Raw genomic sequence first — 57417 nt, 5'->3', positions numbered from 1 at the left:
GTCGAGGTGGCCGACAACGTCATCTACCTGGGCGGGCACTTCCGCTGGTTGAACAACCCGAACGCCAGCGACAACGCCGGCCCCGGCGCGATCGACCGGCTCGGTATCGGCGCGGTCACCCCGGCCACGGGTCTGCCGGTGAACTGGAACCCGCGGCGCAGCGGCAGCGCCTCGATGCCGTCCGGCACCACCGCCTGGGGTTCGGCGGTGCCGGTGCTCTGGCGCGGCTCGGACGGTCTCTACTTCGGCCACAACTCGGACGGCATGGGCGAGGAGTACCACGGGCGGCTCGGCATGTTCCCGCTCGCCGGCGGTCGCACCTTCACGGCGAAGAACCCGCCGAGTGGCAGCAGTGGCAACCTCTACCTGGGCACCGGCGCGGGTGAAGTGTCGAAGGTGCCGTTCGACGGCGTGACGTTGGGTACCGCCACCACCGTCAGTCAGCCGGCCTACACCGCGTCCGGCGCCACCTGGCGGGTGGACGACCGGATCTACTGGTCGCACACGGTGGCGGGTACGCCCACCGGCAGCCGGATCGATGTCTCGCTGTTCAACGGCGGCGCGATCGGTTCGTCGTGGGAGGCGTCCGGCTACAACGACTGGTTCAACCCGGCGAACCTCACCGGCGCCTTCTACCTCGACGGCCGGCTCTACTACACCCGTACCGGCGCCAACAGCCTCTACTACCGCTACTTCGAGATCGACGGCAGCTACCTCGGCGCGACCGAGTTTGCGCTGCCGACGAGTGGTGTCACCTGGTCGGGCGTGCGTGGCATGGCCTGGGTGGACGGTCGGATCGTCTACGGTGCCACAGACGGCGGGTTGCGCAGCGTCCCGTTCGACCCGACGGCCGCGCCGACCGCGGTGGTCAACGGCACGGCGACGACGCTCATCGCCGCAGCGACGCCGGAGTTGTCGTGGTCTGTCCCCTCAATGTTCTTCTCCGTGCAGTGATGGTCGACCGTTCGTAACGGAGGATCGGTAGATTGTTCACGTCGGGTCGGCGGCGGTACCACCGCCGCCGGCCCCGCGATGTGGGGGAGGGGTCGTTGGTCGGCGGCGCTGGATTCCGCGCGAAACGCGCGGTCCACCTGGTCTTCGCGCTCAAACGTGCCTGGTACGGGTTGCGCTATCGGCGGCTGACCCTCGGCCGGGACGTGCAGATCCGCGGCCGGATCCGGCTGCGTCGGGGCGTACGGGTCACCATCGGCGACCGCACCCGCATCAACAAGCTGGTCCGCTTCGCCGGCCCCGGCGAGGTACGGGTGGGCGCCGACTGTCTGCTCAACGCCACCTGGATCGGCACCTGGACGTCGGTGACGGTCGGCGACAGGTGCCTGTTGTCCGACTGCGAGCTGCTCGACAACGACTTCCACAACCTGCCGCCCGACCAACGGCACGCGCCGCCCGGCCCGGCCACCCGCGCGCCGATCGTGCTGGAGGACAACGTCTGGGTCGGCGCGCACGCCCTGGTGCTCAAGGGGGTCCGGGTCGGCCGGGACAGCGTCGTGGGCGCGGCCTCGGTGGTGCGCACCGACGTGCCACCGGGCGTCGTCGTCGTGGGCAATCCTCAACAGACGGTGAAGAAGTTCCATGACTGATGCCACGCCCGCCCCCTGGCCACCCGACTCGTCGAGCTCCGGCGGCGCCCGCGTGGTGACGCTCTCCGACCTGGTGCGGGTGCCGATGCACCGGCTGCGGCTGGTGGTCGCGGTCGCCCTGGTCGGCCTGCTCGCCGCCCTCGGCTACGTGCTGCTGGTCCCGGCGGCGGTGACCGCCCGGGCGGTCGTGGCGGTCCGACCGGTGGTCACCGACGCCTTCACGCCCAGCGGCGCGGGCGCCGACCGCGCCGTCAACATGAATGTGGAGAGTGGCCTCGCCACCGGCACCGAGGTGGTTCAGCGGCTCGCCGACGCCGTCGGTGGCGAGCCGCGCGACGTCCGCAACGCCCTGGAGGTCGAGGTGCCGACCGGCGGGCAGATCCTGCGCTTCACCTACCAGACGCACGACGCGCAGCGGGCCGTGCAGGGCGCCAACCTCGCCGCGCGGTCCTACCTCGACGTGCGGCGGGCCATGTACGAGCAGCAGCGCGCCGAGATGCTGCGCTCCTACGACGCGAGCATCGCCAAGGTCGTCGCGCAGCAGACGGCGGTGCAGAAGCGCGCGAGCAGCGCCAAAGGCACCGCCGCCGGTGACGCGGCGCTGGCCGAGCTGTCCGGCCTCAACAACCAGCTCACCCAGCTCAACACGGCCCGCACCGAGATCGCCGCGGTCGACGTCAACCCCGGCTGGGTCACCCAGACCGCCGAGCGGGCGCTGGTGACCTCCGCCGGGCACCGGCCGCTCTACCTGGTCGCCGGCCTGCTCGGCGGCGCGCTGATCGGCGTCGTGCTGGCGTACGCGTGGGAGTCGGCGGACCGGCGGGTCCGCTCGGTCACCGACGGCCGGGACGCCACCGGCCTGCCGCTGCTCGGCACGGTACGTCGGCCGCCGTTTCGGGGTAGTCCCCGGGCGGTCGACGCGGACATCCGCTACGTGGCGATGGCGGTCGCCGAGCGGGTACGCCAGCCGGCCCGGGTCGCGCTGGTCACCTCCCGCGAGGACGTCACGGCGCTCACCGCCGGGCTGGCCGTGGCGCTTGCCGCCGACGGTCGGGAGGTCTTCGTCGCCGACGACAGCGGCCGCGTCGAGCGCCTGCGTGCCGCCGTCCTCGCCGACCGGGGGCGGCTGCCCCTCGACCCGTCCCGCCCGCTGGTGCCCAAGCCGCGTCCGGCCGGCACGCCGACGGCCAGCGGTGCTCCCGCCGATACGCCGGCGACTCGGCGGCCCTCCCCGCACCCGCCCGGCAGCCGCCCGTCCACCGACCCGGACGCGACGCTCACCCTGCCCCGGGTGGCGTCCGCCCGGACCGACAACGGCCGTCCGGCGTCGGCGGACGAGGTGACCGTGGGGGTGGGCAGCGTCCGCTTCGGCACCTGGCGGCAGGGCGCCGACCACGGGCTGGTGCTGTTCAACGCGCCACCGGCCGAGTCCGACGAGCGCGGCGTCGCGGTCGCCCGACAGGGCAGCGCGGTGGTGGTCATCGAGCGGGACCGTAGCCGCCAGAGCGACCTGCGGCGGCTCGTGGAGCGGCTGCGCGCCGCCGGGGTCACCCCGCTGGGCTTCGTCCTCACCCGCAACGGCCGGGCCTGATCGGTGTCGGTCACCCGCGCCCCGGCGACCGAGCCGCCACCCGGTGACACGCCGGCCGCCGCCGCAGTGACGCCGCCGACACCGCCACCCGCGCGGCTGCCGCTCTGGCCCCTGGCGTCGATGTTCGGCCTCGTGCCGCTCTGGTGGGCGCTCGGCGCGTTCTACCTGGGCTGGTCGCTGCTGGGCGGGCTGCTGCTGGCGGTGCTGCTCACCCGGGGCCGGGTGCCGCTGCCCCCGGTGGCCGGCATCTGGCTGTTGTTCCTGGCGATCGTGGTCGTCAGCGCCACCCAACTGTCCTCACCGGCGTCGCTGCTGACGTTCGCCCTGCGCCTCGCCTTCTACCTGACCGCGCTGGTGGTCGGCGTCTACGTCTACGCCGCCGCCCGGGAACGTGCCGACCTGGTGGCGGTGCTCACCCCGCTCTGCGCGTTCTGGTTCGCGCTGGTGGTGCTGGGCTGGCTCGGGGTGCTCGTGCCCCGGTTCGCGCTGGCCACCCCGATGGAGGTGCTGCTGCCCGCCGGCGTCGCCCGCACGCCGTTCATCCAGGACATGGTGCACCTGACCACCGCCGAATACAGCCCCCGCTCGCTCAACCCGATCTACCGGCCCGCCGCGCCGTTCGCGTACACCAACAACTACGGCAGCGCGTACGCGATGACGTTGCCCTGCGTGGTGGCGTACACCATGTTGCGCCGTCGCGGGCTGCTGCGGTGGGCGCTGCTGGCGTCGTTGCCGCTGTCGCTGGCCCCGGCGTTCCTCACCCTGAACCGGGCGATGTTCCTGAGCCTCGGCGCGGGGCTCGCCGTGCTCGGAGTGCGGGCCAGCCTGCGGGGCAACATCCGCGTCGCCGCGTCCATCGTCGGCGTGGTCGTGACCGGAGCTGTGGCCACGCTCTTCATCCCCATCACCGAGTTGATCAATAACCGGGTCGACTCCAGCGACACCAACACCGACCGGTTGTCGCTCTACACGGAGGTGATCCGCCGCGTGCAGGACTCGCCGTGGCTGGGCTACGGCGCTCCGGTGAACGTGGACACCGTCTCCGCCGACGCGCCGATCGGCACGCAGGGGCAACTGTGGATGGTGCTGTTCAGTCACGGCGTACCGGCGCTGCTCTGTTTCCTGGGCTGGTTCGTGGCCGCCGCGGTGGTCTGCGCGCGGGCGACGTCGGCGGCCGGTCAGTGGTTGGCCGTCGTGCCGGTGGTCTGCCTCGTGCAGATCCCGTTCTACGGCATGGCCAACCAGAACCTGACTGTCGCGTTCTTCGCGGTCGGCTTCGCCATGGCGCTCACCGAACGCGAACGCGCGCCCCGCCCGCACCGATGGCATCCGCCGCTCGTCTCCACCACGGCGGTGCCGGCATGACCGCCGCCACCCGACCGCCGGCCGACGCCGGCCGGGACGGCCCGCAGCGCGCCGCCGCGGACACCGGCGCGGTCGAGACGCGCCGCAGCGCCCGCAGCGGGGTGGCCGGGTTGCTCGGCGCGGCCGTGAGCGGCCTGTTCGGGTTCGTGCTGGCCGTGGTGATCACCCGGGGGTACGGAACAGCCGGCGCGGGTGCGTTCTTCGCCGCGATCGGCGTGGTCACCGTGGCCACCGCGGTCTGCACGCTCGGCGCGGAGACCGGCCTCATGTGGGCGGTGCCCCGGCGGCGGCTCGGCGTCCGGGGTGACGCGGCCCGGGTGCTGCCGGTGGCGCTGATCCCACCGCTGCTGGCCGGGTTGGTCGTCGCCGTCGCGGGAGCGCTGAGCGCCGACGCGCTCGCCCCCCGCCTGCTGCGCGGCTCGGGCGACGCGGCGCACGGGTTGCTGACGCTGACCTTCGCCGCCGTGCCGGTGGTGGTGGCGATGACCCTGCTGCTGGCCGCGTTGCGCTGCGTCCGGCCCATCCGCGCGTACGTCGGCGTCCAGTTCCTCCTGCTGCCGGTGGCCCGCCCCGCGCTGGTCGGCGCCGCCGCGCTGGCGAGCGGCGGGCTGCTCGCCGGCATGACCGGCTGGCTGGTGCCGGCGGCGCTGGCGTTGCTGGCCTGCCTGGTGCTGGTGGCCGGGCCGCTCGGGTTGGGACGGGGCGCGGCGCTACGGCCGACCAGGTCCGACTGGTCGACGTTCTGGCGCTTCGCCCTGCCCCGGGCCGCCTCGGCGGCCATCGACGCGGGCAGCATGTGGGTGGGGGTGCTGCTGACGTCGGTGCTGGCCGGACCGGCCGACGCGGGCGTGTTCGGCGCGGTGGGCCGCTACGTGCTGGCCGGTCAGCTCGCCATGCAGGGACTGCGGGTCGCGGTGTCGCCGCAGCTGTCCCGGCTGCTCGGGCGCGGCGAGCGGGCCGCCGCGGCGGCCGTGCACCGGCAGTTGACCATCTGGGGGCTGGTGCTGTCCTGGCCGGTGTACCTGCTGCTGGCGGTGTTCGCGCTCGCGTTCCTGCAGTTGTTCGGCCGGGAGTTCACCGCCGGCGTGCCGGCGATGACGGTGTTGGCGCTGGCGATGTTGGTGAACACCGGCGTCGGCAACGTGCAGAGCCTGCTGCTGATGGGCGGACGCAGCGGCCTGCACCTGGTCTCCACGCTGGCCGGGCTCACCGTGACCGTCTCGCTCGGACTCTGGCTGATCCCCGGTCACGGCGCGACGGGCGCGGCGCTGGCGTGGGCCGCCGGCATCGCCACCGAGAACCTCACCGCGGCCGGCTTCGCCCGGTCGGTGGTCGGCGAACCGCTTGTCAGCAGGGCGACGCTGTACGCCGCGGCGGCCACCGTCGGTGGGGTGGGCGTCGCGGCGGCGGTCGGCGTGCTCGCCGCGGGGCGTGGCCTGCCCGGCCTGGCGGTGGCGCTCGCCGTGCTGGTGGCCGGCTGCGTCGGCTTGTTGACGTTGCCCCGGGTGCGCGCCGGCATCCGGGTGACCATGAGGCAGATCCGTGGGTCCGACGAGGCGGCCACGGCCGCCGGGCCGGCCCCGGCATCGACGAGAGGTAGGTGAGGGCCGTCGTGGCGTCCATCCGTGACCGGGTCAAGCAGTTGGTGCCGACCCAGGTGACCACCCGGGTGAAGGATTCCCTGGTCGACTACGGGGTGCGCACCAGTGACCGGCGACCCCTGCCGGACTTCTTGATCATCGGCACCAAACGGGGTGGCACCACCTCGCTGTGGAACTACCTCATCCAGCATCCGCTGGTGCCCCGGCTCTTCCCCGCGTGGAACACCAAGTCGGCGCACTACTTCGAGGAGCACTGGGGTCGCGGCGAGGCGTGGTACCGCTCGCACTTTCCGACCGAACGGCATCGCGAGGCCCTCGCGAAGCGGCACGGCGGGCCGGTCCGCGTCGGCGAGGCCGCGCCGCTGTACATGTTCCACCCGCTCGCCGCGCAGCGGGTCGCCGCGCTCATGCCGACCGTGAAGCTGATCGTGCTGCTGCGTGATCCGGTCGAGCGGGCGTACTCGCACTGGAAGGAGCGTCGTACGCACGGCATCGAGCCGCTGGACTTCGCGGAGGCGCTGGCTGCCGAGCCGGAGCGTACGGCGGGGGAGCGGGAGCGGCTCATCGCCGAGCCGGAGGCGTTCAGCGAGGCGTACGACTGGTACACGTACCGGGCGCGCGGGCGTTACCTGGAGCACCTGGAGCCGTGGCTGGACCGCTTCGACCCGGCCCAGATCCTCTTCCTGCCCAGCGAGGACCTGTACCGCGACTCCCGGGCCACCTACCGACGCACCCTCGACTTCCTCGGGCTGCCCGCGTACGACCTGCCGAACTTCAAGGTCTACAACGACCGGCGCTCGGCCCCGCTGGAGCCGGCGGTCCGCGCCGAGCTGACCGACTACTACCGCCCGTACAACGACGCGCTGCGCGAGCGGCTCGGGTTGGACCTCGACTGGGCGGACCGGGCGGCGTGACGACCGGGGTCACCCCGGCCACGGACCCCCGTTCGCGGACGGACGGGCTGGGCTGGGTGAGCCGTGCGGTGTTCCCGGACGACCGGGTCCACCTGACGGTGGGCGGCGCGGTGCCGGCCGGGCAGCGGGCGGTCGCCCGGTACGCCGTGGTGCCGTCGGTGGCGCGGGCGCGGTTCTTGGTGCCGCTGGGCGCGCCCCGGGCCGGCGCGGCGTCGCTGCTGGCGTACAACGCCTTGCGGCCGCCGAAGGTGCGCGCGTTCCGGGCGGCGCTCGGTGGGCTGGCCCGACTGGGCGGGGCGGGCCTGGCGCTGTTTCCGACGCTGACCGTGTCGGTGCCGGTGGGGGCGCCCGTGGCCGACCTGGTGCTGAGCGAGCGGCTCGCGGCCGCGTTGGGCGGTGCGCCCCTGCTGGCCGCGTGCGGCGTTCGTCCGCCGGACCCGAACGCGAAGCCCACGCTGCAACTGTTCACCGTCGACGGTCGTCCCCGCGGCTACGCGAAGATCGGCTGGAACGACGCCACCCGTGCCCTGGTCACCGCCGAGGCCGCCGCGCTGCGGGCGCTGAGCGGCGTGGCCGGTGTGCCCGACCATCCGGCGCCGCCCGGGCTGCTCGCCGAGACGGCGTGGGCCGGTCAGGCCGTCGCGGTGATCGAGCCGCTGCCGCCGGACGTACGTGGAGTGCCGGCCGACGACCCGCCGCGGATCGCGGCGTTGCTCGCGGTCGCCCGGCGGGGCGGCGAGCCCGGTGTGCCGCGCCCGTTGGTCTCGTCGACGTTCCAGGCTCGACTGGCCGCCCAGGCGGAGCGGGCCGCCGGGGCCGGGTCCGCCGGGGCGCGGGCGGTGGCGGCGGTCGCCGCGCTGACCCGCCGGCACGGCGACACGACCGTCGAATTCGGTCACTGGCACGGCGACTGGGTGCCGTGGAACCTGGGCACGCACGACGGCCGCCTGGTCGCCTGGGACTGGGAGCACAGTGGTCCGGACGTGCCGGTCGGCTTCGACCTGGCGCACGACGCGTTCCAGCGGTCGCTGGTGCTGCGCGGCGAGCCGGCCCAGGTGGCCGCCGCGGCCGTGGACGCGTACCTGGGGCGACACGGCGGGCGGCTCGGCCTCGACGCGGCGCGGTGCGCTCTGGTGGCCGACGCGTACCTGCTGGAGATGTGGCTGCGTACGTGGCGACTCGCCGACGCCGGCGCCGGGTGGAACCCGGCGCTGCATCCCGCACTGTTGGACGTCATTGAGAAACGACATAGCGAGTGAACAGGAGAATTCCCGACGCCGGGGACGCGTCAGAGAGTGACCGCATAACGGCAGGTCGTGACGGTGGTCGATGGGGTGTGAGGTCGACAGTGGGCCTGAGCACGCCGAAGGGAGATCGTCGCCTCGTCCGGTCGCGCTATTCAACGACCAGAAAACCTGTGATCTGCTTCTGCCTTGCGTGAATCGGAATTCCAAGCGAACTTGTGGGGAGTCGCGTGGACACGAACATCGACGACGAGTCGCCGGTGCTGCTGCTGGTCGGATCCAGCGGCGGTCACCTGGCCCAACTTCTCGCTCTGCGGCCCTGGTACGAACGGTGGCGGCGCTGCTGGGTCACCTTCGACACCCCGGAGGCGGTGTCGCTGCTGACCGGTGAGGACCTGGTGCCCGCGTACCACCCGACCACCCGCAACGTACCCAACCTGCTGCGCAACGCGCGGCTGGCCTGGCGGGTGCTGCGGCGTCGGCGGGTCGCCGCGGTGGTCACCACCGGCGCGGGGGTGGCCGTGCCGTTCGTGGTGCTGGCCCGCCTGCGTCGCATCCCGACCGTCTACATCGAGGTGTACGACCGGATCGACACCCCGACGCTGACCGCTCGGCTCTGCCGCCCGTTCCTGTCCGCGATGCTCGTGCAGTGGGACGAGCAGCGGCGGCAGTACCCGGAGGCAACCGTCGTGGGGACGCTGCTGTGAGCGGGGAGGCGGACACCGCGCGCCGCGACGCCGTCACCGAGCCGTCCCGGCTGCCGCGTCAGCGCGACACCACACCCGTCGAGCAGCCCCGGCTGCTCGTCGCGGTCGGCACCGACAAGCACCCCTTCGACCGGCTCGTCGACTGGCTGGCGCAGTGGCACGCGCAGGCCGGTCCGGTCGGGCTGACCGTGCAGCACGGGCACACGGCCGCGCCGACCCTCCCCGGCGCGGTGCCGTTCCTCGGCCACGACGCTCTGCAACAGGCGATGGCCGACGCCGACCTGGTGGTGTGTCACGGCGGCCCGGCGACGATCCTGGAGGCTCGCCGGCACGGTCACCTGCCCATCGTGGTGCCCCGGGACCCGTCGCGCGGCGAGCACGTCGACGACCACCAGCAGCTCTTCGCGCGCCGCCTCGGCGCAGCGGGGCTGGTGGCGCTCTGCGAGACCCGCGAGGAGCTGCACGACGCGCTCACCGCCGGCCAGGCCGACCCGTCCCGGTACGCGGTGCAGGCCGACCCGGCCGCGCACGAGGCCCGTCTCGCGGCGGTGGCACGGGTCGGGCAGATCGTGGACGACCTGGTGGCCCGGTCGAGCCGGCGCCGACCCCGCTGGCGGACCTGGCCGCGCACCGGCCAGCCGACGAAGGAGACCCGATGACCGACCAGCCGAGCGTCAGCGTCGTGGTACCCACCCGGGACCGCCCCGAACTGCTGCGCGCCGCCCTGGCCGCGATCATCGCCCAGGAATATCCGGGCACGATCGAGGCCGTGGTCGTGTTCGACCAGTCCACCCCGGACGAGTCGCTGACCGGCCTGGCCGGTCCGGGCCGGACGGTCCGGGTGATCGCGAACGGGCGCGCGCCCGGACTGGCCGGCGCGCGCAACAGCGGCACCCTCGCCGCCGAGGGCGAGCTGGTCGCGTTCTGCGACGACGACGACGAGTGGCTGCCCGGCAAACTGGCCGCCCAGGTGCAGGCGTTGACCGCCGACCCGAGCGCCGAGTTCGTCTGCTGTGGCATCCGGGTCAGCTACGACGGGCACACCGTCGACCGGGTGCTCGACAAGGACCGGATCACCCTGGACGACCTCCTGCGGGACCGGCTGACGGAGCTGCACCCGTCCACCTTCCTGATCCGGGCGACGGCGCTGCGCGACGGCTTCGGTCTGGTCGACGAGGAGATCCCGGGCAGCTACGCGGAGGATTACGAGTTCCTGCTGCGCGCCGCCCGCAGCGCTCCACTGATCAACCTGCGGACGCCGTCGGTGCTGGTGCGGTGGCACAAGCGGTCGTACTTCGCGCAGCGCTGGGACACCATCTCCGAGGCGTTGCAGTGGCTGCTGCGGCGTTACCCGGAGTTCGCCGGGCAACCGGCCGGCGAGGCCCGGGTCACCGGGCAGATCGCCTTCGCACGGGCCGCCTCCGGCGACCGGCGCGGGGCCCTGCGCTGGGCCCGGCACACGCTGCGCCGCAATCCTCGCGAGCCCCGCGCCTACCTGGCGCTGGCGGTCGCCGGCCGGATGGTCCGGGCCGACTCGGTGCTGCGCACGCTGCACAAGCGCGGTCGGGGCATCTGATCCGTCGTGCGAAGCCGCCCTGCGGACGGTCCCGGCCGTCCGCAGGGCGGGACGCGACGGGCAGCGCGACGTCCCCGTCGCGCGTCGTGACAGACTGACCGCTGTGTTGCGCTGGTTGACTGCAGGTGAATCGCACGGCCCCGCCCTCGTCGCGCTGCTGGAGGGGGTGCCGGCCGGCATCGAGGTGAGCACCGCCGAGATCGCGGGCGAGCTGGCCCGCCGCCGGCTGGGCTATGGCCGTGGCGCCCGGATGTCGTTCGAGCAGGACGAGGTCGAGGTGATCGGCGGACTGCGGCACGGCCTCACGCTGGGCAGCCCGGTGGCGATCCGGGTCGGCAACTCCGAGTGGCCCAAGTGGCAGACGGTGATGGCCGCCGATCCCGTCGATCCCGACGAGCTGGCCCGGCAGGCCCGCAACGCGCCACTGACCCGCCCCCGGCCCGGCCACGCCGACCTGGCCGGCATGCAGAAGTACGGCCACACCGACGCGCGGCCGATCCTGGAGCGCGCCAGCGCCCGGGAGACCGCCGCCCGGGTGGCCGTCGGCACGGTCGCCAAGGCGTTGATCCGGCAGGCGCTCGGCATCGAGATCGTCTCGCACGTGGTCGAGTTGGGTCCGGTGGCCGCGAAGCCCGGGCTGCGTCCGACCCCGCAGGACGCCGACCGCATCGACGCCGACCCGCTGCGCTGCCTCGACCCGGACGCTAGCGCCCTGATGGTCGCCGAGGTCGACGCCGCGAAGAAGGCCGCCGACACGCTCGGCGGCGTGGTGGAGGTGCTGGCGTACGGGGTGCCGCCGGGCCTGGGCAGTCACGTGCAGTGGGACCGCAAGCTCGACGCCCGACTGGCCACCGCGCTGATGTCCATCCAGGCGATCAAGGGCGTCGAGATCGGCGACGGGTGGCAGCAGGCACGCTCCCGTGGCTCCGAGGCGCACGACGAGATCATTCCGTCGGCCACCGGCGTCCGCCGCGTCACCGACCGGGCCGGCGGGCTGGAGGGTGGCATCACCACCGGCGAGCCGCTGCGGGTGCGCGCCGCCATGAAGCCGATCTCGTCGCTCAACCGGGCGCTGGCCACCGTGGATGTCGTCACCGGCGAGCCGGCGACCGCCATCAACCAGCGCTCCGACGTCTGCGCCGTGCCCGCCGCCGCGGTCGTCGCCGAGGCGATGGTGGCCCTGGTGCTGGCCGAGGCGGCCACCGAGAAGTTCGGTGGCGACTCGGTCGCCGAGATCCGCCGCAACGTGACCGGCTACCTCGACGCGCTGGTCATCCGCTGATGGCGCCGGTCGTCGTCCTGGTCGGGGTGCCCGGCTGCGGCAAGACCACCGTCGGGCAGGCGCTCGCCGCCTCCCTCGGCGTGGAGTTCCGGGACACCGACGCCGACATCGAACAGATGGCCGGCAAGAACATCCCGGAGATCTTCATCGACGAGGGCGAGGAGCACTTCCGGGCCCTGGAAAGGGCGGCCGTGGCGGCGGCGCTCGCGTCCGGCACGGGTGTGCTCGCCCTGGGTGGCGGCGCCGTCCTGGCCGAGGAGACCCGGGCCGCCCTGGTGGGGCATCGGGTCGTCCACCTGTCGGTGGAGCTGCCCGACGCGGTGAAGCGGGTGGGGCTCGGCGCGGGCCGGCCGCTGCTGGCGATCAACCCGCGAGCCACCCTCAAGCACCTCATGGACCAGCGCAAGCCGCTCTACGCCGAGGTGGCGACCGACACGGTGGTCACCGACGGCCGTACCCCGGCGGCCGTCGTCGCCGAGGTCGCCGCCCTGCTGCCACGCTGACCCCGCCCCGCCCCGCCCCGCCCCGCCCCGCCCCGCCCCGCCCCGCCGCGCGATCTTGCAGTTGCTGCGCCGACGTACCGGGGCATTTCCGGTATCTCGACAACCGCAACCGCAAGATCGGCGCGTGGTCAGGCTCGGGCGACCAGGTCGAGCACGTCGGCCAGCGCCTTCGGCTCGCTGAGCATCGGCCAGTGCCCGGTGGGCAGCTCGTGCAGCTGGCCGTCGGCCAGACCGGTGAAGAACGGGTGCTCCTCGTCGATCATCTGGCGTACCACGGCCAGCGGGAAGGTGCTCGCGACCAGCGCGGTCGGCACCGGGCGGCCACCCGTGCGGCGTACCGGATCGGTGGCCGTCCGCAGGGGCTGTGCGGTGGCGCGCTCACGCAGGAGGGACAGCATCGACTCGTCCAGGCCGGCCAGGTTTGTCGGGTCTGCCGCCGGGTCCCAGGCCGGCGGTGGCAGCAGGTGGCCGTCGCCGATCGCCGCGCGCAGCCGCTGCTGTTCCTGCGGCGGCACGGTGTCGAACTGTGCGGTGCCGCCCGGCAGCGGTCCACTCTCCACGTAGACCACCCGGGCGATCCGGTCCGGGATCCGGTCCGCCGCCTGGGCGACCGGCATGCCGCCGCCCGAGTGCCCGACCAGCAGCACGTCGTGCAGATCCTCGACCTCGATCAACCGGACGATGTCGGTGGTGTGCGTCTCCAGGCTCACCTGCGGCCCGGCGAGGTGGTGGCGCTCGGCCACCCCGGTCAACGTCATCGGGTGCACGTCGTGCCCCCGCGCACGCAGCAGGCCGGTCACCTCGCGCCACGCCCAGGCACCCAACCAGAACCCCGGCACCAGTACGAACGTCGCCATCCGTCACTCCTTCTCTCGGCTACCGACCGACCGTACGATTGAATTCGGACAGGATCCGCCCGGTTTGGAGGAGTGGCCCGTGTCTCATCCCGCCGGCCGGGTGCTGGCCCTGCTCGAGCTGCTCCAGGCCCGGCACCGGGCGACGGCCGGCGACCTCGCGAGCCGGCTCGGTGTGGACGAACGGACCGTGCGCCGCTATGCGGCCACCCTGGTCGAGCTGGGCATCCCGGTGCTCGCCGACCGGGGCCGCCACGGCGGCTACCGGCTGCATCCCGGGTACAAGCTGCCGCCGCTGATGCTCACCGACGACGAGGCGGTGGCCGTGCTGCTCGGCCTGGTCGTCGCCGAGCGGGTCGGGCTGGCCACCGAACTGCCGGCCACGGCGACCGCGGCGGCGAAGATCGGCCGGGTGCTGCCGGCGGCGCTCGCCGACCGGCTGACCGCACTGCGGGAGCACCTCGGCTTCACACTGCGGCGGCCCGAGCCCCAGGCGCGACCGGCGTCGGGCACCCTGCTGGCGCTGGCCACGGCCGCCCGGCGGCGGCAGCGGGTGAGCCTGGACTACCGCTCGTGGCGCGGTGAGCGGTCGCATCGTGACCTCGACCCGTACGGGCTGGTCTTCCACGCCGGCCGCTGGTACGTCACCGGTCACGACCACCGGCGCGGGGAGGTGCGCACGTTTCGACTGGACCGGATCGGCGCCGTCACGCCCGGCGCGGAGACGTTCACGGTGCCGGACGGCTTCGACGCGGTGGCGTGGCTGACCCGGTCGCTGGCCGGTGTGCCCTATCGGCACGAGGTCGAGGTGCTGCTGGAGACCGATCTGGTCGCCGCCCGGCGGCGGATACCGGGCAGTGTGGCCGAGCTGACCGCCAGCGGCGACGGTGTGCTGCTGCGGGCCCGTGCGGAGAGCCTGCCCGGCATGGCCGCGCTGCTCGCCGGCCTGGGCTGCCCGTTCACCGTGCGCCACCCGGACGCGTTGCGCGCCGCCGTGGCCGAGCACGCCCGTCTGCTGGCCGACTGGGCCGCCCGGCCAGCAGGTGGACAGACGCCCTCGCCACGCCGTCCGCTGGACTAGGCTGCCGGCGATGGACGAGGTGACCCGGATTCCGGTCGGCGGCGAACGACCGTACGACGTGCTGGTCGGACGCGACCTGCTGGGCGCGCTGCCGGGGCTGCTGCCCGGCGCGACCCGGGCGGCGGTGCTGCACACGCCCCCACTCAAGGCCCTGGCCGACGCGCTCGGCGAACGGCTGCGCGCGGCGGGCGTCGACCCGCTGCCGATCGAGGTGCCCGACGCCGAGTCGGGCAAGCAGATCGACGTGGCGGCCGCCTGCTGGGACCGGCTCGGCGCGGCCGGTTTCACCCGTACCGACGCGGTGGTCGGGGTTGGCGGCGGCGCGGTGACCGACCTGGCCGGCTTCGTCGCGGCCTGCTGGCTGCGCGGGGTGCGCTGGGTGCCGGTCGCGACCTCCCTGCTGGGCATGGTGGACGCGGCCGTGGGCGGCAAGACGGGGATCAACACCGCCGCCGGCAAGAACCTGGTGGGCGCGTTCCACCCGCCGGTCGGTGTGCTCGCCGACCTGGCCACCCTCGACAGCCTGCCCGCCGTCGACCTCGCGGCCGGGTTGGCCGAGGTGGTCAAGTGCGGGTTCATCGCCGACCCGGTGATCCTGGATCTCGTCGAGCGTGACCCCGCGGTGGCCACCGATCCGCGCGGGCCGGTCAACCGGGAGCTGATCGAGCGGGCCATCCGGGTCAAGGCCGACGTCGTCGCCGGCGACCTGCGTGAGTCGGGTCTGCGGGAGGTGCTCAACTACGGCCACACCCTGGCGCACGCGATCGAGCAGAACGAGGGCTACCGCTGGCGGCACGGTCACGCGGTCGCGGTCGGCCTGGTCTACGCGGCCACGCTGGCCCGGCTCGCCGGCCGACTGGACGCCCCGACCGCCGACCGGCACCGGAGCAGCCTGACGGCGCTCGGCCTGCCGGTGAGCTATCCGGCCGAGGCCTGGCCGCGGCTGCTGGCCACGATGCGGGTGGACAAGAAGGCCCGGGGCGCCCGGCTGCGGTTCGTGGTGCTGGACGGGCTGGCCCGCCCGGCGATGCTGGAGGGCCCGGACGACGCCCTGCTCGAAGCCGCCTACCGCGAGCTGGCCACCCCGTGAGCGTGCGGAGTGAGCCGGTTTTGCGAGCCCCGCAGTCGCGAACGGAAGAAAGCGCCGCATGAGGGTGTACGTGCTGAACGGGCCGAACCTGGGTCGGCTGGGCACCCGGGAGCCCGCCGTGTACGGCTCGACCAGCTACGCCGACCTGGTGGCGCTCTGCGAGGCCACCGGTCGGGAGCTGGGACTCGACGTCACGGTCCGGCAGACCGACGCGGAGCACGAGCTGCTCGGCTGGCTGCACGACGCCGCCGACCAGGGCGCCGCCGTGGTGCTCAACCCGGCCGCCTGGTCGCACTACTCGTACGCGGTGCGCGACGCCTGCGCCACGCTGCGCGGGCCGCTGGTGGAGGTGCACATCTCGAACATCCACACCCGCGAGGAGTTCCGGCACCATTCGGTGATCTCCGCGGTGGCGACCGGGGTGATCTGCGGTCTCGGCATTGACGGTTATCGTCTCGCGCTGCACCATCTGGCCACCCGCTGAACGGTCGCCCCGAGCGGGGGCGGCCCGATTCGACGCAGCTAGTAGACTTCTGGGGTCTGTCCGCCAATTGATGATCAAGGCAGGAAATGGCCTCCACCAACGACCTCAAAAACGGCCTGGTACTCAACCTCGACGGCGAGCTCTGGTCCGTCGTCGAGTTCCAGCACGTCAAGCCCGGTAAGGGTGGTGCGTTCGTGCGCACCACGCTGAAGAACGTGCTGTCCGGGAAGGTGGTCGACAAGACCTTCAACGCGGGCACCAAGGTCGAGACCGCGACCGTGGACAAGCGCACGATGCAGTACCTGTACGCCGACGGCGAGGACTTCGTCTTCATGGATCTGGAGACCTTCGACCAGATCACCGTGCCCGGCGGCACCGTCGGGGAGGCAGCCAACTACCTGCTGCCCGAGGCGGAGGCGACCGTCGCCACCCACGAGGATGTGCCGCTCTACATCGAGCTGCCGACCAGCGTCGTGCTCGAGGTCACCTACACCGAGCCGGGTCTGCAGGGGGACCGCTCGACCGGTGGCACCAAGCCGGCGACCGTCGAGACCGGCGCCACCGTGCCGGTTCCGCTGTTCATCACCACCGGTGAGAAGATCAAGGTCGACACCCGCGACGGCCGTTACCTCGGCCGCGCCTGATGGCTGAGGGTCCCAAGCAGCAGATGCCGGCGCGCCGCAAGGCGCGCAAGCGGGCGCTGGACGTCCTGTACGAGGCCGATCTGCGGGATCGTCCGCCCGTTGAGGTCCTGGCCGGTTACCTTCAGCGCATCGAACAGCCCCGGCCGGAGCACCTTGGCTACGCCGTGGGGTTGGTCGAGGGGGTCGCCGAGCACCTCGACCGGATCGACGAGCTGATCGCCAGCTACGCCGAGGGCTGGACCCTCGACCGGATGCCGGTGGTCGACCGCAACCTGGCCCGGATCGCCGTCTACGAGCTGCTCTACGTCGACGAGATCGACGACGCGGTGGCGATCAGCGAGGCGGTCGAGCTGGCCCGGCAGATGTCGACCGATGATTCGCCGCGCTTCCTCAACGGTGTGCTCGGCCGCATCGCCGAGTACGCCACCCGCTGAGCCGACGCGAGCACCGCGAACGAGAAGGGCCCGTGCCACCGGCACGGGCCCTTCTCGTCGAACGGCAGATCAGGTGAAGCGACAGCTCAGGAGGCGAAGAACGCCCGGGGGTCGGCCACCAGCACGCCGTGCTCGGTGAGCCGCTCGATCAGACCCGACGGTGAGGCGTCGTAGACGATGGCGAGCGCCCGGAGGTCGTCGGCGCGGATGGAGAGCACCCGGCCGTTGTAGTCACCGCGCTGCTGCTGGATCGCGCGGGCGTAGCGGGCGACGTAGGCCAGGTCCTCGGAGGCCTCGTCGTAGAGCCGCTCCAGGTCCAGGACGATCTTGCTGGTGGGCTCGTGCCGGACACCGCTGCCGTCGGGCAGCAGCTCCGAAACGGGGACCCGGTAGAACTCGGCCAGCTCGGCCAGACGGGACACCGTCACGGCCCGGTCGCCACGCTCGTACGAGCCGACCACCACGGCCTTCCACCGCCCGTTCGACTTCTCCTCCACACCCTGCAGGGAGAGGCCCTGCTGCTGGCGGATGGAGCGCAGGCGGGCGCCCAGAGATTTGGCGTATTCAGAGGGCATTCGGACACTCCCAGTGCTGCTCGGGGTTCTCCCGTCGATCGCTACGGAGCGTGACGGTACGGGGAATGGGACACCTGGTCAAGTGGTCGTGACCTTACCGTTGGGGAGTGCCGAGGGGGTCATCGGTGTTTCATGGATCTGATCCGGTGGTCAGCGGCCGCTGTCGGTCGGCGCGGTGACCACTGGTAACGTGGCGTGAAGCCCCGGCCAGGGCGGCTCGCGCTTCCCGGTCGGAGGTGCCCGACATCCTTTAACGACCCGTCCCGTGAGGCGGGGAAGGAGGTCCGCCGTGGCGTCCCCACCGGCTGCCCGCCCGTCACCACCGCGACAACCCTCGGTGAAGGTGATCCTCGCCAGCGCCGACGTGCAGCGGGTGGTCGACCGCATCGCCCACCAGATCCTCGAGAAGACCCAGGGCGCGGCCGACACCGTGCTGCTCGGGATTCCCACCCGCGGCGTCCCCCTCGCGCGGCGGCTCGCCGCCCGGATCAGCACCTTCGAGGACGTCGTCGTCCCGGTCGGTGTGCTCGACATCACGCTCTACCGCGACGACCTGCGCCGGCACGCCACCCGCGCGATCGGCCCGACCCAGGTGCCCAGCGGCGGCATCGACGGTAAGCGGGTGATCCTCGTCGACGACGTGCTCTTCTCCGGCCGCACCGTGCGGGCCGCGCTCGACGCGCTCAACGACGTCGGTCGCCCGGCGTCCGTGCAACTGGCCGTGCTTGTCGACCGCGGCCACCGCGAGCTGCCGATCCGGGCCGACTACGTCGGCAAGAACATCCCCACCGCGCTCGCCGAGAGCGTCAAGGTGACGCTGGCCGAGACCGACGGAACGGACGAGGTCAAGCTCTACGGGGGAGCCCACTCATGATCAAGCACCTGCTCTCCGGCGCGGACCTGGACGCCGCCACCGCCACCGAGATCCTGGACACCGCCGCCGAGATGGCCACCGTCGCCGGCCGGGAGATCAAGAAGCTGCCCGCGCTGCGCGGCCGGACGGTGGTGAACCTTTTCTACGAGGACTCCACCCGGACCCGGATCTCGTTCGAGGCGGCGGCGAAGCGACTGAGCGCCGATGTGATCAACTTTTCCGCCAAGGGGTCCAGCGTCGCCAAGGGCGAGAGCCTGAAGGACACGGCGCTGACCCTGCAGGCGATGGGCGCGGACGCGGTCGTCGTACGACACCCCGCCTCGGGCGCCCCGCACCGGCTGGCCAACTGGGTGGACGGGTCGGTCGTGAACGCCGGCGACGGCACCCACGAGCACCCGACCCAGGCGCTGCTCGACGCGTACACGATGCGGGCCCGGCTGGGCCGGCTCGCCGGCCTGTCGGTCGCGGTGGTCGGGGACGTGCTGCACTCCCGGGTGGCCCGCTCCAACGTGCTGCTTTTGTCGACCCTCGGCGCGAAGGTCACCCTGGTCGGCCCGCCCACCCTCATCCCCGTCGACATCGCCGGAGCGCTCGCCCCGGGCATCGACGTGTCGTACGACCTCGACGCGGTGCTGCCGAACGTGGACGCGGTGATGATGCTGCGGGTGCAGCGGGAGCGGATGCGGGACTCCTACTTCCCCTCCGCCCGCGAGTACGCCCGCCGCTACGGGCTGGACGGTCCCCGGATGCGTCGCCTGCCCGAGCACGCGATCGTCATGCACCCCGGTCCGATGAACCGCGGGATGGAGATCACCCCCGAGGTCGCCGACTCACCCCGCTCCACCATCGTCGAACAGGTCACCAACGGGGTCTCCGTCCGGATGGCTGTTCTGTACCTGCTGCTCGGAGGGAACAACCGGTGACCGCGTACCTCATCACCAGCGTGAGCATCGTCGGCGCCGCGCCGACCGACCTGCTGATCTGCGACGGCGTCGTCGCCGAGGTCGGTCCGGGGCTGTCCGCGCCGGACGCCACCGTCATCGACGGAACCGGCCTGGTGGCCCTGCCCGGCCTGGTCGACCTGCACACCCACCTGCGCGAGCCCGGCCGGGAGGACGCCGAGACCGTCGAGTCCGGGTCCCGCGCGGCGGCGCTGGGCGGTTACACGGCGGTCTGCGCGATGGCCAACACGTCGCCGGTCGCGGACACCGCCGGCGTGGTCGAGCAGGTCTGGCGGCTCGGCCGGGAGGCCGGGATGGTCGACGTGCAGCCGATCGGGGCGGTCACCGTCGGGTTGGCCGGCGAGCGCCTCGCCGAGTTGGGGGCGATGGCCGACTCCGCCGCCCGGGTACGGATCTTCTCCGACGACGGGCACTGCGTCGCCGATCCGTTGCTGATGCGCCGGGCCCTGGAGTACGTCAAGGCGTTCGACGGGATCATCGCCCAGCACGCCGAGGAGCCCCGCCTCACCGAGGGCGCCCAGATGCACGAGGGTGAGGTCTCCACCCGGCTCGGGCTGATCGGCTGGCCGGCGGTCGCCGAGGAGGCGATCATCGCCCGGGACGTGCTGCTCGCCGAGCACGTGGGCAGCCGACTGCACGTCTGCCACGTCTCCACCGCCGGCAGCGTCGAGGTGCTGCGCCAGGCCAAGGCCCGCGGGGTGCGCGTCACCGCCGAGGTCACCCCGCACCACCTGCTGCTCACCGACGAGCGTGCGGAGAGCTACGACCCGGTCTTCAAGGTCAACCCGCCGTTGCGTACGGCCGCCGACGTCGCCGCGCTGCGCGCCGCGCTCGCTGACGGCGTGATCGACATCATCGCCACCGACCACGCCCCGCACGCCGTGGAGGACAAGGAGTGCGAGTGGGCGTACGCCCGGCCGGGGATGCTCGGCCTGGAGACGGCGCTGTCCATCGCGCTGGACGTGCTCGGTCCCGAGTGGGACCTGATCGCCGAGCGGATGTCCCGCGTTCCCGCCCGGATCGCGGGACTGACCGGGCACGGCGTCGACCCGGCGCCCGGCGCCCCGGCCACCCTGACCCTGGTCGACCCGGCCGCCCGCCGCACCATCGAGCCGGCGGAGCTGGCCAGCCGCAGTCGCAACACCCCGTACGCCCGCATGACGCTGCCGGGTCGCATCGTGGCGACCTTCCTGCGCGGCGAGCCGACGGTCCTGGACGGAAAGGCAATCAAGTGACGCGTAGACGTTCCGCGATTCTCGTGCTCGAGGACGGGCGCACGTTCCCCGGTGAGGCGTACGGCAGTGTCGGGGAGACCTTCGGCGAGGCGGTCTTCACCACCGGCATGACCGGCTACCAGGAGACGCTGACCGACCCGTCCTACCACCGTCAGGTGGTCGTGCAGACCGCCCCGCACATCGGCAACACCGGCGTCAACGGCGAGGACGACGAGTCCGGCCGGATCTGGGTGGCCGGGTACGTGGTCCGCGACCCGGCCCGGATCGGCTCGAACTGGCGGGCCACCGGCGGTCTCGAGGACCGCCTCGCCACCGAGGGCGTGGTGGGCATCAGCGGGGTGGACACCCGGGCGCTGACCCGGCACCTGCGCGATCGGGGCGCCATGCGGGTGGGCATCTCCAGCGTCGAGAAGGACCCGCAGAGCCTGCTGGCCCGGGTCCGGCAGTCACCGCAGATGGTCGGCGCGGACCTGTCCACCGAGGTGACCACTCCCGAGCCGTACGTCGTCGACGCGATCGGCGAGCACCGGTTCACGGTGGCCGCGCTCGACCTGGGCATCAAGCGCAACGTGCCGCGCCGGCTCGCCGCGCGCGGGGTGAGGACCCACGTGCTGCCGGCCTCGTCGAGCATCGAGGACCTGCTCGCCACCGGCGCCGACGCGATCTTCCTGTCGCCCGGACCCGGTGACCCGGCCACGGCCTACGGTCCGGTGGCGGTGGCCCGGGAGGCGCTGCGGCGGCAGGTGCCACTGTTCGGCATCTGCTTCGGCAGCCAGATCCTCGGTCGGGCGCTCGGTTTCGGCACCTACAAGCTGGGCTACGGCCACCGGGGAATCAACCAGCCGGTGCTCGACCGGGCCACCGGCAAGGTCGAGGTGACCAGCCACAACCACGGCTTCGCGGTCGAGGTGCCGGGCGCGGGGGTGGGTGCCGGCGCGGTCGTCCCCGACCAGGTGATCGACACCGACTTCGGTGGCGTGCGGGTGTCGCACGTCTGCCTCAACGACAACGTGGTCGAAGGGCTGCGGGCCGTGGACGTGCCCGCCTTCACCGTCCAGTACCACCCGGAGGCGGCGGCTGGTCCACACGACGCGGACTACCTCTTCGACCGTTTCGCCGAGCTGATCGAAGGCGGGAAGAATGCCTAAGCGGACCGACCTCAAGCACATCCTCGTCATCGGCTCCGGGCCGATCGTCATCGGGCAGGCCTGCGAGTTCGACTACTCCGGAACCCAGGCGTGCCGGGTGCTGCGCAGCGAGGGGATCCGGGTCAGCCTGGTCAACTCCAACCCGGCCACGATCATGACCGACCCGGAGTTCGCCGACGCGACCTACGTCGAGCCGATCACCCCGGAGTTCGTCGAGCTGGTCATCGCCAAGGAGCGCCCGGACGCGATCCTGGCGACCCTCGGCGGGCAGACCGCGCTGAACACGGCAGTCGCCCTGCACGAGGCCGGCATCCTGGAGAAGTACGGCGTCGAGTTGATCGGCGCGAACATCGACGCCATCAACCGGGGTGAGGACCGCCAGCTCTTCAAGGAGATCGTCGCGAAGGCCGGCGTACGCCTCGGCGTCGAGGACCCGGCCGCGCTGGTGCCGCGCTCGCGGGTGTGCCACTCGATGGACGAGGTCGAGGCGACCGTCGCCGAGCTGGGCCTGCCGGTGGTGATCCGGCCGTCGTTCACCATGGGCGGCCTGGGCTCCGGCATGGCGCACACCCCCCAGGACCTGGCCCGCATCGCCGGCGACGGCCTGGCGGCCAGCCCGGTGCACGAGGTCCTGATCGAGGAGAGCGTGCTCGGCTGGAAGGAGTACGAGCTTGAGCTGATGCGCGACCGGCACGACAACGTGGTGGTGGTCTGCTCCATCGAGAACATCGACCCGATGGGCGTGCACACCGGCGACAGCGTGACCGTGGCCCCGGCCATGACGCTCACCGACCGGGAGTACCAGCACCTTCGTGACCTGGGCATCGCCGTGCTGCGCGAGGTCGGGGTGGACACCGGCGGCTGCAACATCCAGTTCGCGGTCAACCCGGTCGACGGCCGGATCGTCGTGATCGAGATGAACCCCCGGGTGTCGCGCTCCTCGGCGCTGGCCTCCAAGGCGACCGGCTTCCCGATCGCGAAGATCGCCGCGAAGCTGGCCATCGGCTACACGCTCGACGAGATCCCCAACGACATCACGTTGAAGACCCCGGCGGCGTTCGAGCCGACCCTGGACTACGTGGTGGTGAAGATCCCCCGCTTCGCGTTCGAGAAGTTCCCCGGCGCGGACCCGGAGCTGACCACCACCATGAAGTCGGTGGGCGAGGCCATGAGTCTCGGGCGCAACTTCAGCGAGGCGCTGAACAAGGCCATGCGGTCGATGGAAACCAAGGCGGTCGGCTTCTGGACCACTCCGGACCCGGCGGGCGTCACCCTGGCGGACACCCTCGCCGCGCTGCGCGTGCCGCACGACGGCCGGCTCTACACCGTCGAGCGGGCGCTGCGTCTCGGCGCGTCGATCAGCGAGGTGAGCGAGGCGTCCGGCGGGATCGACCCCTGGTTCCTGGACCAGATCGCGGCGCTGATCGAGCTGCGGACCGAGATCGTCGACGCGCCGGTGCTCGACGCCGAGCTGCTGCGCCGTGCCAAGCGGGCCGGGCTCTCCGACCGGCAGCTCGCCGCGCTGCGTCCGGAGCTGGCGGCCGAGGACGGCGTACGCGCCCTGCGGCACCGCCTCGACGTCCGCCCGGTCTACAAGACCGTCGACACCTGCGCGGCCGAGTTCGAGGCCAGCACGCCCTACCACTACTCGTCGTACGACTCCGAGACCGAGGTCGTGCCGTCGGACCGGCCGAAGGTGCTGATCCTGGGCTCCGGCCCGAACCGGATCGGGCAGGGCATCGAGTTCGACTACTCGTGCGTGCACGCCGTGCAGGCGCTGCGGGCGGCCGGCTACGAGACCGTGATGGTCAACTGCAACCCGGAGACGGTGTCGACCGACTACGACACCGCCGACCGGCTCTACTTCGAGCCGCTGACCTTCGAGGACGTCCTGGAGGCCTGGCACGCGGAGGACTCCTCCGGCCGCGCGGCCGGCGGCCCGGGCGTGGTCGGTGTGGTCGTGCAGCTCGGCGGGCAGACCCCGCTGGGGTTGGCGCAGCGGCTCAAGGACGCGGGCGTGCCGGTGGTCGGCACCTCGCCGGAGTCGATCCACCTGGCCGAGGAGCGGGGCGCGTTCGGCGCCGTCCTGGCCCGCGCCGGGCTGCGCGCGCCGGCACACGGCATGGCCACCTCGTACGACGAGGCCAAGACGATCGCCGACGAGATCGGCTACCCGGTGCTGGTCCGTCCGTCCTACGTGCTCGGTGGGCGTGGCATGGAGATCGTGTACGACGACCCGACGCTGCGTGACTACATCGGCCGGGCCACCGACATCTCCGGCGACCACCCGGTGCTGGTGGACCGGTTCCTCGACGACGCCATCGAGATCGACGTGGACGCCCTGTGCGACGCCGACGGCGAGGTCTACGTCGGCGGCGTGATGGAGCACATCGAAGAGGCCGGGATCCACTCCGGAGACTCGTCCTGCGCGTTGCCGCCGATCACCCTGGCGGGCTCGCACCTGGCCGAGGTCCGCCGGTACACCGAGGCCATCGCCCGGGGTGTCGGCGTGCGTGGTCTGCTCAACGTGCAGTACGCGCTCAAGGACGACGTGCTCTACGTGCTGGAGGCGAACCCGCGCGCGTCGCGGACGGTTCCGTTCGTCTCGAAGGCGACGGCGGTGCCGCTGGCCAAGGCGGCGGCCCGGATCGCGCTGGGCGCGACCATCGCCGAGCTGCGTGCCGAGGGTCTGCTCCCGGCGACGGGGGATGGTGGGACGATGCCCGCCGACGCGCCGATCGCGGTCAAGGAGGCGGTCCTGCCGTTCAAGCGCTTCCGTACCCGCGCCGGCAAGGGGATCGACTCGCTGCTCGGCCCGGAGATGAAGTCGACGGGTGAGGTGATGGGCATCGACACCAACTTCGGGCACGCCTTCGCCAAGAGCCAGTCGGCTGCGTACGGGTCGTTGCCGACCGCCGGGAAGATCTTCGTGTCGGTGGCCAACCGGGACAAGCGCGGCATGATCTTCCCGATCAAGCGGTTGGCCGACCTGGGCTTCGAGATCGTGGCGACGGCCGGTACCGCCGAGGTGCTGCGCCGGCACGGCATCGCCTGCGAGCAGATCCGCAAGCACTACCAGGCCGGCGAGGGCGACGACGCCGTGTCGCTGATCCTGGGCGGCCACGTGGCGCTGGTGATCAACACGCCGCAGGGCTCGGGCGCGAGTGCCCGCTCCGACGGTTACGAGATCCGCAGCGCCGCCGTCACCACCGACATCCCCTGCATCACCACGGTCCCCGGCGCCGCCGCGGCGGTGATGGGGATCGAGGCACGTATCCGGGGCGACATGCGGGTGCGACCGTTGCAGGATCTGCACGCCACCCTGCGGGCGGCGCAGTGACGCTGTTCGAGCGGGTCGTCCGGCCCGGGTTGTTCCGGCTCGGCGGCGGGGACGCCGAGACGGCGCACGAGTGGACGCTGCGGCGGTTGGCCGCACTGTCGCGGCGTCCCGCCGTCCTGGCCGCGCTGCGGGCCCGGTACGCCGTCGAGGCGCCGCGCACGGTCTTCGGCGTGCGGTTCCCCAACCCGGTCGGGCTGGCTGCCGGCATGGACAAGGACGGCGTCGCGCTGCCGGCCTGGCCGGCGCTGGGGTTCGGCTTCGTGGAGGTCGGCACGGTCACCGCGCACGCCCAGCCGGGCAATCCGCGGCCCCGGCTGTTCCGGCTGCCGGCCAGCGAGGCGGTGGTCAACCGGATGGGCTTCAACAACGCCGGCGCCGCGGCGTTGGCCGCCCGGCTGGCGGCGTTGCCCCGTCCACTCGGGGTGCCGTTGGGCATCTCGTTGGGCAAGTCCAAGGTGACTCCGCTCGACGAGGCGGTCGAGGACTACCTCGCCTCGTACCGGGCGCTGCGTGGGCACGGCGACTACTTCGCGGTGAACGTGTCGTCGCCGAACACGCCGGGTCTGCGGTCGTTGCAGGACCGTGCCCACCTGGACGCGCTGCTCGGCGCGCTGGTGGGGGAGAAGCCGGTGCTGGTGAAGATCGCGCCGGACCTGACCGAGGCGGCGATCGCCGAGTTGTTGGAGGTCTGCCTGGCCCGGGGCGCCGCCGGGGTGATCGCCACGAACACCACCCTGGCCCGCGACGGGCTCGCCGCCGTGGACACCGACCGTGGCGCACAGGCCGGCGGCCTGTCCGGTCGGCCGCTGACCGGCCGTGCCCGGGACGTGGTGGCCTTCGTGCACCGCGAGACCGGCGGCCGGCTGCCCATCGTCGGGGTCGGCGGCGTGCTCGACCCGGACGACGCCACCCGGATGTTCGATGCCGGCGCCGCCCTGGTGCAGCTCTACACGGGCTTCATCTACCGGGGCCCGGCCCTGGTCCGGGCGGCGGCCCGCGCGAGCGCCACGGCGGCGACGCCGGATCCGGTCGCCGGCCGGTGAGTGTCCCCGGCCCGGTGCCCGCCCTGCGGTACGGGGACGGGGCGGGGCCGGCGCAGCGGTTCCACCCGGCCGCGCGACGTCCGTCGTCCGGCCGGCTTCAGGCACCCGAGGAGTACGCGTGACACCCGAGGAGATTCAGGCCGTCGACCGGGCGCACGTCTGGCATCCGTACGCCACGCTGCCGCCGGCGAACGCGCCGTTCGTGGTCCGCAGCGCCGAGGGGGTACGGCTGAGGTTGGCCGACGGCCGGGAGTTGGTGGACGGGATGTCGTCCTGGTGGGCGGCGGTCCACGGCTACCGGCACCCGGTGCTGGACGCGGCCGTTACCGACCAGCTCGGGCGGATGAGCCACGTGATGTTCGGCGGACTCACCCACGAGCCCGCCGTGCGGCTCGCGCGGACGCTGGTCGAGCTGGCCCCGGACGGGTTGGAGCACGTGTTCCTGGCCGACTCCGGATCGGTCAGCGTCGAGGTGGCCGTGAAGATGTGCCTGCAGTACCAGCGGGCGGTCGGTCGGCCGGAGCGGCGTCGGCTGGCCACCTGGCGGGGCGGGTACCACGGCGACACGTTCCATCCGATGAGCGTCTGCGACCCCGAGGGCGGGATGCACCACCTCTGGGGTGACGTGCTGCCCCGCCAGGTCTTCGCCCCGGTGCCGCCGGGCGGGTTCGCCGATCCGCCGGACGAGGCGTACGTGGCGGCGTTGGTGGACGCCGTCGAGCGGCACGCCCACGAACTGGCCGCGGTCATCGTGGAACCGGTGGTGCAGGGCGCGGGTGGGATGCGCTTTCACCATCCGGGTTACCTGCGGGTGCTGCGCGAGGTGACCCGCGCGCACGGGGTGCTGCTGGTCTTCGACGAGATCGCGACCGGGTTCGGCCGTACCGGCACGATGTTCGCCGCCGAGCACGCCGGGGTGTCCCCGGACGTGATGTGCGTGGGCAAGGCGCTCACCGGCGGCTACCTGACCCTGGCCGCGGCGCTGTGCACCCCGGAGATCGCCCGTGGGATCTCCGCTGACGGCGTCTTGGCGCACGGTCCGACGTTCATGGGCAACCCGCTGGCCTGCGCGGTCGCCAACGCCTCCATCGGGCTGCTCCGGGCGGGCGACTGGGCGGCACAGGTGTCCCGGATCGGCGCGGGCCTGCGCGCCGGCCTGGAGCCGCTGCGCGCCGTGGCGGGCGTGGCCGACGTGCGGGTGCTCGGGGCGATCGGCGTGGTCCAGCTCGACCACGACGTCGACCTCGGCGCGGCCACCACGGCCGCTGCCGACCGTGGCGTCTGGCTGCGGCCCTTCCGCGACCTGATCTACACGATGCCGCCGTACGTGACGGACGACGCCGACCTGGCCCGGATCGCGGCCGGGGTGGCGGCGGCCGTGGCGGCCGGCTGAGCGGGAACCGACAAGCATTCCGGGAGGCGGCCAGCCGCCCGGGCGACAAGAGGGGAAGTACGCCGATGGAGAGCTTCGGCACCCGGCTGCACCGGGCCGTCACCGAGCGCGGACCGCTCTGCGTGGGCATCGACCCGCATCCCGGCCTGCTGGCCCGCTGGGGCCTCGCCGACGACGTCGACGGTCTGGACCGGTTCACCCGAACCGTGGTGGATGCGCTCGGTGACCGGGTTGCGGTTGTCAAGCCTCAGTCGGCCTTTTTCGAGCGATTCGGATCCCGCGGTGTGGCGATTCTTGAGTCAACTATCCGACAGTTACGGGAAGCCGGATCGCTCGTTCTGCTCGACGTCAAGCGTGGCGACATCGGCTCAACGGTCAGCGCGTACGCCTCCGCGTACCTGGATCCATCCAGCCCGCTGTATGTCGACGCGGTCACGGCCAGTCCCTACCTGGGAGTAGGTTCGTTGGCGCCGATGTTCGAGTTGGCCGCCAAACACGGCGGCGGGGTCTTCGTGCTGGCCCTCACCTCGAACCCCGAGGGCGCGGCCGTGCAGCGGGCCCGCACGGCCGACGGGCGCACCGTGGCGCAGACCGTGATTGACGAGATTTCCCAGCTCAACAGCGGTGCGGACCCCCTCGGCAGCTTCGGTCTGGTGGTCGGGGCCACCATCGGTGACACCGGTCATGACCTGTCCACCGTCGGGGGGCCGCTGCTCGCTCCGGGGCTCGGCGCGCAGGGTGCGGGCGCCGCCGATCTGCGTACCGTCTTCGGCTCCAGCCTCGCCGCGGTGCTCCCGTCGTACTCCCGTGAAGTCTTGTCGGCGGGACCGGACAGCGACGCCCTGCGGGCCGCCGCGGACCGCGTGCTGGTCGAGTGTCGGGCCGTTCTGGCTGCCCGGTGACTGACTGACGGCTCGGTCACTTTGCGATGATCATCGCGCGCCCACGTTGCCGAAAGCTCCGTCGACCGCTAGTTTTCCCCGCGCTGGGAACCATGGACCCCTTGGTTCACAGCGACACCACGTTTCACAGATGCGGCGGTGCGCCCCGCCCGCCGCGATAGGGACCTGAGGAGAACTGGTGCCGCTCCCGTCACTGACCCCCGAACAGCGCGCTGCCGCGCTCGAGAAGGCCGCGGAGATCCGCAAGGCCCGTGCCGAGCTGAAGGAGCAGCTCAAGCAGGGCAAGACCACCCTTGGCGCCGTCCTCGAGCGCGCCGAGAGCGACGATGTCGTCGGCAAGCTCAAGGTTTCGGCTGTCCTGCAGGCGATGCCGGGCATCGGCAAGATCCGGGCTACCCAGATCATGGAGAAGCTCAAGATCGCCGACAGCCGTCGTCTGCGCGGCCTCGGCGAGCAGCAGCGCAAGGCACTGCTTGGAGAGTTCGCCGCCAACTGAACCTGGCAGCGTGTAGAAACAAGCAGTGAGCACGGATGACGAGGCGCGCCCGGCGGCTCGGCTCACTGTCCTGGCTGGACCTTCGGGTTCCGGCAGGGAGAGTGTCGTCGAGCTCGTCCGGGCGCGTTTCCCGTCCGTGTGGATCCCGGTGCCGGCAACGACCAGGCCGCGCCGGGAGCCGGAGGTGGACGGGGAACAACGGGTCTTTCTCGCCCCGGCCGAGTTCGAGCGCCGGGTGGCCGGCGGCGAGCTGCTGGAGTGGTCCCGGATCGGCGCGTACCGCCGGGGGACCCTGCACCCGCCGCTGCGCGCCCGGCTCGACGCCGGGCAGCCGGTCCTGCTTCCGCTCGACGTGACCGGGGCCCGGCTGGTGCGGCAACGACTGCCCGACGCGCGTCTGGTGCTGCTGATCCCGCCCGGACGCCGGCCGGACGCCGCCGCCGCGGCCGCCTTCGCGGACACCCTCACGCACGACCTCACCGATCGGGTGGCGGACGAGCTGGTAGGCTTACTCGGTTCAACTCATCCGGATCCGGCCTGGTCGCGCCTGCGTGGCTGACGGCCGGCCGCCGTCGGGACTCAGCACCGCGTCCGCGCGGCTCGAAAGACGCAGAGGTTAATTCGTGGGATCCATCGCCAACCCCGAAGGCATCACCAACCCGCCGATCGACGAGCTCCTCGAGAAGACGACGTCGAAGTACGCGCTGGTCATCTTCGCCGCCAAGCGCGCGCGCCAGGTCAACGCCTACTACAGCCAGCTCGGTGAGGGCCTCCTGGAGTACGTCGGCCCGCTCGTCGAGACCACCCCGCAGGAAAAGCCGCTCTCCATCGCCATGCGCGAGATCAACGGCGGTCTGCTCACCGCCGAGCCGACCGACCAGCCGTAGGCGCGTCCCCGTCGATGTCCGCCTCGATCGTCCTCGGGGTCGGCGGCGGCATCGCCGCCTACAAGGCGTGTGAGCTGCTGCGACTCTTCACCGAGTCGGGCCACCGGGTCCGTGTCGTGCCGACCGCGTCGGCGCTGAGATTCGTCGGCGCGCCGACCTGGGCGGCGCTCTCCGGCCAGCCGGTCGCCGACGACGTCTGGTCCGACGTGCACGAGGTGCCGCACGTCCGCCTCGGCAAGCAGGCCGACCTGGTGGTGGTCGCGCCGACCACCACCGACCTGCTCGCCAAGGCCGCCCACGGGCTCGCCGACGACCTGCTGACCAACACGTTGCTGACCGCCCGCTGCCCGGTGGTGCTGGCCCCGGCCATGCACACCGAGATGTGGGAGCACCCGGCCACCGTCGCCAACGTCGCCACGCTGCGCTCCCGGGGCGTCCGGGTGATCGAGCCGGCCGTCGGGCGGCTCACCGGCGCCGACACCGGCAAGGGCCGCCTGCCCGACCCGGCGGAGATCTTCGCGATCGCCCGCCAGGTCCTCGCTCGGGGCGCCTCCGCCCCGGCGGACCTGACGGGTCGCCGGCTGGTCGTCACCGCCGGGGGTACCCGCGAGCCGTTGGATCCGGTCCGCTTTCTCGGCAACCGCTCCTCGGGCAAACAGGGCTACGCCTTCGCGCGTTCGGCGGTCGCCCGCGGTGCCCGGGTCACGCTGATCGCGGCCAACGTCTCGCTCGCCGACCCCGCCGGGGTCGACCTGGTCCGGGTCGGCACGACCGCCGAGCTGCGCGAGGCGACCCTGAAGGCCGCCACCGAGGCCGACGCGGTCGTGATGGCGGCGGCTCCGGCCGATTTCCGACCGGCGACGTACGCGCCTGGCAAAATCAAGAAGTCGGACGACGGTGTCGCTCCCACCATCGAGCTCGTCACCAATCCGGACATCGCGGCGGAGCTCGGCCAGCGCAAGGGACCGGGGCAGGTGCTGGTGGTGTTCGCCGCCGAGACCGGCGACGCGGAGGCCAACGGCCGGGCGAAGCTGGCCCGGAAGCGGGCTGACCTCATCGTGGTCAACGAGGTCGGTCCGGACCGGGTCTTCGGCGCCGACACCAACACGGTGACGGTCATCGGCGCGGACGGCTCGGTGAGTCGTCTGCCGGAGCAGGCCAAGGAGGCGGTGGCCGACACCGTGTGGGACCTCGTCGTGGCGCGGCTGGCCAACCGCTCCTGACGGGTGGAACAGGGCGCGACCGACCCCGACACCGGCCGCAGCCGTGACTAGACTGCCGCGGAACGACCTCACACGCTTAGGAGTGCCGTGACACGCCGCCTCTTCACGTCCGAATCGGTCACGGAAGGCCACCCGGACAAGATCGCCGACCAGATCAGCGACGGCATCCTCGACGCGCTGCTCGCCGAGGACCCGCACAGCCGGGTTGCCGTCGAGACCATGATCACCACCGGCCAGGTGCACATCGCCGGCGAGGTCACCACCAAGGCGTACGCCGACATCCCCACCATCGTCCGCCGGACCATCCTCGACATCGGGTACGACTCGTCGAAGAAGGGTTTCGACGGCGCGTCCTGCGGGGTCAGCGTCTCGATCGGCGCGCAGTCCGAGGACATCGCGCAGGGCGTCGACAACGCCTTCGAGCTGCGGACCGGGGCGTCGGAGAGCGCGTTGGACGCGCAGGGCGCCGGCGACCAGGGCATGATGTTCGGTTTCGCCTGCTCGGAGACGCCGGAGTTGATGCCGCTGCCGATCGCGCTGGCGCACCGGCTGGCGCGTCGGCTCGCCGCGGTGCGCAAGGACGGCACGATCCCGTACCTGCGGCCGGACGGCAAGACCCAGGTCACCATCGAGTACGAGGGGCTGCGCCCGGTCCGGCTGAACACCGTGGTGGTGTCCAGCCAGCACGCCGCGGACATCTCGCTGGAGTCGCTGCTCACCCCCGACGTGCGTGACTCCGTCATCGCTCCCGAGTTGGAGAGCCTCGGTCTGGACACCGACGGCTACCGGCTGCTGGTCAACCCGACCGGCCGGTTCGAGATCGGTGGCCCGATGGGTGACGCCGGCCTGACCGGCCGCAAGATCATCGTTGACACCTACGGCGGGTACGCCCGGCACGGCGGCGGCGCGTTCTCCGGCAAGGACCCGTCCAAGGTGGACCGGTCGGCCGCGTACGCGATGCGCTGGGTGGCCAAGAACGTGGTCGCCGCCGGCCTCGCCGAGCGGTGCGAGGCGCAGGTCGCCTACGCCATCGGCAAGGCGCACCCGGTGAGCCTGTTCATCGAGACGTTCGGCACCGAGACCGTGCCGGTCGCCTCGATCGAGAGCGCCGTCTCCGAGGTGTTCGACCTGCGCCCGGCCGCGATCATCCGGGACCTCAACCTGCTCCGCCCGATCTACCAGCAGACCGCCGCGTACGGCCACTTCGGCCGGGAGCTGCCGGACCTGACCTGGGAGAGCACCGACCGGGCCGCCGACCTCAAGTCGGCCGCAGGAGCCTGACCGCCACCAGGCGTAGCGACCGGCGACCCGCACCAGGGTCGCCGGTCGCGCGCGTCTGCGTGGACGTGCCGCTGGCGCACCTGGACCGCCCGTTCGACTACCTCGTGCCGGCCGAGCTGGACGACGTGGCGGTGCCCGGCACCCGGGTCAAGGTGCGTTTCGCGGGGCAGTTGGTCGACGGTTGGCTGCTGTCCCGGGCGGACGACTCCGGGCACACCGGCCGCCTCGCCTACCTGGAGAAGGTCGTCTCGCCCGAGCCGGTGCTGACCCCCGAGGTCGCCCGTCTGGCCCGCGCGGTCGCCGACCGGTACGCGGGCAACCTCGCCGACGTCCTCCGGCTCGCCGTGCCACCCCGACACGCCCGTGTCGAGAAGGAGCCCCCCGCGGACCTGCCAGCCCCGGCCCCCGAACCCGCCGAGCCCGCCGCGCCCGGCGGTGCGGCTGCGCCCGGCGGTGCGGCTGCGCCCGGCGGTGCGGCTGCGCCGGGCGGTGCGGCTGCGCCCGGCGGTGCGGCCGAGTCCGGCGGTGCGGCCGTGACGGCAGTGCCAGACGGTACCGCCGAGTCCGGTGATGCCGCCGCGACAGCCGTGGCCGACGGTCCGGCCGAGTCCGATGATGCCGCCGGGCCGGCGGTGCGTGGCGGGCCGGCGGTGCCTGGCGGACCGACGGTGCCTGGTGGACCGGCGGTGCCCGGGGAGTCCGGGGTGCCGGAAGGTTCCGCCGCACCGGGGGAGTCGGTCGACCCGAGGGGATGGCGGGACTATCCGGCCGGGCCGGCGCTGTTGCGGGCGCTCACCGACGGCCGGCCCGCCCGTGCGGTCTGGTCGGCCCTGCCCGGCGAGGACTGGGCCGCCCGCTACGCCGACGCCGTGGCCGCCACCGTCGCCGGTGGGCGCGGCGCGGTGGTCGTCGTGCCGGACGCGCGCGACCTCGACCGTCTCGACGCGGCGCTGACCGACGTGCTGGGCCCCGGGCGGCACGTCGCACTCTCCGCCGCCCTCGGGCCGGCCCGGCGCTACCGGGCGTTCCTCGCCGCCCGTCGCGGGCAGGTGCCGGTGGTCATCGGCACCCGGGCGGCGATGTTCGCCCCGGTGCGCCGGCTCGGGCTCGTCGCCGTCTGGGACGACGGGGACGACCTGCACTCCGAACCCCGCGCGCCCTATCCGCACGCCCGCGACGTACTGCTCACCCGAGCGCGGCTCGGCGAGGCCGCAGCGCTGGTCGGCGGGTACGCGCGTACGGCCGAGGCGCAGTTGCTGCTGGAGACCGGCTGGGCCCGGGAGGTGGTCGCCGACCGGGCGACGGTGCGGGCGCGGATACCGGCCATCGCGCCGACCGGGGACGATCCGCAGCTCGCCCGTGATCCCGGTGCGGCCACCGCGCGGCTGCCCAGCCTGGCCTGGACGGCCGCCCGCGACGCGCTCCGGGCGGGCCTGCCGGTGCTCGTGCAGGTACCCCGCCGCGGCTACCTGCCCTCGGTCTCCTGCGCCGACTGCCGCACCCCGGCCCGCTGCGCGCACTGCGCCGGCCCGCTGGCCCTGCCGTCGGCCGGCGGCACTCCCGCCTGCCGGTGGTGCGCCCGGGTCGCCGCCGCGTACGCCTGTCCCCAGTGCGGCGGGCGGCGGCTGCGGGCGGCGGTCACCGGCGCCCGGCGTACCGCCGAGGAGTTGGGCCGGGCGTTCCCCGACGTGCCGGTGCGGACCTCGGGGCGCGAGGAGGTGTTGACCGACGTGCCCGGCACGGCCGCCCTGGTCGTCGCCACGCCCGGTGCCGAACCGGTCGCGGCCGGCGGCTACGGCGCGGTGCTGCTGCTCGACTCGTGGGCCCTGCTGACCCGGGCCGACCTGCGTGCCGGCGAGGAGGCGCTGCGCCGCTGGCTGGCCGCGGCGGCGCTGGCCCGCCCGGCGCCGGCCGGCCGCGTGGTGGTCGTCGCCGACGGCGCGCTCGCCCCGGTGCAGGCGTTGCTGCGCTGGGACGCCGCCTGGTTCGCCGGTCGGGAGCTGGCCGAGCGCCGCGAGCTGGGCTTCCCACCGGCGGTACGGATGGCGAGCGTCACCGGCCCGGCCGAGGCGGTGGCCGACCTGCTCGACGCGGCGCGATTGCCCGCCGACGCCGAGGTGCTCGGGCCCGTGCCGGCCGAGGAAGGGCGCGAACGGATGCTGCTGCGGGTGCCCCGGGCACGGGCCGCCGCGCTCGCCGAGGCTCTGCACTCGGCTGCCGGGGTGCGCGCCGCCCGCAAGGCCGCCGAGCCGGTTCGTCTCCAGGTCGATCCGTTGAGCCTGTTCTGACCGTTTCGCGGGCGGTGGCAGGCGGGCGCGGCGACCGGTGCCCGCACACCGCGTCCGGCAGAACGCTGGTGACGAGGTGGTAGCATCGCCCGTCATGCTCGGGCTGTCGATGATGTCAGGAAGCCGGTTATCAGGGGTGGACCAGTCGTGACCGTTCGACAATCGATCGTCTTCAACGGCGACCTCGGCAGCGGCAAGAGCACGGTGTCGGTGGAGATCGCCAAGCGGCTCGGTATGCGCCGGGTCAGCGTGGGTGATCTCTATCGGGAGATGGCGCAGCAGCGGCAGATGACCGCCCTGCAACTCAACCTGCACGCCGAACTGGACCAGGCCGTCGACGGGTACGTCGACCAGCTCCAGCGCGACATCGCCGCCTCCGGCGAACACCTGATCATGGATTCGCGGCTGGCCTGGCACTTCTTCACCGACGCGCTCAAGGTGCACATGATCACCGAGCCGGGTGAGGCGGCCCGCCGGGTGCTGGCCCGCCCGTCCGGCCCGGCGGAGAGCTACGCCTCGCACGAGGAGGCCAAGGCCAAGCTCCGCGAGCGCAGCGCCAGCGAGCGCAGCCGGTTCATCCTCCGCTACGGGGTGGACAAGGCGCGGTTGCGCAACTACGACCTGATCTGTGACACCACCCGGGCCTCCGCCGCCGAGGTGGTCGAGCACATCGTCGCCGCGTACGAGGGCACGCTCGGCGCCGAGGTGCTGCGCGACGGCCCGCCGCTGCTGCTGCTGGATCCGGCGCGGGTCTACCCGACCGAGGACATCGCCACCCTGCGTGGCCTCTGGGACAGCGAGTTCGTCGGCGACGTGGCCGAGGCCGGCGACGAGTCGTTGGAGCCGCTCAAGATCGGCTTCACGGGGGAGTACTTCTTCGTCGTCGACGGTCACCGGCGGCTCAGCGCCGCCCTGCAGAACGGCTTCTCCCTGGTGCCGGCGCAGCTCGTCGCCGAGGTCGACGAGCCGGTGGTCGGCGGGATGAGCGCCGTGGACTACTTCGCCGCTCAGGTGCGGCCGGGCCTGGTCTACGACTGGGAGGCCGCCCACAAGATCCACCTGCCGTTGCCGGAGCCGGCGCTGCTCCGCGGCGACGCCGTGCTCGCCGCGGACACGGGCGTCGGCGCCTAGGCGCAGCCTGAGCGCGACGCCGGACCGGCGCGCGAGACGCGCGCCGGCCCGGGTGTCGGGTTGGACGATGGTCGTGCGGAGGCGTCAGCCCAGGACGACTCCGGAGGCGCCCACGCCGGCCATGCCGGAGAAGATGTCCTCGTAGTAGAACCGCCAGGCGCACACCCGCCCGGCGGTCACGTAGCCGGTGCACGCCGTCGTCGTGTTGGTGTCGTCGATGGCGGTGTTGGTGCCGGTCGCCCAGACCTGGAGGGTGTTCGCCGCGTTCACGATCTCCACGGGGCCGCCGCTGTCACCCTGGCCGACGGCGTTGGTGTGGGCGGTGTTCTCGGCCTGCACCTGACCGCAGACCGTACCGAAGTTGCGCACGTTGATGCACAGGTTGCGGGCCTTCACCTGGATCGAGCACCGGGTGCCGGAGTACGCGCCGGAGCTGCACACCCAGTTGCCGACCTGGCTGGCCTGCGCGCCGATCACCTGGTTGCTGAACTCGCTGACCACCGCGCCGTTCGCGTCCGTGCTGTTGTTGAAGACCCGGCCGCCGCCGCTGCCCGCGATGAGCAGGCTGTCGCTGCTGACGTTGCGGCTGATGACGGTGCCGATGGTCTGCCCGGTCGGGTCGGCCGCCACGACGTTGAGGTTGGCGCAGTGCGCGGCGGAGAGTACCCGCGACACCCCGCCCTGGTAGACGCCGAAGCCGGTCGAGCAGCCGCCACCGGTGGAGGTGTTGCGCCACGCGGCGCCACCCCACCAGGGCGGGCTGTCGTCCCACCGGGTGGCGGGAGCGGCGGCGACGCCGGTCTGGACGGTCACCGGAACGCCGGCGAGAGCCGTCGCCCCGAGCAGCCCACTCTGCGTACCGACGAGCAGGCCGGCGCCGTCGGCGCGCGGCCCCACCGTCGTGATCTTGTCGCCGGCCGTGGCGCGCAGCTTGTCGGCCGCGACCATCAGCTCCCGCTGCGAGTACGTGGCGGGCAGCACCGTCGTCGCGACGGTGGCCCGGGCGTTGGCCACCAGTCGGGCCGGCGGCTCGCCCTTCCAGTAGACCTGGAGATGACGGGTGGCGGGATCGGCGACGATGCCGGCGAAGCCGGAGTTCGCGCTGCGCTGCGCGGCGTTGGTGATCTGGGCGGCGGCGGTGTTCATCCGCTGCTGCAACTGGAGCAGCTCCGACCAGGAGGCGAAGCCGCCTGGCACCGCGGTGCTGTCGACGAACGATCCGGTGGTGGTGGCCTTGCCCTTCGGCGCGGCGGTGGCCGACGTGGCGGTCACGCCCGTGACGAGCAGCGTGAGGCCGCAGGCAGCCACGGCGATGCGACGCAGCATCGACGCGGACCGTCGGGCGTTCGGGTGTGGACGGATCATCTGTACCCCTTCCCCAGGGTTCGTGGCGCGGGCCGGGCCCGCACCAGGGACGGTGGCACGCGACGTCCGATCCGGACGGCGATCCTGGACGGGATTGGACACGGTCGGACACCACCGGACGGCGAAAGGTCCGATGTGAACTGTCAGACATCGGCGATCTCCTATCTCACCGCTGGTAGCCGCGTCTAGCCTGCCCGTGTCGGCATCCGGGGCGCCGGGTGACCGGGAGGGGGTGGGGGCCGCATGTCCGACCAGTGGATTCCGCCCGGCGTTCGTGCCGGGGCCCAGGAGTCGCCCGGGGGGTGCGACGTGGCACGCCGTGCCGCCGCGGCGCAGACCCTGCCGGATCTGGCCGGTCTGCTGCGCCAACTTCGCCGCCGCGAAGCACGGCAGCAGGGCGAGACCCGGCTGACATACCGGCAGTTGGCGGCGAAGACCGGCTGGTCACGCGGCATCATCGGGGAGTACTTCGCCGGTAACGTCCTGCCCCCGCCGGAGCGGTTCGACGCGCTCATCCGATTGCTCGGCGCGAGCCCCACCGAGCAGGGTGTGCTGGCCACCGCGCGGGACCGGATCGAGGAGCGACGCCGACGCCCGACCGGCGACCACGCGACCGACGTACGGGCGGGCGCCGGGGCGGCGCGCCCCCAGGGCGGCGGCGCACGGGTCGCCGCGACGTCGAACCGCCTCCCCGTACCCCGTCAACTGCCCCCGGCGCTGCCCGGATTCGTCGGACGTACCGCCCAGCTCGCGCAGCTCGACACCGCCTGGGCCAGCCCGGACGCCGCCGACGACGGCGGCGTGGCGCCCGCCGGGGTGGTGACCCTGTCCGGTACGGCCGGGGTCGGCAAGACCACCCTGGCGGTGCACTGGGCGCATCGGGTCGCCGACCGCTTCCCGGACGGTCAGCTCTACGTCGACCTGCGAGGATTCGACGCCACCGGCACGGTGGTGACGCCCGTCGAGGCGGTCCGGGGGTTCCTCGAGGCCCTCGCGGTGCCGCCCGAACGGATCCCCACCCACCTGAGCGCGCAGGTGGGCCTGTACCGCAGCCTGCTCGCCGGCCGTCGGATGCTGGTGCTGCTGGACAATGCCCGCGACGCCGAGCAGGTCCGGCCGCTGCTGGCCGGCAGCGCGACCTGCCTGGTCCTGGTCACCAGCCGCAACCGCCTGGCCGGTCTGGTCGCCGCCGAGGGCGCCCGGCCGGTGGGCGTGGAGCTGCTCAGCGCCGCCGAGGCGTGGCAGCTGCTGGCCCGCCGGCTCGGCGCGGACCGGCTGACCCTCGAGCCAGGGGCGGTGGACGAGATCATCGAGCGGTGCGCGCGGTTGCCGCTGGCGCTGGCGGTACTCGCCGCGCGGGGCGCGGCAAATCCCGATTTCCCCCTGGCCAGCCTCGCGGCCGAGCTGCGCGAGGCGCCCCACCCGTTGGAATCGTTCGACGCCGGTGACGCCGGCACCGACGTGCAGGCCGTGTTCTCCTGGTCCTACCGGAGCCTGACGCCCCCGGCCGCGCGGCTGTTCCGGCTGTTCGGCTGCCACCCGGGCCCGGACATCGGCGTGGCGGCGGCGGCCAGCCTGGCCGGGGTGCCCCGCGAGCAGGCGCCCCGACTGCTGGCGGAGCTGGCCCACGCGCACCTCGTCACCGAGCACGCACCCGGTCGGTTCGGCGCGCACGACCTGCTCCGGGCGTACGCCGTCCAGCAGGCCGAGCGGTTCGAACCGGCCGGCGCCCGACGGGCCGCGATCCGGCGTGGACTGGACCACTACCTGCACACCGCCCACGCGGCCGCGCTGCTGCTGCAACCGGGCCGGGATCCGGTCACCCTGGCCCCGGTCGCCCCCGGTGTGCGGCCCGAGGAGATCATCGACCACGGGCGGGCGCTCGCCTGGTTCACCACCGAGTACCCGGTGCTCCTGGCGGCCGTCGCGCACGCCCGGCGCGTCGGGTTCGACAGCCACGCCTGGCAGCTGGCGTGGACGCTGGTGGACTTCCTGCAACGCCGGGGGCGGTGGCCGGACCTCGCCGCCGCCCAGCGGACCGCCCTGGCCGGGGCCCGCCGGGCGGGCGACCGACTCGGGCAGGCGAACGCCCACCGGGACCTCGCCCGGGTGCTGTCCCGGCTGGGTCGGGTGGACGAGGCGGCGAGCAACTACCGGCACGCCCTGGCGATCTTCGGGGCGTTGGGTGACCACACCGGGCAGGCGCGTACCCACCGGGCGTTCGGCGCGATGCTCGACGGCCTCGGCCGGCACGCCGAGGCGCTGGAGCACGGGCAGCGGGCGCTGGCGCTGTACCGCGACGCCGGCCACCTCGCCGGGGAGGCGAGCGCCCGCAACGCGGTCGGCTGGGCGCACGCCCAGCTCGGGCAGTACGCCCCGGCGCTCACGCACTGCGGGCAGGCGCTGACGTTGCTGCGCCGCACCGGCGACCGGCACGGTGAGGCGAACACCTGGGACAGCCTCGGCTTCATCCACGCCCGCCTGGGCGACCACGCCGAGGCGATCCGCTGTTACGGGCGGGCGCTCCGGCTCTACCGGCGGATCAGCGACCGGTACGACGAGGCGGACACCCTGTCCCGGCTCGGCGAGAGCCGCCAGGCGGCGGGGGACACCGTCGGCGCGGTGCGGACCTGGCGGCGTGCCCTGCGCATCCTCGACGACCTCGGCCATCCCGACGCCGAGCGGGTCCGTGCCCTGCTGGCCGCGGCGGCGACCGCCGGGGGCTGACGAGCGCCGGGCAGGGGATGCCTTCCGGCGGCGGCACCGGGATGATGGAGCCTTCCACGCATCGACGGGGAGGCCGACCATGGAGGCTGCCGAGGCGCTCACACTGCTCATGTCGCCGCAGGGACGCGTCGATCCGTACCCGACGTACGAGCGGCTGCGCTCGCACGGTCCGGTGGTCGAGGCGTTGCCCGGCCTGTACGTGGTGACCGGCTACCCGGAGGTCGACGAGCTGCTGCGCGACCCCCGGCTCGTGGTGCTCGACGACGCGCTGCGGGACCAGGTGTGGCCGAACTGGCGGCAGAGCCCGGCGATGAAGTCGATCGCCCGGTCCATGCTGCGGACCAACCCGCCCGACCACAGCCGGATGCGTCGGCTCGCCGCCGGGGTGTTCAGTCCGCGCCGGATCGCCGGGATGCGTGACGTGGTGCGGGCGCAGGCCGAGGAGTTGCTCGACGCGATGATCGAGCGCGCCGAGGACGGCCGGCCGGTCGACGTGCTCGCCGACTTCGCGTACCCGCTCCCGGTCGGGGTGATCTGCGCGCTGCTCGGCGTGCCGGCGCAGGACCGACCGCTGTTCCGCCGCTGGGCCGGCGACATGACCGGGGTGCTGGAGCCGGAGATCACCACCGAGGAGCTGGCAGTCGCCGACGCGGGCGCAGCCGAGCTGCGCGACTACTTCGTCGAGCTGATCGTCGCCCGGCGCCGGGAACCGGCCGATGACCTGACCACCGCGCTGGTCCAGGTCCACGACGCCGACGGCGAGCGGCTCACCGGCGACGAACTGCTGGCCAACCTGGTGGTGCTGCTGGTGGCCGGCTTCGAGACCACCACCAATCTGCTCGGCAACGGCCTCGTCGTGCTGCTGCGCCACCCCGACGACGCCGACGCGCTGCGCGCCGACCCCGGGCTCGTCCCGGCGTACGTCGAGGAGCTGTTGCGCTACGACTCCCCGGTGCAGCTGACCACCCGGACCAGCGCGGCGCCGGTGCGCTGCGGCGGGCTCGACCTGCCGGCCGGCAGCACGGCGCTGCTGCTGCTCGGCGCGGCCAACCGCGACCCCCGCCGCTTCACCGACCCGGAGCGTTTCGACCCCACGCGTGAGCAGGCGCACCCGCTGTCCTTCGGTGCCGGTCCGCACTACTGCCTCGGCGCCGGCCTTGCCCGGCTGGAGGCGCAGCTGGCGTTCCCGCTGCTGCTGCGCCGGTTGCCCGAGCTGGCACTGGCCGAGCCGCCCCGGCACCGGACCCGGCTGACCCTGCGCGGCTACGAGAGCCTGCTGGTGACGCTGGGCACACCGGCCCCGGCCGATCGAGGTACGCCGGCCGGAGCGCTGCCGGGCACTCCGTAGACTGGTACGGCACCGCTCGCCCGTCCGACGAAGGAGCCGTCCCGCGTGACCGTCCAGCCCATCCGTCTTTTTGGGGATCCGGTGCTGCGCACGCCGGCCGATCCGGTGGTCAACTTCGACGCCGAGCTACGTCGGCTCGTCGCCGACCTCACCGACACGATGCGGGAGCAGAACGGCGCCGGTCTGGCCGCGCCGCAGCTCGGCGTGAGCCTGCGGGTGTTCACCTTCGACGTCGACGACGTGCTCGGGCACCTGATCAACCCGGTGCTGGAGTTCCCCGACGAGGAGGAGCAGGACGGCCCGGAGGGCTGCCTGTCGATCCCCGGGCTCTACTTCGACACCAAGCGTCGGCAGAACGTCGTCGCCAAGGGCTTCAGCTCGTTCGGCGACCCGATGCAGATCGTCGGCAGCGGCCTGATGGCGCGCTGCGTGCAGCACGAGACCGACCACCTCGACGGGGTGCTCTTCCTGGACCGACTGGACGCGCAGGGGCGCAAGGAGGCCATGAAGGCGATCCGCCAGGCCGAGTGGTACGACGGTTCGGCCCCGCCCACGGTCAAGCTGAGCCCGCACATCAGCGACCCCTTCGGTCTGGGTCGGTGACCCGGATGCGCGTGATCTTCGCCGGCACTCCGGCGGTGGCCGTACCGGCCCTGGCCGCCGTCGCGGCCTCCCAGCACGAACTGGTCGCCGTCGTCACCCGACCCGACGCGCCCGCCGGACGGGGGAGGGGCCTGTCCCGCTCCCCGGTCGGCGTCTGGGCCGACGAGCACGGCGTGGAGGTGCTCACGCCGGCCCGACCCCGCGACCCGGAGTTCCTCGACCGGCTGCGCGCGCTCTCCCCGGACTGTGTGCCGGTGGTGGCCTACGGCGCGCTGGTGCCGCCGTCCGCGCTGGAGATCCCCCGCCACGGTTGGATCAACCTGCACTTCTCGCTGCTACCGGCCTGGCGGGGTGCCGCACCCGTACAGCACGCCGTGCTGCACGGCGACGAGCTGACCGGGGCCAGCGTCTTCGAGTTGGAGCAGGGCCTGGACACCGGGCCCGTCTACGGCACCCTGACCGACGAGATCCGTCCCGGCGACACCTCCGGCGACCTGCTGGAACGCCTCGCCGACAGTGGCGCGGGGCTGCTCGTGGCGGTGCTCGACGCGATCGCCGACGGCACCGCCCGCGCCGAGCCGCAGCTGGCCGACGGGGTGTCCCTCGCGCCGAAGCTGACCGTGGAGGACGCCCGGGTCCGCTGGGGCGACCCGGCCTTCGCGGTGGACCGGCGCATCCGCGCCTGCACGCCGGCGCCCGGCGCGTGGACGACCTTCCGCGACGAGCGGGTGAAGCTCGGCCCGGTCGTGACGGTGGCCGACGGCCCGGACCTGAAACCGGGGGAGTTGCTGGTGGAGAAGACCCGCGTGCTGGCCGGCACGGCCACCGGGCCGGTGCGCCTCGGCGAGGTCCGCGCCGCGGGCAAGCGGGCCATGGCGGCCACCGACTGGGCGCGCGGCGTCCGCGTCAGCGCCGGCGAGGGACTCGCGTGACGGCCCCGGAGGGGACGCGTCCATACCGGGGCGGTCCGTCGACCGGCCGCGGTGGCGACCGCCGGCCGGCGCGACCGCCGCTGGACCGGCCGCGCCGCGCGGCGTACGAGGCGCTCGCCGCCGTGCACCGCGACGACGCCTTCGCCAACCTGGTGCTGCCCACCATCCTGCGCGAGGAGGGGCTGTACGGCCGCGACGCGGCCTTCGCCACCGAGCTGACCTACGGCACGCTGCGTCACCTGGGCACGCTGGACGCGATCCTCAGCGACGCGGCCGGCCGGGACGTGGCCCGGATCGACCCGCCGGCACGCGACGCGCTGCGGATCGGGGCGTACCAGCTCCTGCACACGCGGGTGCCCCCGCACGCGGCCGTGTCGTCGACCGTGGACCTGGTCCGCTCGGTCGCGCCGGGCGCGGCCGGGTTCGCCAACGCGGTGCTGCGCGAGGTGTCGACCCGTGACATCGACGGGTGGGTGGCCAAACTCGCGCCGCCGATCGAGACCGACCCGGTCGGGCACCTGGCGCTGGCCTACAGCCACCCGCAGTGGATCGTGCGGGCCTTCTCCGAGACGCTCGGCGGCGACCTGGGCGAGACGGCCCGACTCCTGATCGAGGACAACGAGCGTCCCCCGGTGCACCTGTGCGCCCGACCCGGGTTGATCGATCCGGTCGAGCTGGCCGACGCGGTCGGCGGGGCGCCCGGCGCTTTCTCCCCGTACGCCGTCTATCTGCCCGGCGGCGCCCCGGGCGACGTGGCGGCGGTGGTCGACGGCCGCGCCCACGTCCAGGACGAGGGCTCCCAACTGGTGGCCGCCGCGCTCGCCGACGCGCCGCTGGACGGCCCGGACGGGCGCTGGTTGGACCTGTGCGCCGGTCCCGGCGGAAAGGCCGGGTTGCTCGGCGCGCTGGCCGCGCAGCGGGGCGCCCGCCTGACCGCCGTGGAGGTGGCCGAGCACCGGGCCCGGCTGGTGTCCCAGGCGACCCGGGGCCTGCCGGTGACCGTGCTCGCGATGGACGGTCGTGAGGTCGGCGCGGACCCGAAGCTGCCGGAGGGCCACTTCGACCGGGTGCTGGTGGACGCGCCGTGCACCGGGCTGGGCTCGCTGCGCCGGCGTCCCGAGTCGCGCTGGCGGCGGCAGCCGTCGGACCTGCCGCCGCTGACCCGGCTGCAACGCGAGCTGCTGGGCGCGGCGCTGCGGGCGGTCCGGCCGGGCGGGTTGGTCGCCTACGTGACCTGCTCGCCGCACACGGTGGAGACCCACGTGACGGTCACCGAGGCGGCCCGTCGCAGCGGCGTGGCGGTGGACTTCGTCGACGCCCGACCGTTGCTGCCGGCCGGCATGCCCGGCCTGGGTGACGGCCCCACCGTGCAGCTGTGGCCGCACCGGCACGGCACCGACGCGATGTTCCTCGCCGTCCTGCGCCGAGGCTGAGCCGCCCCGCTAAGTGAAAGGAAGGGCCCCTTGTTATACGCCAGGCGTTAACAAGGGGCCCTTCCTTTCAGCTCAGCGAGAGGGGGGTCAGGTGATGGGGAGGCCCTTGTTGCCGGCGTTGCGCATCGAGCGGGTCAGGTTCCGGTCGCTGATCCACAGGAAGCACTGCACCCCACGGTTGCCGTTCTTCCACTCCTGCTCGTACGGCTGGTAGTAGATCGTCCCGGCGCGGAAGTCGAGCTTGGAGTCGTCCGGCACCTTGGCGTACTTGGCGGTGACCGACTGGCACGCGCGGTGGGTGCGCTTGGTGGTGCGGTTGAACTCCGCGTAGCTGATGTCCGGGGCACGCCAGATCCCGACGAACTCGGCGTGGTGCTTCGCCGTGCAGGACACCGGCACCATCGCCTCGATGTCGTCCTTGACCAGCTTCGGGTTGAAGCAGCGGTAGGCCAGCGGGGCCGCGCCGGCCAGCGCGCCCCGCAGACTGCCGGTGCGCAGGTCGACGGCGGTGTCGTCGATGCTGGCGATCTCGGTGACGTCGCAGCGGTACCAGCGGGCGCCGCCGGCCCAGGCGGGCGCCGACGGCAGCACGACGGTCAGTCCCAGGCGTCCGGAGCGCCAGTCGCCGCCGACCGCCTTGGTGACCTCCTTCTCGCAGCCGGCCTGTGCGGCCCGCATGCCCTCGGAGCCCGGGGGTGGGGTGGTGCCGCGCTCCGCGCCGGGACCGGTGAGCGTGCCGACGTGGATCGTCTCCACCCGGTGCGCCTCGCTGCACTCCATCGGGTTGTAGCCGCTGAGGAACCCGACCTGCTGAAAGGAGTGGTGGCAGACACCGGCCGCGGGAACGAACTGCTGCGCCGCCACGGGCGCCGGCCAGTCGTCGGTGAGGTTCCGGTCAACTCCGGTGGGCGTGCCACAGCCGGTGAGGGCCAGGGCCACCGCCGCGCCTCCGGCAATCGCCGTCAACCACCGTCGCATCTTCGACCTCCCGCCGCCGGTGACCTCCGGTCGACCTCCAGCCGGCCGGTAACGCCACGGCGCAGCAGCATACGGCACCGTAGGTCAGATCGCGGGTAGTCCCTCGGGGCCGGCGCCGCGCATCGAACGGGTGAGTTTCCGGTCGTCGCTCCACAGGAAACAGCGCACCCCGCGGTCGCCCTCCTCCCACTCCCGTTGCGACGGTGGGTAGTAGATGGACCCGGCCCGGTACGGCAGTTCGCTGTTGTTGGGCACGGCCACGTACGCGGCGATCAGCGCCATGCAGCGCCGGTGCGCCTGCTCGCCGGAGCGGGTGAAGGCCGCCCAGCTCAGGTCCTTCTCCTCGTAGACGCCGACGAACTCGGCGCGGTGCGGCTCGGTGCAGAGCACCGGGGCCATGTAGTTGAGGTTGTCGCCGATCAGCTTGGGGTCGAAACAGCGGTGGGTCAGCGGGCTGTCGCCGATCAGCGCGCCACGCAGGCTGCCGACGCGGTTCACCGGGCGGGTGTTGTCGATGCTGTCGGTCTCGCTGAGATCGCAGCGGAACCAGCGTGCGCCGCCGGTCCACGCCGGCGCCGTGGGCAGCGAGAGCGTCAGGGTGAGCCGGGCCGTGTGCCAGTCACCGCCGAGCACGTCCCGGGCCCGCTGGTCGCACTCGGCGCGGGCCGCGCGCAGCGCGGTCGAACCCGGGCCCGGCCGGGCACCGGCCCGCGCGGCCGGGCCGGTGAACGTGCCGACGTGGATCGCCTCGGCGAGGTGGCTGCGGGCGCAGTCGACGGTCTCGTACGTGCTGGCCTGCACGACCGCGGTGATCCTGGGCAGGCAGGTGTCGGTGGCCGGGGTGAACGGTCGGGGAACCCGCAACTCCGGCCAGTCGTCGGTGAGATCACCGTCCGCGCCGCGTGCCGGCGCGCAGCCGGACAGCAGCATCGTCGTGACGCCGACCAGCGCCAGCGCTGCAAGCCACCGTCGCATCGTCCGCCCTCCCGGGAGCTGGCGACCGGTCGCCGCGCCCCGTGGCGCGACCCCGGCGGGCGTGCAGCCTACGGCACCGTCCCGCTTGGAGTGTCGTCGCGTTTGGGTCGATCGGCCAGCCACTGATGTCTGTTCGTCCGGATTCGAGGATCCGGACCGGTTTATTCTGCACTACTGGTCACTGGTGGATCACAGCGTGTCGGAGTTGGTGCCGTGCTGCGGGCGGCGGGTGGCCGCGTTCGTACACTGGCCCCGTGACCGTACCGCCGCCAATCGTCGCGCCGAGCATCCTGGCCGCCGATTTCGCTCGCCTCGCCGAAGAGGTCCGTGCCGTCGAGGACGCCGCGGACTGGTTGCACGTGGACGTGATGGACAACCATTTCGTGCCCAACCTGACCATCGGGCTGCCCGTGGTGCAGAGCCTGCGGGCCGCCACCACGATGCCGTTCGACGTGCATCTGATGATCTCCGACCCGCGTCGGTGGGCCCCGGGGTACGCCGACGCCGGGGCGTACAACGTCACGTTCCACGTCGAGGCGGCCGACGACCCGGTGGCCCTGGCCAAGGACCTGCGTTCGGCCGGCGCGAAGGCTGGACTGGCCATCGACCGGGACACCCCGATCGAGCCGTACCTGGACCTGCTGCCCAGCTTCGACACCCTGTTGATCATGACGATCAAGGCGGGCTTCGGCGGCCAGCGGTTCATCCCGCAGTTGCTGGACAAGGTCCGCGCCGCCCGTCGGCACGTGAACGCCGGGCACCTGGAGCTGCGCATCGAGGTGGACGGCGGGATCGCCGCCGACACCATCGAGCAGGCGGCCGCGGCCGGCGCCGACGCGTTCGTGGCCGGCACCGCCGTCTACGGCGCCGCCGACCCGGCGGAGGCGGTACGGCACCTGCGGGCGCTGGCGGAACGCGCGGCGCCCGAGGCCTGAGATGGAGCCCGAGGTCGACCGCAAGGACGTCATCCTCGTCGTCGACGACGACGAGGACATCGCCCGGTTCGTCGAGTTCAACCTGCGGTTGCACGGCTTCGAGGTGATCCACGCCAGCGATGGTCAGGAGGCCCTGGAGGTCATCGAGCGCCAGCGGCCGGATCTCGCCGTGGTCGACCTCATGATGCCCCGCATCGACGGGCTGGAGCTGACCCGGCGGCTGCGCGCCGACCCGATGACCTCCGCCCTGCCGGTGATCATGCTGACGGCCAAGGGGATGACCGTGGACAAGGTCCACGGGCTCAGCGCGGGCGCGGACGACTACCTGGTCAAACCGTTCGACACCGCCGAGCTGGTGGCCCGGGTCTCCTCGACGCTGCGGCGCAACAAGGAGTTCCGGGAGGTGTCCCCGCTCACCGGACTGCCCGGCAACAGTCGCATCCGGCGGGAGATCAGCGACCGGGTCCGGCAGGGGGTGGACTACGCGGTCGGCTACATCGACATCGACCGGTTCAAGAGCGTCAACGACCGGTACGGCTTCGTCCGGGGCGACGACTTCATCTCCGCCCTGGCCCGCAGCCTGCACCGGGCCGTGGTGGCGGTGGGGCTGCCGCCGGCCTTCCTCGGCCACGTCGGCGGCGACGACTTCGTGATCGTCTGCGCGCCCGACCAGGTCCGCCCGCTCACCTCTCGGGCGGTGGTCGACTTCGAGAAGTCCGCCGACACGCTCTACGACGCGACCGACCGTGAGCGCGGCTTCGTCGAGCTGAAGGACCGGCGCGGCAACATCCGCCGGGCGGCCCTGGTCACGCTCTCGATCGGCGTCTCGCTGTCCGACGCCGGCAAGCGGTTCACCGACCCGCTCGAGGCCATCGCGGTGGCCTCGGAGATGAAGACGGTCGCCAAGAGCCAACCGGGGTCGTATGTCGCCGTGGACCGGCGGCGCGGCGTCACCTGACGCGTGATCCCGCTGTGAAGTAGCTCGCCTGAATAACGACACGCCGGGTTCGGCGTGTAAGACTGCGAAGTACCCACCACGCGCTGGCGGGACTCGGTGAAATTCCGAACCGGCGGTGATCCACGGTCCAACCGTGGTCAGCCCGCGACCCGGACGGCTCTGCCGCCCGGTGGACCTGGTGAAAATCCGGGGCCGACGGTTGGGTGCGGCTCGTCCGCGCCCAGACAGTCCGGATGGGAGACAGCGCGCGGGACGGACGGGTCCGAGCCGGCCGCTGGCTTCAGCGTGCCGTGCCGCCCAACCGGGGCGGCTGTGCCGTACCCGGAATCCGCCGCCGCCTGCCCGCGGTCCATACCGCCTCCCTGACCGCCCGCGCGATGAGGCGAGTGAGAGGGCAGGACAGGGCGATGGCCAGCGTCTCCGTCGACGAGGCGATGCGGCGTGCGATCGAGCTGGCGGCGCGCGGGCTGGGCACCACCAGCCCCAACCCGGTGGTCGGGTGCGTGCTGCTCGACGCGGACGGCCAGGTCGTGGGCGAGGGCTTCCACGCGTACGCGGGCGGACCGCACGCCGAGATCGTCGCGCTGGCCCAGGCCGGCCGGCGCGCCAAGGGCGGCACCGCGGTCGTCACTCTGGAACCGTGTGACCACACCGGCCGCACCGGCCCCTGCAGCACCGCGCTTGTCCAGGCCGGCGTGGGCCGGGTGGTCATCGCCGTACCGGACCCTAATCCGGTGGCCACCGGCGGCGCCGCCACGTTGCGCTCCGCCGGCGTCCAGGTGGACCTGGGAGTACGCGGCGAGGAGGCCGAGGCCGGCAACGTGGCCTGGCTGACCTCGATGCGCCGTGGCTGGCCGTACGTCATCTGGAAGTACGCCGCCACCCTCGACGGCCGGTCGGCCGCCGAGGACGGCACCAGCATGTGGATCACCTCGGAGGCGGCCCGGATCGACGTGCACGCGCTGCGCGGCACTGTCGACGCGGTCATCGCCGGGGTGGGCACCGTGCTCGCCGACGATCCGCGCCTGACCGCCCGCAACCTGCGCGACGGCAGCCTGGCCATCCGGCAGCCGCTGCGGGTCGTGGTGGACAGCTCGGGGCGTACCCCGGTGGACGCCCGGGTCCGCGACGGCGCCGCGCGGACGTGGATCGCGACCGCCGCCGAGGTCGGCGCGGGCAAGGACGGCCGGGTCGACCTGCCGGCGCTGCTCGCGGCGCTGCACCAGCGCGGCGTCCGCGCCGTGCTGCTGGAGGGTGGGCCCCGGCTGGCCGGCGCGTTCCTGGCCGCCGGCCTGGTGGACAAGATCGTCGGGTACGTCGCGCCGCGGCTGCTCGGCGCCGGCCCCACCGCCCTGGTCGACGCGGGAGTGACGACCATCGCTGAGGCCATCGATCTGGAGCTCGTCGACGTTACGCAGGTCGGTCCGGATCTCCGGATCACCGCTTTGCCCCGAAAGAGGGAGGGCTGACATGTTCACCGGCATTGTCGAGGAATTGGGCGAGATCGTGCGCGTCACGGCCACGGCGGGTGATTCCGCGCTGATCGCCGTGCGGGGCCCGCTCGTCACCTCCGACGCCCGGCACGGTGATTCCATCGCCGTCAACGGTGTCTGCCTGACCGTCGTGGACGCGGCCGACGGCGTCTTCACCGCCGACGTCATGGGCGAGACCCTGCGCCGCTCCGCGCTGGGCGCGCTGCACGCGGGCGACCCGGTCAACCTGGAACGGGCCGCCGCGCTGGGCAGCCGCCTCGGTGGGCACCTCGTGCAGGGGCACGTCGACGGTGTCGGCGAGCTGATCTCCCGCGAACCGGCCGAGCAGTGGGAGACCGTGCGGTTCCGGCTCCCCGCCGACCTGTCGCGGTACGTGGTGGAGAAGGGCTCGATCACGATCGACGGCGTGTCGCTGACCGTGGCAGCCGTCGGCGTCGACGAGTTCGCCGTCGGGCTCATTCCGACCACCCTCAAGCTGACCACCCTCGGCGCGAAGGGCGTCGGTGACCCGGTCAACCTTGAGGTCGACGTGGTGGCCAAGTACGTCGAGCGGCTGCTGGGCAGTCGGCTCGCCGAGACCGACGAGGTGGCCTGATGGGCGCCCTCGGCTGGCTCCTCGACGCCCAGGTGCAGGTGGCCGGCTCGCCGGTGCTGGTCCGGGAGATCGTCGGCAACGCGTTCGGCCTGATCTCGGCGCTGCTCGGGCTGCGCCGGCTGGTCTGGGCCTGGCCGGTCGGCATGATCGGGAACGCGCTGCTGTTCACCGTCTTCCTCGGCGGCGTGTTCGCCACCCCGCAGGCCCACGACCTGTACGGGCAGGCCGGCCGGCAGGTCTTCTTCTTCGCGGTGAGCGTCTACGGCTGGTGGCGCTGGCAGCGCAACCGTCGGGCCGACGCCCAGCACGCCGCGGTGCTGCCACGGTGGGCCACCGGGCGGGAACGGCTCGCCCTGCTGCTGGCCGCCGTCGTCGGCACCGCCGCGGCGTACCCGCTGCTCAAGGCGTTGGGCTCCTGGGGTCCGCTGCCGGACGCCTGGATCCTCACCGGCAGTCTGCTCGCCACCTACGGCATGGCCCGCGGCTGGGTCGAGTTCTGGCTGGTGTGGATCGCGGTGGACGCCGTCGGCGTGCCGCTGCTGCTGCGCGGCGGGTTCTACCCGTCGGCGGCCATGTACCTGATCTACGGCGCCCTCTGCGCCTGGGGCTTCGCCGCCTGGTGGCACACGTCGCGCGCCACCCGCCCGGCCGCCGCGCTCCCACCCACCTACACGGAGGCCGTCGCATGAGCGAGCAAAGCGAGCGAATCATCAGGTCAAGCGCCATGGTGCCTCATGACGCCACTGCTCACAGTCCGACCCCCGGCCGAGGCCGCGTGGCCGTGCCGGGCCAGACCGACCCGGCCGGGGCTCGGACCGTTCGGCGAAGCGGAGTGGCGGCATGAGCTTCGCCGACATCGAGCAGGCGATCGCCGAGATCGCGGCCGGACGGCCGGTCGTCGTGGTCGACGACGCCGACCGGGAGAACGAGGGCGACCTGATCTTCGCGGCCGAGCTGGCCACGCCGGAGCTGATGGCGTTCATGGTGCGCTACACCTCGGGGTACGTCTGCGTGCCGTTGACCGAGAGCGAGGCCGACCGCCTCGACCTGCCGCCCATGCACCACACCAACCAGGACCGGCGCGGCACCGCGTACACGGTGACCGTCGACGCCCGGGAGGGGGTCAGCACCGGCATCTCGGCGGCCGACCGCGCGCACACCATCCGACTGCTCGCCGACGCGGCCACCGACCCGACGGACCTGGCGCGTCCCGGGCACGTGGTGCCGCTGCGCGCCCGCGAGGGCGGGGTGCTGCGCCGGCCCGGCCACACCGAGGCGGCGATCGACCTGACCCGGCTCGCCGGGCTGCGTCCGGCGGGCGTGCTCTGCGAGCTGGTCAACGACGACGGCACCATGATGCGGTTGCCGGACCTGGAGAAGTTCGCCGCCGAACACGGCCTCGTGCTGATCACCATCGCCGACCTGATCGCCTACCGGCGGCGGACCGAGAAGCAGGTCGAGCAGGTGGCCGAGGCTCGGATGCCCACCCGGCACGGGGTGTTCCGCGCGCTGGGTTACCGCGCCGAGCACGACCCGGCCGAGCACGTGGCCATGGTCATCGGAGACCTCGGCGACGGCCAGGACGTGCTGGTCCGGGTGCACTCCGAGTGCCTGACCGGGGACGTGTTCGGCTCGCTGCGCTGCGACTGCGGGCCGCAGTTGGACGCCGCGCTGGCCCGGGTCGCCCGTGAGGGCCGGGGCGTGGTGCTCTACGTGCGCGGCCACGAAGGACGCGGCATCGGGCTGCTGCACAAGCTCCAGGCGTACCAGTTGCAGGACCAGGGCCGCGACACCGTCGACGCCAACCTCGACCTGGGCCTGCCGGCCGACGCCCGCGACTACGGCACCGGCGCTCAGATCCTCTACGACCTGGGCGTGCGCTCGATGCGACTGCTCACCAACAACCCGGCCAAGCGGGCCGGGCTGGAGGGTTACGGGCTCACCATCACCGGCCGCGAGAGCCTGCCGGCCGGCGCGCACCCGGAGAACCTGCGCTACCTGCGCACCAAGCGGGACCGGATGGGTCACCTGCTGGACGAGTTGGACGAGGTGTCCGAGGCGCCGCTGGGGCGTCCGGTCGCCAACGACGAGATCGGAGCATGACGATGGCGGGTTTCGGTGAGCCGGGAGTCGACGCGGTGGACGCCGCAGGGCTGACCGTCGGCGTGGTGGCCGCGCGCTGGCACGGCGACCTGACCGACCACATGCTGGAGCGCGCGGTCGCCGCCGCCGAGGCGTGCGGCGCGCGATCCGTGGTCGCCCGCGTCGCCGGCTCGGTCGAGCTGCCCGTCGTCGCCCAGGCCCTCGCCCGCCGCTGCGACGTGGTGGTCGCGCTCGGCGTGGTCGTCCGCGGCGCGACCGCCCACTTCGACTACGTGTGCCGATCGGTCACCGACGGGCTGACCCGGGTGGCGCTGGACGAGGGCAAGCCGGTCGCCCACGGTGTGCTCACCGTGGAGACCATCGAGCAGGCCCGGGACCGGGCCGGCCTGCCCGGCTCGGCGGAGGACAAGGGCTGGGCGGCGACCGTCGCGGCGCTCGACGCCGCGCTGGCCGTGCGTACCGTCGCGGCGGGCAACGCGCAGCGGGTCGGCTTCGCCGGCTGACCCGCTCGGCCTGTCTCCGGTGGCGGCCGGCCTGTCTCCGGTGGCGGCCGGGTTCTCGGCGGCGGCCGGCCTGTCTCCGGTGGCGGCCGGGTTCTCGGCGGCGGCCGGCCTGTCTCAGAGCCGGCCGGCCTCGATGATCCGGCGCAGGAACTGCCGGGTACGGGGCTGCGTCGGCTCGCCGAGCACCTGCTCCGGCGGGCCGCTCTCGACGACGCGCCCCGCGTCGAGGAAGCACACCTCGTCGGCGACCTCCCGGGCGAAGCCCATCTCGTGGGTGGCCAGCACCATGGTCATCCCGTCGGCCTTCAGGTCCCGGATCATCGTCAGCACCTCGCCGACGAGTTCCGGGTCCAGCGCCGAGGTGACCTCGTCGAGCAGCATCAGCCGGGGCGAGTTCGCCAACGCCCGGACGATCGCCACCCGCTGCTGCTGCCCGCCGGAGAGGGCGTCCGGAAAGGCGTGCGCCTTCGCGCCCAGACCCACCCGGTCGAGCAGGTCGCGGGCCTGGGCCTCGGCCTCCGCGCGGGCCCGCCGGTGTACGCGCCGGGGTGCGAGGGTGATGTTGTCCAGCACGCTCAGGTGCGGAAACAGGTTGTACGCCTGGAACACCATGCCGATCCGCCGGCGTACCCGGTCGGCGTCGACCCGAGGGTCGGAGATGTCCTCCCCGTCCAGCTCGATCGTCCCGTCGTCCAACTCGTCGAGGAGGTTCACGCACCGCAGGAGCGTGGACTTGCCCGACCCGGACGCCCCGATCAGCGCCACCACCCGGTGCTCGGCGACCGTCAGGTCGAGCCCGTCCAGCACGACGTGGCCGGCGAACTCCTTGCGCAGCCCCCGGCAGCGCAGCAGCGTCATGGTCAGCCTCCCGACTGGCGGCGGGCCGAGCGCAGCGTGACCCAGTCGGTGACCGCGATCAGCGGGATCGCGAGCAGCACGAACAGCACGCCCGCCACGATGTACGGCGTGTAGTTGAACGTCTGGGCGGTGGCGATCTGGGCGGCCCGGACCGCGTCGATCGGGCCGGCGAGCGAGACCAGCCCGACGTCCTTCTGCAGGGCCACCACGTCGTTGAGCAGCGGTGGCGCCACCCGGCGGACCGCCTGCGGCAGCACCACGTGCCGCATCGTCTGCCGGTAGGTCAGGCCCAGCGACCGGGCCGCCGCGAGTTGGCTGGGGTGCACCGACTCGATGCCGGCCCGGAACACCTCGGCGAGGTAGCCGCCGTAGGTGAGCACCAGCGCCAGCCCGCCCAGCACCAGCACCGACGGCATGCCCCGCAGCCGCAGCCCGGGTACGCCGAGGGTGAGCAGGTAGAGCACGATGATCAGTGGTAGGCCCCGGAACGTGTACGTGTAGCCGGCGGCCAGCGCCCGTACCGGAAAGAAGATCGGGCCGCGCAGCGTCCGCAGCACGGCGATCACCAGCCCCAACAGCAGCGCGCCGGCCGCGCAGCAGACCAGCAGCCGTACGTTGAGCCAGAGCCCGTCCAGCACGGTCGGCAGCGCGTCGGCGGCGATCTTCGGGTCCAGGAACGACTCCCGTACCCGGTCCCAGCCCGGCGCGCCGGTCACCGCGACGACCAGCAACGTGCCGAGCGCCGCCGTGGAGGAGGCCGCGACCAGCACGCTGTAGACGGTCTGTCGCCGCCGGTACGCCGTTCGCCGCGCCTGGGCCGGCGAGGGGGTGTGCTCCCGTGGCGCTAGGGCGGGGGTGGTTTCCCGCGGCGTCACGTCAGCTCGGCCGCGCCCGCCACCTGCGCGAGCCACTTCTGCTCCAGCTCCTTGAGCGTGCCGGCCTCGCTGAGCTGACCGACGGCTCCGCTCACACAGCGGGTCAGCGGCGAGTTCTTGTCCAGCAGCAGCCCGAACACCTCCGGCACGCCGACCCGTGGCAGCTGGCCGACGATCACCGCGTCGGTGACCTCCGCGCCGGTGATGTAGAAGGCCGTCGGCAGGTCCACCACGAGACCGTCGATCTGCCCGTTCTGCAGGGCCTTCTTGGCGTCGTCGTTGCTGTTGTAGACCTGCGGCTTCGCGGTGGGCTTGATGACGTCGGTGATCGCCTGGTAGCTGGTCGTGCCTACCTGGGCCCCGAGCTTGGCGCCCTTCAGGTCGGCCACGGTCTTCTTGCCGGCGATCTTCGACGACTTGAGCGCGATGACCGTCTGCCGCACCAGGTAGTACGGCGCGGAGAAGTCCACCGCCTGCTTGCGCTCGTCGGTGACCGAGAACTGGTTGATGTCGAAGTCGAAGGTCTTCTCCCCGGGCGCGATCGCGGTGTCGAACTTCACCCGCGTCCAGGCGACGTCCGCCCGCGCGTAGCCCAGCTTCTCGGCCACGGCGTACGCGACGGCGGCCTCGAAGCCCTCGCCGTTCTCCGGCTTGTCCTGCCGGAACCACGGCTCGTACGCCGGCTGGTCGGTGGCGATGGTGAGCTTGCCCGGCGTACGGGTGGGCAGGCTGTCCTTGACGCAGGACGGCGCGGCGGTGACGGTGGGGGTCGGTTCGTCCTGCGGCGCGCAGGCGGTGACGGCGCCGACGACGGCGCCGACGAGGGTGAGCGCGAGAAGACGTGAGCGGCTGGCCATGGCGGACAGCGTAAAGCTCCACGGCCATCGATCGAAGATCTTCCCACCGGTACGATAGGGAATTGTCCGCCTGCTGGGTTCGGCCGGACCCGGACGTCCGGTGGTGGCCCGGCGGCTGGAAGAATCGTTCCCCGTGAAGACGTTCGAGGAGTTGTTCGCCGAGCTGCAGGCCAAGGCCGCCGCCGGCACCCCGGGCTCGGGCACCGTCGCCGCTCTGGACAAGGGCGTGCACTTCATCGGCAAGAAGGTCGTCGAGGAGGCGGCCGAGTCGTGGATGGCCGCCGAGCACGAGGGGCCGCAGCGCACCGCCGAGGAGATCTCCCAACTGCTCTACCAGGTCCAGGTGCTGATGCTCGCCAGCGGTCTCGAGCTCAAGGACGTCTACCGACATCTGTGAGTGCGCCCCGTCGTTGATCAGACCCGATCGAAGGAGCACTCCGTCATGCTGCGTGTCGCCATCCCCAACAAGGGCACCCTGGCCGAGCCGGCCGCCCAGATGCTGCGCGAGGCGGGCTACCGCCAGCGCACCGATCCCAAGGACCTCGTCTGCCGGGACGAGGCCAACGACGTCGAATTCTTCTACCTGCGTCCCAAGGACATCGCCACCTACGTCGGCTCCGGTGATCTCGACCTCGGCATCACCGGCCGTGACCTGCTGATCGACTCGGCCGCGCCCGCCGAGGAGGTCGTCGACCTCGCCTTCGGGCGGGCCACCTTCCGGTTCGCCGCCCGCCCGGACGACATCGACTCCGTCCAGGAGTTGGGCGGGCACAAGATCGCCACCGCGTACCCGGGGCTGGTGGAGCGGCACCTCGATGAGGCGGGCGTCAAGGCCGAGGTGATCCGCCTCGACGGCGCCGTGGAGAACGCCGTACGCCTCGGGGTGGCCGACGTGATCGCGGACGTGGTGGAGACCGGAGCGACGCTGCGTCAGGCGGGCCTCGTCGTGTTCGGCGAGCCGCTGCTGCGATCGTCGGCGGTGCTGGTGCGACGTGCCGGCGCGCCGGCCCACACGCAGGCCGAGCAGCTCCTGCGTCGCCTGCACGGCGTGCTGGTGGCCCGGCGTTACGTGATGCTCGCCTACGACGTGCCGGCCGGTCTGCTGGACCGGGCCAGCGGGTTGACCCCCGGCATCGAGTCGCCCACGGTCTCGCCGTTGCACCGCGAGGGCTGGGTGGCCGTGCAGGCCATGGTGCTCAGCGACGACGTGCACCGGATCATGGACGAGCTGTACGACCTGGGTGCCCGCGCCATCCTGGTCACCAACATCCACGCCTGCCGCCTCTGACGGGTATTGATCCACCCGAGATCGCGGAAGTGGGGGTGTCCGCTCGCGCGGGTCACCCCCACTTCGCTGACCTCGGGTGGATCACGGGCGGCGCCTCGGCGGGTGGTGCGCGGGTGGGGCGGACGTGAGTGGCAGACTGGGGGAGTGAGTGACACCGAGCTGGTCCGCCTCAAGCCCCGCCGCATCCGGGTGGTGTGCTGGTCCGCGGCGATCGTGCTGGTGGTGGTGTTCGCCCTGGTCGCCACCTCGCTGAGCGGGCCGACCGGCGACGGATACGGCAGCTTCCAGCGCGGCGACCAGATCGCCATGATCGGCCTCGGCATCTTCGGGGCACTGGGCTTCCTGCTGTTCACCCGCCCGCGCATCGAAGCGGACGAGCGGCGCATCCGGGTGCGTAACGTGATCAGCTCGTACGAGCTGCCCTGGGAGGTCGTCCGGGGTGTCCGCTTCGATCGCGGGGCGCCCTGGGCCAGCCTGGAACTGCACGACGACGACCTGCTGCCGTTGATCGCGCTCCAGGCGGCCGACAAGGAGTTGGCCGTCGACGGCGTGCGCGCCCTGCGCCGGCTGCACGAAGCCCACCTGACCCGCCTCGCCGAACGAGCCGTCGGCACCTGAACCACCCACCCCGCACGCAAGCCACGGCACTCCCGCCCTGCCCCCCCCGCCGCCCCCCACGCCTCCCACGCCAGCGCGAAGCTGACTCAGCGCGGTGATCAAGAGGTTTGCGTCACGGGGCACGGCGTGTCGTGACGCAAACCTCTTGATCACCCCGCGCCCCGCGCCCCGCGCCCCGCGCCCCGCGCCCCGCGCCCCGCGCCCCGCGCCCCGCGCCCCGCGCC

General features: G+C 73.1%; 55 protein-coding genes and 1 riboswitch (1 of these 56 only partly in view). Of the genes, 47 read left to right on the top strand and 8 right to left on the bottom strand.

The annotated features are described in order from the left end of the window. The 12 genes from AB0I89_RS29620 to AB0I89_RS29565 all read left to right on the top strand — a co-directional run. Positions 1-954, top strand: the end of a protein-coding gene (locus tag AB0I89_RS29620; protein ID WP_357133472.1) for a hypothetical protein. The gene continues 1014 nt to the left of window position 1, outside the view; the window shows 954 of its 1968 coding nt (coding positions 1015-1968); its start codon lies beyond the left edge, outside the window; the stop codon is at positions 952-954. A 95-nt stretch (positions 955-1049) separates the two neighbouring features. After that, entirely contained in the window at positions 1050-1601 is a 552-nt protein-coding gene (locus AB0I89_RS29615) for an acyltransferase (RefSeq protein ID WP_355053064.1), read from the top strand. Beyond that, the gene (locus AB0I89_RS29610; protein ID WP_357133469.1) at positions 1594-3192 is read left to right on the top strand and encodes a lipopolysaccharide biosynthesis protein; all 1599 of its coding nucleotides are present in this window, start codon (positions 1594-1596) and stop codon (positions 3190-3192) included. Before AB0I89_RS29615 ends, AB0I89_RS29610 begins: the two co-directional genes overlap by 8 nt. A gap of 120 nt (positions 3193-3312) precedes the next feature. Beyond that, complete coding sequence (locus tag AB0I89_RS29605) at positions 3313-4557, top strand: O-antigen ligase family protein (protein WP_357133525.1); 1245 nt, start codon at positions 3313-3315, stop codon at positions 4555-4557. Continuing rightward, positions 4554-6161, top strand: a complete 1608-nt coding sequence (locus AB0I89_RS29600; protein ID WP_357133467.1) for a lipopolysaccharide biosynthesis protein — start codon at positions 4554-4556, stop codon at positions 6159-6161. Before AB0I89_RS29605 ends, AB0I89_RS29600 begins: the two co-directional genes overlap by 4 nt. 8 nt (positions 6162-6169) lie before the next feature. Further along, positions 6170-7072: a sulfotransferase domain-containing protein gene (locus AB0I89_RS29595; protein WP_357133523.1), complete on the top strand. Its 903-nt coding sequence runs from the start codon at positions 6170-6172 to the stop codon at positions 7070-7072. Continuing rightward, a complete protein-coding gene (locus AB0I89_RS29590) occupies positions 7069-8331 on the top strand; it encodes a hypothetical protein (RefSeq protein ID WP_357133465.1) in 1263 nt (420 codons plus the stop codon). Before AB0I89_RS29595 ends, AB0I89_RS29590 begins: the two co-directional genes overlap by 4 nt. A 215-nt stretch (positions 8332-8546) precedes the next feature. Next, the gene (locus tag AB0I89_RS29585) at positions 8547-9023 is read left to right on the top strand and encodes a UDP-N-acetylglucosamine--LPS N-acetylglucosamine transferase (protein WP_357133463.1); all 477 of its coding nucleotides are present in this window, start codon (positions 8547-8549) and stop codon (positions 9021-9023) included. A gap of 92 nt (positions 9024-9115) precedes the next feature. Then, positions 9116-9682, top strand: a complete 567-nt coding sequence (locus AB0I89_RS29580; protein WP_357133521.1) for a glycosyltransferase — start codon at positions 9116-9118, stop codon at positions 9680-9682. Next, on the top strand, positions 9679-10599 hold the full coding sequence (locus AB0I89_RS29575; RefSeq protein WP_357133460.1) for a glycosyltransferase family 2 protein: 921 nt from the start codon (positions 9679-9681) through the stop codon (positions 10597-10599). Before AB0I89_RS29580 ends, AB0I89_RS29575 begins: the two co-directional genes overlap by 4 nt. Before the next feature lie 103 nt (positions 10600-10702). Next, positions 10703-11881, top strand: a complete 1179-nt coding sequence (gene aroC / locus AB0I89_RS29570; protein ID WP_357133458.1) for a chorismate synthase — start codon at positions 10703-10705, stop codon at positions 11879-11881. Continuing rightward, positions 11881-12384: a shikimate kinase gene (locus AB0I89_RS29565; protein ID WP_357133456.1), complete on the top strand. Its 504-nt coding sequence runs from the start codon at positions 11881-11883 to the stop codon at positions 12382-12384. Before aroC ends, AB0I89_RS29565 begins: the two co-directional genes overlap by 1 nt. Before the next feature lie 128 nt (positions 12385-12512). On the opposite strand, the gene AB0I89_RS29560 is transcribed toward AB0I89_RS29565, so the two are convergent. Beyond that, positions 12513-13241 (bottom strand): alpha/beta hydrolase, encoded by a 729-nt coding sequence (locus AB0I89_RS29560; RefSeq protein WP_357133454.1) that lies wholly within the window; start codon positions 13239-13241, stop codon positions 12513-12515. Between the two features lie 79 nt (positions 13242-13320). Between AB0I89_RS29560 and AB0I89_RS29555 the strand changes: the two genes are divergently transcribed. The 5 genes from AB0I89_RS29555 (at position 13321) to nusB (ending at position 16971) form a co-directional block, all read left to right on the top strand. After that, on the top strand, positions 13321-14319 hold the full coding sequence (locus AB0I89_RS29555) for a YafY family protein (protein WP_357133452.1): 999 nt from the start codon (positions 13321-13323) through the stop codon (positions 14317-14319). Positions 14320-14329: 10 nt separating this feature from the next. Continuing rightward, a complete protein-coding gene (aroB, locus tag AB0I89_RS29550; RefSeq protein ID WP_357133450.1) occupies positions 14330-15409 on the top strand; it encodes a 3-dehydroquinate synthase in 1080 nt (359 codons plus the stop codon). Positions 15410-15467: 58 nt separating this feature from the next. After that, positions 15468-15893 carry a type II 3-dehydroquinate dehydratase gene (gene aroQ / locus AB0I89_RS29545; protein ID WP_357133448.1) on the top strand — a complete coding sequence of 142 codons (426 nt, stop codon included), beginning with the start codon at positions 15468-15470 and terminating at the stop codon, positions 15891-15893. An 86-nt stretch (positions 15894-15979) separates the two neighbouring features. Further along, entirely contained in the window at positions 15980-16537 is a 558-nt protein-coding gene (gene efp, locus AB0I89_RS29540; protein WP_355053076.1) for an elongation factor P, read from the top strand. 23 nt (positions 16538-16560) lie between these two features. Then, positions 16561-16971: a transcription antitermination factor NusB gene (gene nusB, locus AB0I89_RS29535; RefSeq protein ID WP_355243328.1), complete on the top strand. Its 411-nt coding sequence runs from the start codon at positions 16561-16563 to the stop codon at positions 16969-16971. An 86-nt stretch (positions 16972-17057) separates the two neighbouring features. Here the strand turns inward: nusB and AB0I89_RS29530 are convergent, their stop codons facing one another. Beyond that, positions 17058-17546, bottom strand: coding sequence for a transcriptional regulator (locus tag AB0I89_RS29530; protein WP_007458348.1), 489 nt, complete (start codon positions 17544-17546; stop codon positions 17058-17060). Positions 17547-17835: 289 nt separating this feature from the next. On the opposite strand from AB0I89_RS29530, the gene pyrR reads away from it, so the two are divergent. The 15 genes from pyrR (at position 17836) to AB0I89_RS29455 (ending at position 35749) form a co-directional block, all read left to right on the top strand. Continuing rightward, positions 17836-18420 carry a bifunctional pyr operon transcriptional regulator/uracil phosphoribosyltransferase PyrR gene (gene pyrR / locus AB0I89_RS29525; RefSeq protein WP_357133446.1) on the top strand — a complete coding sequence of 195 codons (585 nt, stop codon included), beginning with the start codon at positions 17836-17838 and terminating at the stop codon, positions 18418-18420. Then, positions 18417-19343: an aspartate carbamoyltransferase catalytic subunit gene (locus AB0I89_RS29520; protein ID WP_357133444.1), complete on the top strand. Its 927-nt coding sequence runs from the start codon at positions 18417-18419 to the stop codon at positions 19341-19343. Before pyrR ends, AB0I89_RS29520 begins: the two co-directional genes overlap by 4 nt. Further along, positions 19340-20617, top strand: coding sequence for a dihydroorotase (locus tag AB0I89_RS29515; protein WP_357133442.1), 1278 nt, complete (start codon positions 19340-19342; stop codon positions 20615-20617). Before AB0I89_RS29520 ends, AB0I89_RS29515 begins: the two co-directional genes overlap by 4 nt. Beyond that, a complete protein-coding gene (gene carA, locus AB0I89_RS29510) occupies positions 20614-21765 on the top strand; it encodes a glutamine-hydrolyzing carbamoyl-phosphate synthase small subunit (protein WP_357133440.1) in 1152 nt (383 codons plus the stop codon). The genes AB0I89_RS29515 and carA overlap by 4 nt, the downstream gene beginning before the upstream one ends. After that, entirely contained in the window at positions 21758-25105 is a 3348-nt protein-coding gene (carB, locus tag AB0I89_RS29505; protein ID WP_357133438.1) for a carbamoyl-phosphate synthase large subunit, read from the top strand. Before carA ends, carB begins: the two co-directional genes overlap by 8 nt. Further along, positions 25102-26148, top strand: coding sequence for a quinone-dependent dihydroorotate dehydrogenase (locus AB0I89_RS29500; protein WP_357133436.1), 1047 nt, complete (start codon positions 25102-25104; stop codon positions 26146-26148). The genes carB and AB0I89_RS29500 overlap by 4 nt, the downstream gene beginning before the upstream one ends. Before the next feature lie 118 nt (positions 26149-26266). Next, positions 26267-27541 (top strand): adenosylmethionine--8-amino-7-oxononanoate transaminase, encoded by a 1275-nt coding sequence (locus AB0I89_RS29495; RefSeq protein ID WP_357133434.1) that lies wholly within the window; start codon positions 26267-26269, stop codon positions 27539-27541. A gap of 65 nt (positions 27542-27606) precedes the next feature. Beyond that, positions 27607-28443 carry an orotidine-5'-phosphate decarboxylase gene (pyrF, locus tag AB0I89_RS29490; protein ID WP_357133432.1) on the top strand — a complete coding sequence of 279 codons (837 nt, stop codon included), beginning with the start codon at positions 27607-27609 and terminating at the stop codon, positions 28441-28443. A 178-nt stretch (positions 28444-28621) separates the two neighbouring features. Continuing rightward, positions 28622-28939, top strand: a complete 318-nt coding sequence (gene mihF / locus AB0I89_RS29485) for an integration host factor, actinobacterial type (protein WP_007458370.1) — start codon at positions 28622-28624, stop codon at positions 28937-28939. Positions 28940-28964: 25 nt separating this feature from the next. Then, positions 28965-29498, top strand: coding sequence for a guanylate kinase (locus AB0I89_RS29480; protein WP_357133430.1), 534 nt, complete (start codon positions 28965-28967; stop codon positions 29496-29498). 64 nt (positions 29499-29562) lie between these two features. Continuing rightward, positions 29563-29826, top strand: a complete 264-nt coding sequence (gene rpoZ / locus AB0I89_RS29475; protein WP_074318577.1) for a DNA-directed RNA polymerase subunit omega — start codon at positions 29563-29565, stop codon at positions 29824-29826. Positions 29827-29840: 14 nt separating this feature from the next. After that, complete coding sequence (gene coaBC, locus AB0I89_RS29470; RefSeq protein WP_357133428.1) at positions 29841-31049, top strand: bifunctional phosphopantothenoylcysteine decarboxylase/phosphopantothenate--cysteine ligase CoaBC; 1209 nt, start codon at positions 29841-29843, stop codon at positions 31047-31049. Between the two features lie 87 nt (positions 31050-31136). Further along, on the top strand, positions 31137-32330 hold the full coding sequence (gene metK, locus AB0I89_RS29465; RefSeq protein WP_355624166.1) for a methionine adenosyltransferase: 1194 nt from the start codon (positions 31137-31139) through the stop codon (positions 32328-32330). A gap of 71 nt (positions 32331-32401) precedes the next feature. Then, positions 32402-34618, top strand: a complete 2217-nt coding sequence (locus AB0I89_RS29460) for a primosomal protein N' (protein ID WP_357133518.1) — start codon at positions 32402-32404, stop codon at positions 34616-34618. Positions 34619-34765: 147 nt separating this feature from the next. Further along, positions 34766-35749 (top strand): AAA family ATPase, encoded by a 984-nt coding sequence (locus AB0I89_RS29455; RefSeq protein ID WP_357133425.1) that lies wholly within the window; start codon positions 34766-34768, stop codon positions 35747-35749. 84 nt (positions 35750-35833) lie between these two features. Here the strand turns inward: AB0I89_RS29455 and AB0I89_RS29450 are convergent, their stop codons facing one another. Next, complete coding sequence (locus AB0I89_RS29450; protein ID WP_357133423.1) at positions 35834-37114, bottom strand: hypothetical protein; 1281 nt, start codon at positions 37112-37114, stop codon at positions 35834-35836. Positions 37115-37357: 243 nt separating this feature from the next. Between AB0I89_RS29450 and AB0I89_RS29445 the strand changes: the two genes are divergently transcribed. From AB0I89_RS29445 to AB0I89_RS29425, 5 genes are all read left to right on the top strand, one after another. Beyond that, complete coding sequence (locus AB0I89_RS29445) at positions 37358-39841, top strand: tetratricopeptide repeat protein (protein WP_357133421.1); 2484 nt, start codon at positions 37358-37360, stop codon at positions 39839-39841. A gap of 79 nt (positions 39842-39920) precedes the next feature. Further along, the gene (locus tag AB0I89_RS29440) at positions 39921-41189 is read left to right on the top strand and encodes a cytochrome P450 (protein WP_357133419.1); all 1269 of its coding nucleotides are present in this window, start codon (positions 39921-39923) and stop codon (positions 41187-41189) included. Positions 41190-41234: 45 nt separating this feature from the next. After that, on the top strand, positions 41235-41792 hold the full coding sequence (gene def / locus AB0I89_RS29435; protein ID WP_355243190.1) for a peptide deformylase: 558 nt from the start codon (positions 41235-41237) through the stop codon (positions 41790-41792). A 5-nt stretch (positions 41793-41797) separates the two neighbouring features. Then, positions 41798-42724 (top strand): methionyl-tRNA formyltransferase, encoded by a 927-nt coding sequence (gene fmt / locus AB0I89_RS29430; protein WP_357133416.1) that lies wholly within the window; start codon positions 41798-41800, stop codon positions 42722-42724. After that, the gene (locus AB0I89_RS29425) at positions 42721-44157 is read left to right on the top strand and encodes a transcription antitermination factor NusB (protein WP_357133414.1); all 1437 of its coding nucleotides are present in this window, start codon (positions 42721-42723) and stop codon (positions 44155-44157) included. The genes fmt and AB0I89_RS29425 overlap by 4 nt, the downstream gene beginning before the upstream one ends. 87 nt (positions 44158-44244) lie before the next feature. On the opposite strand, the gene AB0I89_RS29420 is transcribed toward AB0I89_RS29425, so the two are convergent. Together AB0I89_RS29420 and AB0I89_RS29415 are read right to left on the bottom strand one after the other, a co-directional pair. Then, a complete protein-coding gene (locus AB0I89_RS29420; RefSeq protein WP_357133412.1) occupies positions 44245-45135 on the bottom strand; it encodes a septum formation family protein in 891 nt (296 codons plus the stop codon). 84 nt (positions 45136-45219) lie between these two features. After that, on the bottom strand, positions 45220-46110 hold the full coding sequence (locus AB0I89_RS29415) for a septum formation family protein (RefSeq protein WP_357133410.1): 891 nt from the start codon (positions 46108-46110) through the stop codon (positions 45220-45222). A 254-nt stretch (positions 46111-46364) separates the two neighbouring features. On the opposite strand from AB0I89_RS29415, the gene rpe reads away from it, so the two are divergent. From rpe to ribH, 7 genes are all read left to right on the top strand, one after another. Beyond that, positions 46365-47045, top strand: coding sequence for a ribulose-phosphate 3-epimerase (gene rpe, locus AB0I89_RS29410; RefSeq protein WP_357133407.1), 681 nt, complete (start codon positions 46365-46367; stop codon positions 47043-47045). Between the two features lies 1 nt (position 47046). Beyond that, on the top strand, positions 47047-48003 hold the full coding sequence (locus AB0I89_RS29405) for a response regulator (protein WP_357133405.1): 957 nt from the start codon (positions 47047-47049) through the stop codon (positions 48001-48003). A gap of 78 nt (positions 48004-48081) precedes the next feature. Further along, positions 48082-48252, top strand: a riboswitch (FMN riboswitch). 158 nt (positions 48253-48410) lie between these two features. Beyond that, positions 48411-49472 carry a bifunctional diaminohydroxyphosphoribosylaminopyrimidine deaminase/5-amino-6-(5-phosphoribosylamino)uracil reductase RibD gene (gene ribD, locus AB0I89_RS29400; RefSeq protein ID WP_357133403.1) on the top strand — a complete coding sequence of 354 codons (1062 nt, stop codon included), beginning with the start codon at positions 48411-48413 and terminating at the stop codon, positions 49470-49472. 1 nt (position 49473) lies between these two features. Continuing rightward, positions 49474-50091: a riboflavin synthase gene (locus AB0I89_RS29395; RefSeq protein WP_357133401.1), complete on the top strand. Its 618-nt coding sequence runs from the start codon at positions 49474-49476 to the stop codon at positions 50089-50091. Continuing rightward, positions 50091-50780 carry a nicotinamide riboside transporter PnuC gene (pnuC, locus tag AB0I89_RS29390; protein ID WP_357133399.1) on the top strand — a complete coding sequence of 230 codons (690 nt, stop codon included), beginning with the start codon at positions 50091-50093 and terminating at the stop codon, positions 50778-50780. Before AB0I89_RS29395 ends, pnuC begins: the two co-directional genes overlap by 1 nt. A gap of 151 nt (positions 50781-50931) precedes the next feature. Then, positions 50932-52194, top strand: coding sequence for a bifunctional 3,4-dihydroxy-2-butanone-4-phosphate synthase/GTP cyclohydrolase II (locus AB0I89_RS29385; protein ID WP_357133397.1), 1263 nt, complete (start codon positions 50932-50934; stop codon positions 52192-52194). A gap of 2 nt (positions 52195-52196) precedes the next feature. Continuing rightward, complete coding sequence (ribH, locus tag AB0I89_RS29380; protein WP_355053145.1) at positions 52197-52697, top strand: 6,7-dimethyl-8-ribityllumazine synthase; 501 nt, start codon at positions 52197-52199, stop codon at positions 52695-52697. A 114-nt stretch (positions 52698-52811) separates the two neighbouring features. On the opposite strand, the gene AB0I89_RS29375 is transcribed toward ribH, so the two are convergent. Genes AB0I89_RS29375 through AB0I89_RS29365 form a run of 3 tightly spaced genes read right to left on the bottom strand, consistent with a single transcriptional unit; the run spans position 52812 to position 55287 of the window. After that, entirely contained in the window at positions 52812-53555 is a 744-nt protein-coding gene (locus tag AB0I89_RS29375) for an amino acid ABC transporter ATP-binding protein (protein ID WP_357133395.1), read from the bottom strand. 2 nt (positions 53556-53557) lie between these two features. Continuing rightward, the gene (locus AB0I89_RS29370; protein WP_357133393.1) at positions 53558-54430 is read right to left on the bottom strand and encodes an amino acid ABC transporter permease; all 873 of its coding nucleotides are present in this window, start codon (positions 54428-54430) and stop codon (positions 53558-53560) included. Further along, positions 54427-55287 carry an ABC transporter substrate-binding protein gene (locus AB0I89_RS29365; protein WP_357133391.1) on the bottom strand — a complete coding sequence of 287 codons (861 nt, stop codon included), beginning with the start codon at positions 55285-55287 and terminating at the stop codon, positions 54427-54429. The genes AB0I89_RS29370 and AB0I89_RS29365 overlap by 4 nt, the downstream gene beginning before the upstream one ends. Positions 55288-55420: 133 nt before the next feature. Here AB0I89_RS29365 and AB0I89_RS29360 point away from each other — a divergent pair, with 133 nt between their 5' ends. The 3 genes from AB0I89_RS29360 (at position 55421) to AB0I89_RS29350 (ending at position 57193) form a co-directional block, all read left to right on the top strand. Then, positions 55421-55684, top strand: a complete 264-nt coding sequence (locus AB0I89_RS29360; protein WP_089016570.1) for a phosphoribosyl-ATP diphosphatase — start codon at positions 55421-55423, stop codon at positions 55682-55684. A 45-nt stretch (positions 55685-55729) separates the two neighbouring features. Further along, complete coding sequence (hisG, locus tag AB0I89_RS29355; RefSeq protein ID WP_357133389.1) at positions 55730-56575, top strand: ATP phosphoribosyltransferase; 846 nt, start codon at positions 55730-55732, stop codon at positions 56573-56575. A gap of 144 nt (positions 56576-56719) precedes the next feature. Next, positions 56720-57193 carry a PH domain-containing protein gene (locus tag AB0I89_RS29350; RefSeq protein ID WP_357133387.1) on the top strand — a complete coding sequence of 158 codons (474 nt, stop codon included), beginning with the start codon at positions 56720-56722 and terminating at the stop codon, positions 57191-57193. Positions 57194-57417: the final 224 nt, after the last annotated feature.

The organism is Micromonospora sp. NPDC049801, assembly GCF_040656575.1.
Taxonomy (GTDB): domain Bacteria; phylum Actinomycetota; class Actinomycetes; order Mycobacteriales; family Micromonosporaceae; genus Micromonospora.
This window is presented reverse-complemented; position numbering and strand designations above follow the sequence as displayed.

Bases quoted from the DNA above. Each gene is read 5' to 3' on its own strand.
- AB0I89_RS29610 (WP_357133469.1), top strand. From the start codon at position 1,594: ATGACTGATGCCACGCCCGCCCCCTGGCCACCCGACTCGTCGAGCTCC.
- AB0I89_RS29605 (WP_357133525.1), top strand. From the start codon at position 3,313: ATGTTCGGCCTCGTGCCGCTCTGGTGGGCGCTCGGCGCGTTCTACCTG.
- AB0I89_RS29600 (WP_357133467.1), top strand. From the start codon at position 4,554: ATGACCGCCGCCACCCGACCGCCGGCCGACGCCGGCCGGGACGGCCCG.
- AB0I89_RS29575 (WP_357133460.1), top strand. From the start codon at position 9,679: ATGACCGACCAGCCGAGCGTCAGCGTCGTGGTACCCACCCGGGACCGC.
- AB0I89_RS29565 (WP_357133456.1), top strand. From the start codon at position 11,881: ATGGCGCCGGTCGTCGTCCTGGTCGGGGTGCCCGGCTGCGGCAAGACC.
- AB0I89_RS29560 (WP_357133454.1), bottom strand. From the start codon at position 13,241: ATGGCGACGTTCGTACTGGTGCCGGGGTTCTGGTTGGGTGCCTGGGCG.
- aroB (WP_357133450.1), top strand. From the start codon at position 14,330: ATGGACGAGGTGACCCGGATTCCGGTCGGCGGCGAACGACCGTACGAC.
- aroQ (WP_357133448.1), top strand. From the start codon at position 15,468: ATGAGGGTGTACGTGCTGAACGGGCCGAACCTGGGTCGGCTGGGCACC.
- efp (WP_355053076.1), top strand. From the start codon at position 15,980: ATGGCCTCCACCAACGACCTCAAAAACGGCCTGGTACTCAACCTCGAC.
- nusB (WP_355243328.1), top strand. From the start codon at position 16,561: ATGCCGGCGCGCCGCAAGGCGCGCAAGCGGGCGCTGGACGTCCTGTAC.
- AB0I89_RS29530 (WP_007458348.1), bottom strand. From the start codon at position 17,546: ATGCCCTCTGAATACGCCAAATCTCTGGGCGCCCGCCTGCGCTCCATC.
- AB0I89_RS29520 (WP_357133444.1), top strand. From the start codon at position 18,417: ATGATCAAGCACCTGCTCTCCGGCGCGGACCTGGACGCCGCCACCGCC.
- carB (WP_357133438.1), top strand. From the start codon at position 21,758: ATGCCTAAGCGGACCGACCTCAAGCACATCCTCGTCATCGGCTCCGGG.
- pyrF (WP_357133432.1), top strand. From the start codon at position 27,607: ATGGAGAGCTTCGGCACCCGGCTGCACCGGGCCGTCACCGAGCGCGGA.
- coaBC (WP_357133428.1), top strand. From the start codon at position 29,841: ATGTCCGCCTCGATCGTCCTCGGGGTCGGCGGCGGCATCGCCGCCTAC.
- AB0I89_RS29450 (WP_357133423.1), bottom strand. From the start codon at position 37,114: ATGATCCGTCCACACCCGAACGCCCGACGGTCCGCGTCGATGCTGCGT.
- AB0I89_RS29445 (WP_357133421.1), top strand. From the start codon at position 37,358: ATGTCCGACCAGTGGATTCCGCCCGGCGTTCGTGCCGGGGCCCAGGAG.
- AB0I89_RS29440 (WP_357133419.1), top strand. From the start codon at position 39,921: ATGGAGGCTGCCGAGGCGCTCACACTGCTCATGTCGCCGCAGGGACGC.
- fmt (WP_357133416.1), top strand. From the start codon at position 41,798: ATGCGCGTGATCTTCGCCGGCACTCCGGCGGTGGCCGTACCGGCCCTG.
- AB0I89_RS29420 (WP_357133412.1), bottom strand. From the start codon at position 45,135: ATGCGACGGTGGTTGACGGCGATTGCCGGAGGCGCGGCGGTGGCCCTG.
- AB0I89_RS29415 (WP_357133410.1), bottom strand. From the start codon at position 46,110: ATGCGACGGTGGCTTGCAGCGCTGGCGCTGGTCGGCGTCACGACGATG.
- AB0I89_RS29405 (WP_357133405.1), top strand. From the start codon at position 47,047: ATGGAGCCCGAGGTCGACCGCAAGGACGTCATCCTCGTCGTCGACGAC.
- ribD (WP_357133403.1), top strand. From the start codon at position 48,411: ATGGCCAGCGTCTCCGTCGACGAGGCGATGCGGCGTGCGATCGAGCTG.
- AB0I89_RS29395 (WP_357133401.1), top strand. From the start codon at position 49,474: ATGTTCACCGGCATTGTCGAGGAATTGGGCGAGATCGTGCGCGTCACG.
- pnuC (WP_357133399.1), top strand. From the start codon at position 50,091: ATGGGCGCCCTCGGCTGGCTCCTCGACGCCCAGGTGCAGGTGGCCGGC.
- AB0I89_RS29385 (WP_357133397.1), top strand. From the start codon at position 50,932: ATGAGCTTCGCCGACATCGAGCAGGCGATCGCCGAGATCGCGGCCGGA.
- ribH (WP_355053145.1), top strand. From the start codon at position 52,197: ATGGCGGGTTTCGGTGAGCCGGGAGTCGACGCGGTGGACGCCGCAGGG.
- AB0I89_RS29375 (WP_357133395.1), bottom strand. From the start codon at position 53,555: ATGACGCTGCTGCGCTGCCGGGGGCTGCGCAAGGAGTTCGCCGGCCAC.
- AB0I89_RS29365 (WP_357133391.1), bottom strand. From the start codon at position 55,287: ATGGCCAGCCGCTCACGTCTTCTCGCGCTCACCCTCGTCGGCGCCGTC.
- hisG (WP_357133389.1), top strand. From the start codon at position 55,730: ATGCTGCGTGTCGCCATCCCCAACAAGGGCACCCTGGCCGAGCCGGCC.